The organism is Parachitinimonas caeni, from assembly GCF_030129945.1.
Lineage (GTDB): Bacteria > Pseudomonadota > Gammaproteobacteria > Burkholderiales > Chitinimonadaceae > Parachitinimonas > Parachitinimonas caeni.
Genome location: NZ_JARRAF010000013.1, coordinates 1 through 57,671 on the forward strand (window position 1 = coordinate 1; position 57,671 = coordinate 57,671).

Annotated in this window: 46 protein-coding genes (1 of these 46 running past the window's edge); 19 read left to right on the plus strand and 27 right to left on the minus strand. The window is 56.8% G+C overall.

What is annotated here, in order from left to right; all coding sequences use genetic code 11:
* Positions 1 to 211 precede the first annotated feature (211 nt).
* From PZA18_RS12360 to PZA18_RS12380, 5 genes are all read right to left on the minus strand, one after another.
* Positions 212 to 895, minus strand: coding sequence for a hypothetical protein (locus PZA18_RS12360; protein ID WP_284101153.1), 684 nt, complete (start codon positions 893 to 895; stop codon positions 212 to 214).
* 201 nt (positions 896 to 1,096) lie between these two features.
* A complete protein-coding gene (locus tag PZA18_RS12365) occupies positions 1,097 to 1,585 on the minus strand; it encodes a lipocalin-like domain-containing protein (protein ID WP_284101154.1) in 489 nt (162 codons plus the stop codon).
* A 254-nt stretch (positions 1,586 to 1,839) separates the two neighbouring features.
* Positions 1,840 to 3,051 (minus strand): MFS transporter, encoded by a 1,212-nt coding sequence (locus PZA18_RS12370; RefSeq protein ID WP_284101155.1) that lies wholly within the window; start codon positions 3,049 to 3,051, stop codon positions 1,840 to 1,842.
* Positions 3,052 to 3,090: 39 nt separating this feature from the next.
* Positions 3,091 to 3,714, minus strand: coding sequence for an NAD(P)-dependent oxidoreductase (locus PZA18_RS12375; RefSeq protein ID WP_284101156.1), 624 nt, complete (start codon positions 3,712 to 3,714; stop codon positions 3,091 to 3,093).
* A gap of 55 nt (positions 3,715 to 3,769) precedes the next feature.
* Positions 3,770 to 4,447, minus strand: a complete 678-nt coding sequence (locus PZA18_RS12380; protein WP_284101157.1) for a DsbA family protein — start codon at positions 4,445 to 4,447, stop codon at positions 3,770 to 3,772.
* A 114-nt stretch (positions 4,448 to 4,561) separates the two neighbouring features.
* Here PZA18_RS12380 and PZA18_RS12385 point away from each other — a divergent pair, with 114 nt between their 5' ends.
* Positions 4,562 to 5,524: a LysR family transcriptional regulator gene (locus PZA18_RS12385; protein ID WP_284101158.1), complete on the plus strand. Its 963-nt coding sequence runs from the start codon at positions 4,562 to 4,564 to the stop codon at positions 5,522 to 5,524.
* A 267-nt stretch (positions 5,525 to 5,791) separates the two neighbouring features.
* Here PZA18_RS12385 and htpG read toward each other — a convergent pair whose 3' ends face one another.
* Positions 5,792 to 7,687, minus strand: coding sequence for a molecular chaperone HtpG (gene htpG, locus PZA18_RS12390; protein ID WP_284101262.1), 1,896 nt, complete (start codon positions 7,685 to 7,687; stop codon positions 5,792 to 5,794).
* Between the two features lie 137 nt (positions 7,688 to 7,824).
* Positions 7,825 to 8,436, minus strand: coding sequence for an FMN-dependent NADH-azoreductase (locus tag PZA18_RS12395; RefSeq protein WP_284101159.1), 612 nt, complete (start codon positions 8,434 to 8,436; stop codon positions 7,825 to 7,827).
* Between the two features lie 99 nt (positions 8,437 to 8,535).
* Between PZA18_RS12395 and PZA18_RS12400 the strand changes: the two genes are divergently transcribed.
* The 5 genes from PZA18_RS12400 (at position 8,536) to PZA18_RS12420 (ending at position 17,396) form a co-directional block, all read left to right on the plus strand.
* Positions 8,536 to 9,489: a LysR substrate-binding domain-containing protein gene (locus PZA18_RS12400; RefSeq protein ID WP_284101160.1), complete on the plus strand. Its 954-nt coding sequence runs from the start codon at positions 8,536 to 8,538 to the stop codon at positions 9,487 to 9,489.
* An 89-nt stretch (positions 9,490 to 9,578) separates the two neighbouring features.
* Positions 9,579 to 12,227 (plus strand): cation-translocating P-type ATPase, encoded by a 2,649-nt coding sequence (locus tag PZA18_RS12405; protein WP_284101161.1) that lies wholly within the window; start codon positions 9,579 to 9,581, stop codon positions 12,225 to 12,227.
* A gap of 122 nt (positions 12,228 to 12,349) precedes the next feature.
* Positions 12,350 to 13,117 carry a ParA family protein gene (locus tag PZA18_RS12410; RefSeq protein ID WP_284101162.1) on the plus strand — a complete coding sequence of 256 codons (768 nt, stop codon included), beginning with the start codon at positions 12,350 to 12,352 and terminating at the stop codon, positions 13,115 to 13,117.
* A 68-nt stretch (positions 13,118 to 13,185) separates the two neighbouring features.
* Positions 13,186 to 16,500 carry a PAS domain S-box protein gene (locus PZA18_RS12415; protein WP_284101163.1) on the plus strand — a complete coding sequence of 1,105 codons (3,315 nt, stop codon included), beginning with the start codon at positions 13,186 to 13,188 and terminating at the stop codon, positions 16,498 to 16,500.
* Positions 16,497 to 17,396, plus strand: a complete 900-nt coding sequence (locus PZA18_RS12420; protein WP_284101164.1) for a response regulator — start codon at positions 16,497 to 16,499, stop codon at positions 17,394 to 17,396. The genes PZA18_RS12415 and PZA18_RS12420 overlap by 4 nt, the downstream gene beginning before the upstream one ends.
* Before the next feature lie 146 nt (positions 17,397 to 17,542).
* Here PZA18_RS12420 and PZA18_RS12425 read toward each other — a convergent pair whose 3' ends face one another.
* Positions 17,543 to 17,965 carry an acyl-CoA thioesterase gene (locus PZA18_RS12425; protein ID WP_284101165.1) on the minus strand — a complete coding sequence of 141 codons (423 nt, stop codon included), beginning with the start codon at positions 17,963 to 17,965 and terminating at the stop codon, positions 17,543 to 17,545.
* Between the two features lie 190 nt (positions 17,966 to 18,155).
* Between PZA18_RS12425 and PZA18_RS12430 the strand changes: the two genes are divergently transcribed.
* The gene (locus PZA18_RS12430; protein ID WP_456238573.1) at positions 18,156 to 20,288 is read left to right on the plus strand and encodes an AsmA family protein; all 2,133 of its coding nucleotides are present in this window, start codon (positions 18,156 to 18,158) and stop codon (positions 20,286 to 20,288) included.
* Here the strand turns inward: PZA18_RS12430 and PZA18_RS12435 are convergent, their stop codons facing one another.
* From PZA18_RS12435 to PZA18_RS12465, 7 genes are all read right to left on the minus strand, one after another.
* Positions 20,289 to 20,564: an ACT domain-containing protein gene (locus PZA18_RS12435; RefSeq protein WP_284101167.1), complete on the minus strand. Its 276-nt coding sequence runs from the start codon at positions 20,562 to 20,564 to the stop codon at positions 20,289 to 20,291. It lies immediately after the preceding gene.
* A 292-nt stretch (positions 20,565 to 20,856) separates the two neighbouring features.
* Entirely contained in the window at positions 20,857 to 21,789 is a 933-nt protein-coding gene (locus tag PZA18_RS12440) for an FAD:protein FMN transferase (RefSeq protein ID WP_284101168.1), read from the minus strand.
* Positions 21,789 to 22,937, minus strand: a complete 1,149-nt coding sequence (locus tag PZA18_RS12445; protein WP_284101169.1) for a DUF3570 domain-containing protein — start codon at positions 22,935 to 22,937, stop codon at positions 21,789 to 21,791. The genes PZA18_RS12440 and PZA18_RS12445 overlap by 1 nt, the downstream gene beginning before the upstream one ends.
* A complete protein-coding gene (locus tag PZA18_RS12450; RefSeq protein ID WP_284101170.1) occupies positions 22,928 to 23,140 on the minus strand; it encodes a DUF4266 domain-containing protein in 213 nt (70 codons plus the stop codon). The genes PZA18_RS12445 and PZA18_RS12450 overlap by 10 nt, the downstream gene beginning before the upstream one ends.
* A complete protein-coding gene (locus PZA18_RS12455; protein ID WP_284101171.1) occupies positions 23,137 to 23,622 on the minus strand; it encodes a TlpA family protein disulfide reductase in 486 nt (161 codons plus the stop codon). Before PZA18_RS12455 ends, PZA18_RS12450 begins: the two co-directional genes overlap by 4 nt.
* Before the next feature lie 2 nt (positions 23,623 to 23,624).
* Positions 23,625 to 24,140, minus strand: a complete 516-nt coding sequence (locus tag PZA18_RS12460) for a c-type cytochrome (RefSeq protein ID WP_284101172.1) — start codon at positions 24,138 to 24,140, stop codon at positions 23,625 to 23,627.
* 255 nt (positions 24,141 to 24,395) lie between these two features.
* Positions 24,396 to 26,159, minus strand: a complete 1,764-nt coding sequence (locus PZA18_RS12465) for a 3-(methylthio)propionyl-CoA ligase (RefSeq protein WP_308447379.1) — start codon at positions 26,157 to 26,159, stop codon at positions 24,396 to 24,398.
* A 185-nt stretch (positions 26,160 to 26,344) separates the two neighbouring features.
* On the opposite strand from PZA18_RS12465, the gene PZA18_RS12470 reads away from it, so the two are divergent.
* The 4 genes from PZA18_RS12470 to tal all read left to right on the plus strand — a co-directional run bounded on the left by PZA18_RS12470 (position 26,345) and on the right by tal (position 31,726).
* Entirely contained in the window at positions 26,345 to 27,775 is a 1,431-nt protein-coding gene (locus PZA18_RS12470) for an aminotransferase-like domain-containing protein (RefSeq protein WP_284101173.1), read from the plus strand.
* A gap of 242 nt (positions 27,776 to 28,017) precedes the next feature.
* Positions 28,018 to 28,551, plus strand: a complete 534-nt coding sequence (locus PZA18_RS12475; protein ID WP_284101174.1) for an NTP transferase domain-containing protein — start codon at positions 28,018 to 28,020, stop codon at positions 28,549 to 28,551.
* Between the two features lie 117 nt (positions 28,552 to 28,668).
* A complete protein-coding gene (locus tag PZA18_RS12480) occupies positions 28,669 to 30,285 on the plus strand; it encodes a methyl-accepting chemotaxis protein (protein WP_284101175.1) in 1,617 nt (538 codons plus the stop codon).
* Positions 30,286 to 30,655: 370 nt separating this feature from the next.
* Positions 30,656 to 31,726, plus strand: coding sequence for a transaldolase (gene tal / locus PZA18_RS12485; RefSeq protein WP_284101176.1), 1,071 nt, complete (start codon positions 30,656 to 30,658; stop codon positions 31,724 to 31,726).
* A gap of 67 nt (positions 31,727 to 31,793) precedes the next feature.
* Here the strand turns inward: tal and PZA18_RS12490 are convergent, their stop codons facing one another.
* Positions 31,794 to 33,680, minus strand: coding sequence for a potassium transporter Kup (locus PZA18_RS12490; RefSeq protein ID WP_284101177.1), 1,887 nt, complete (start codon positions 33,678 to 33,680; stop codon positions 31,794 to 31,796).
* 305 nt (positions 33,681 to 33,985) lie between these two features.
* Positions 33,986 to 34,822 (minus strand): PhzF family phenazine biosynthesis protein, encoded by an 837-nt coding sequence (locus tag PZA18_RS12495; RefSeq protein WP_284101178.1) that lies wholly within the window; start codon positions 34,820 to 34,822, stop codon positions 33,986 to 33,988.
* A gap of 234 nt (positions 34,823 to 35,056) precedes the next feature.
* Here PZA18_RS12495 and ppc point away from each other — a divergent pair, with 234 nt between their 5' ends.
* The 3 genes from ppc to PZA18_RS12510 all read left to right on the plus strand — a co-directional run bounded on the left by ppc (position 35,057) and on the right by PZA18_RS12510 (position 42,038).
* Entirely contained in the window at positions 35,057 to 37,816 is a 2,760-nt protein-coding gene (gene ppc / locus PZA18_RS12500) for a phosphoenolpyruvate carboxylase (protein WP_284101179.1), read from the plus strand.
* Between the two features lie 116 nt (positions 37,817 to 37,932).
* On the plus strand, positions 37,933 to 40,665 hold the full coding sequence (locus PZA18_RS12505) for a DUF2339 domain-containing protein (protein WP_284101180.1): 2,733 nt from the start codon (positions 37,933 to 37,935) through the stop codon (positions 40,663 to 40,665).
* On the plus strand, positions 40,662 to 42,038 hold the full coding sequence (locus PZA18_RS12510) for a DUF3999 domain-containing protein (RefSeq protein WP_284101181.1): 1,377 nt from the start codon (positions 40,662 to 40,664) through the stop codon (positions 42,036 to 42,038). Before PZA18_RS12505 ends, PZA18_RS12510 begins: the two co-directional genes overlap by 4 nt.
* 101 nt (positions 42,039 to 42,139) lie before the next feature.
* Here PZA18_RS12510 and PZA18_RS12515 read toward each other — a convergent pair whose 3' ends face one another.
* Complete coding sequence (locus tag PZA18_RS12515) at positions 42,140 to 42,700, minus strand: pilus assembly FimT family protein (protein WP_284101182.1); 561 nt, start codon at positions 42,698 to 42,700, stop codon at positions 42,140 to 42,142.
* 346 nt (positions 42,701 to 43,046) lie between these two features.
* Between PZA18_RS12515 and PZA18_RS12520 the strand changes: the two genes are divergently transcribed.
* The 4 genes from PZA18_RS12520 to PZA18_RS12535 are packed head-to-tail and all read left to right on the plus strand — an operon-like array spanning position 43,047 to position 48,590.
* On the plus strand, positions 43,047 to 43,514 hold the full coding sequence (locus tag PZA18_RS12520) for a type IV pilus modification PilV family protein (protein ID WP_284101183.1): 468 nt from the start codon (positions 43,047 to 43,049) through the stop codon (positions 43,512 to 43,514).
* Between the two features lie 29 nt (positions 43,515 to 43,543).
* Positions 43,544 to 44,662 carry a PilW family protein gene (locus tag PZA18_RS12525; protein ID WP_284101184.1) on the plus strand — a complete coding sequence of 373 codons (1,119 nt, stop codon included), beginning with the start codon at positions 43,544 to 43,546 and terminating at the stop codon, positions 44,660 to 44,662.
* A 14-nt stretch (positions 44,663 to 44,676) separates the two neighbouring features.
* Positions 44,677 to 45,276, plus strand: a complete 600-nt coding sequence (locus PZA18_RS12530) for a hypothetical protein (protein ID WP_284101185.1) — start codon at positions 44,677 to 44,679, stop codon at positions 45,274 to 45,276.
* 17 nt (positions 45,277 to 45,293) lie between these two features.
* Positions 45,294 to 48,590, plus strand: a complete 3,297-nt coding sequence (locus PZA18_RS12535) for a pilus assembly protein (RefSeq protein WP_284101186.1) — start codon at positions 45,294 to 45,296, stop codon at positions 48,588 to 48,590.
* Positions 48,591 to 48,670: 80 nt separating this feature from the next.
* Here PZA18_RS12535 and PZA18_RS12540 read toward each other — a convergent pair whose 3' ends face one another.
* The 8 genes from PZA18_RS12540 to PZA18_RS12575 all read right to left on the minus strand — a co-directional run bounded on the left by PZA18_RS12540 (position 48,671) and on the right by PZA18_RS12575 (position 54,308).
* Positions 48,671 to 49,075: a type III secretion system chaperone gene (locus tag PZA18_RS12540; RefSeq protein WP_284101187.1), complete on the minus strand. Its 405-nt coding sequence runs from the start codon at positions 49,073 to 49,075 to the stop codon at positions 48,671 to 48,673.
* Between the two features lie 188 nt (positions 49,076 to 49,263).
* A complete protein-coding gene (locus PZA18_RS12545) occupies positions 49,264 to 50,070 on the minus strand; it encodes a hypothetical protein (RefSeq protein WP_284101188.1) in 807 nt (268 codons plus the stop codon).
* A 9-nt stretch (positions 50,071 to 50,079) separates the two neighbouring features.
* Complete coding sequence (locus tag PZA18_RS12550; protein ID WP_284101189.1) at positions 50,080 to 50,544, minus strand: type III secretion system chaperone; 465 nt, start codon at positions 50,542 to 50,544, stop codon at positions 50,080 to 50,082.
* Positions 50,545 to 50,893: 349 nt separating this feature from the next.
* Positions 50,894 to 51,607 carry a TIGR01621 family pseudouridine synthase gene (locus PZA18_RS12555; RefSeq protein WP_284101190.1) on the minus strand — a complete coding sequence of 238 codons (714 nt, stop codon included), beginning with the start codon at positions 51,605 to 51,607 and terminating at the stop codon, positions 50,894 to 50,896.
* The gene (locus PZA18_RS12560) at positions 51,608 to 51,829 is read right to left on the minus strand and encodes an RNA-binding S4 domain-containing protein (protein ID WP_284101191.1); all 222 of its coding nucleotides are present in this window, start codon (positions 51,827 to 51,829) and stop codon (positions 51,608 to 51,610) included.
* Between the two features lie 64 nt (positions 51,830 to 51,893).
* Positions 51,894 to 52,496: a YigZ family protein gene (locus PZA18_RS12565; RefSeq protein WP_284101192.1), complete on the minus strand. Its 603-nt coding sequence runs from the start codon at positions 52,494 to 52,496 to the stop codon at positions 51,894 to 51,896.
* An 82-nt stretch (positions 52,497 to 52,578) separates the two neighbouring features.
* The gene (locus PZA18_RS12570; protein WP_284101193.1) at positions 52,579 to 53,319 is read right to left on the minus strand and encodes a hypothetical protein; all 741 of its coding nucleotides are present in this window, start codon (positions 53,317 to 53,319) and stop codon (positions 52,579 to 52,581) included.
* A gap of 56 nt (positions 53,320 to 53,375) precedes the next feature.
* On the minus strand, positions 53,376 to 54,308 hold the full coding sequence (locus tag PZA18_RS12575; RefSeq protein WP_284101194.1) for a sugar ABC transporter substrate-binding protein: 933 nt from the start codon (positions 54,306 to 54,308) through the stop codon (positions 53,376 to 53,378).
* Between the two features lie 230 nt (positions 54,309 to 54,538).
* Here PZA18_RS12575 and PZA18_RS12580 point away from each other — a divergent pair, with 230 nt between their 5' ends.
* Positions 54,539 to 55,417, plus strand: a complete 879-nt coding sequence (locus PZA18_RS12580; protein WP_284101195.1) for a matrixin family metalloprotease — start codon at positions 54,539 to 54,541, stop codon at positions 55,415 to 55,417.
* Positions 55,418 to 55,535: 118 nt separating this feature from the next.
* Here the strand turns inward: PZA18_RS12580 and PZA18_RS12585 are convergent, their stop codons facing one another.
* A protein-coding gene (locus PZA18_RS12585) for a valine--tRNA ligase (RefSeq protein WP_284101196.1) crosses the window boundary here: on the minus strand, positions 55,536 to 57,671 show its 3' portion. Its footprint extends 720 nt past the window's final position; the window shows 2,136 of its 2,856 coding nt (coding positions 721-2,856); its start codon lies off the right edge, out of view; its stop codon occupies positions 55,536 to 55,538.

A 57,671-nucleotide genomic window follows, 5' to 3' on the forward strand; every position in this document is an offset into this window, starting at 1 on the left:
TGGGCGGGGGGTGTGCTTTTTCGCGCCATAAATACGCGAACCCTAACGACGCCATGCCCAAAAAATCGACCCGGCCCGGAGGGTTTCGCCGGATTTGGGCCTGCTGCCGCGTTAAAAATCGCTTGCTTAGTCCACTAAGCGGCGCGCTTTTCTCCTTGCATTAGGCCCAAATCCGACGAAACGCGATCCGGAACTAAAATGCCAACAGAGCCTAGGCTGGGCGTAGCCGCCGCAGGTTCCACGGAGAGGTCGGCAGGTTTTCGTCCAGCTTGCCGCCTTGCTTGCATTCGTCCGAATAGTAGTCCTGCCGTAGATTGGGGTAGATCTCGATGTAGTACGCCAATGCCATGTCTCGCGCCTGCACTGCAGAAGCGCCAAGTGCCTGTGCCATCAGGGCATCCCGTTGCACAGCCTGGCATTCGGTAACCGCCTCATTCATTTCACCTGCCATGTGCATGGTCTCGTGGGTGATGATGTGAACGGCAAACAACCGATCATTGCTGATGCTGCGCCATTGGGTTGGGTCATCAAAAAACTCCCGTAGACCTTTGCAGGTTTCATGCCTCAGCTTGGATGACTTGGCCGGGCCCTCTTCGGTCCATTTGACATACCCCCACGCCATATCGGTGCCCCGGTCGAAAAACGTGTTCAGCTGCGAGCCGCAAACAAATTCCACTTTCTCCCCCACGACTTTCGATGCGGCTTTGCCGGCACGGTCGGCAGCCCGATCGGCCTGCCAGCTAGGCAGATAGCTCAGGCCCGCTACAAGCAGGCAGACGCCAACTTCCAGCTTGGGAAAACGACGGTGAATGGGTAGATGATCGGGTTGGGGAATCAACCACTGCCGAAGGTAGAGCACCAAGACCGCGAGCGCGGCAAAGGTAAGCAGGATCATGATGGTTGCCTGAGGTGGGGCCGTAGCGAAGTTTGAACTTGGCTGTCATCTTGCCAAGTGTGCATTCGCTACGGACGGGCAACAAGCGTTACAAGGTCAAAACCACCGGGGCGGCTTTTCGTGTGATAGGCCAATACCGCTCAAAAGCGTTGCCAGGATGGGCGGTGAGATTCTCCGGCATCTCCTCAGCACAACGCGCGCTCAGTTGCTACGTTCGAAAGTGACAATGCTGCGGGTCATGCCTTTATCGGCCCAGTTCGGCATAACGCGCCAGGGGGTCAGAACCTGCAGGCGATTGTCGGTGATCTTGAAGGTACGTGACTGCTCGGTGCCAACCCATTCCGGGTTCCAGGCGACTTCGACCTTGGTAATCCATTTGTCGCCCTCAATCCGGTATTTGCCGGAATAGGCCACCAGCGTGTCGAGCAGTGCGGCCTTCTCTTCAGCGGTCTTGCCGGCTTTGCGACCATCGCCGGTCAGGATGAAAGAAACCCGCTCCTGCGGTGTAAAAATGGCGTAGCCGCTTGGGTTCTTGCCCATGGGCGGGAATTTCTCGCCAGAAGACTGCACCTCGACTTCGTAAGCGGCGAGTTTCCAGATGCCTTGTATTGCAGTCTTGTCGTCAGCCCAGGCGGATGCGGTGGTGCTCAAGGCTGCCAGTAGGGCGATACGGGTTAGGGATAGATGCATAGCTTTAGTCTCGATTGATATAGGTTGTTTACAGACTGCCAGTGCTTGATATAACCGGCAGCTGACATTTGTACCATCAAATGCCTCGCTTCAGCAGCTGAGGGGTCGTGGACCGTCCCGGGTTTTGGAGAGGGCGTTTCGTTAAATGGGAATGGGGCCCATTCGCAGGCTTGCGCTTATTTAGCTTGCTAAACCGCGCTCACCCTGCCCCAAAACTCGGCCCGGCGCGACCGGAAACAAAACGTCAACAGCACCTAGCTTTCGTGCTGGCGACCGGAGCCACCGCTGACTGACAACGCAACAAACCATACGGCCATCCCGGCCAGTGCCAAGGCACCACCTACCCAACCCGTCGATGCCCAACCGAAACCTGCAGTAAGCGCCAAGCCGCCCAGCCAGGGGCCAAGCGCATTGGCCACGTTGAAAGCCGCATGATTCAGAGATGCAGCCAGGTTTTGCGCATCGCCTGCCACGTCCATCAGTCGCATTTGGAGAAGGGCGCCTAGTCCGCCGCCACAGCCGATAGCGAACACGGCAAGCGCGATTGACCAGACATGGGATACGGTGAGGGGGTAGATAGCCAGCGCCAGTGTGCTCCACATCAGCAACATGCCTGCGGCACGCATGACGCCGTACCGTGCCAGATGGGGTGCGACGAAATTGCCACATGCCATTCCCGCACCGAAGACCGCCAATACCACCGGTATCGCACCGTCTGTTGCGCCCGTCACTGCGTGAAGCGTCGAAGCCAAATAGGTATACACCGCGAATAATCCGCCAAAACCCACCGCTCCGATGCCCAAGCTCAACCACACCTGAGCCCGGCGGAGTGCGCCAAATTCGCGCAAGGCGGAAGCCCCGGCAGGCGGTGCCTGAGTAGGTAGAACCCGCAGCAGTAATCCGACGACCAGCAATGCAAGAAATCCGATGGCGACAAATCCGGCACGCCATCCCAGCCATTGGGAAAGCAGATTGGCGAGCGGTACGCCAACCACTGTGGCCAATGCCAGGCCCATGAGTACGCGACCCACGGCGTTGCCCCGTCTTTGCTCGGCGACCATGCCTGCGGCTGACAACACAGCTGTCCCAAAATACGCACCATGTGGAATCGCCGTCAGGAAGCGCATGATCACGAGTGCCTGCAGGCTTTGGGCGGTCGCGCTCAGGATGTTGCCAGCGGCAAACCACAGCAGTAACAGAACAAGCAGCAACCTACGCTCAAGGCGCGCGCCCATCACGGCCAGTGCCGGCGCGCCGATGACTACGCCCAGCGCGTAGGCACTTACCACGTGACCACCTGCAGGCGCATTGACACCGAGTTCCGCCGTGAACGCGGGTAAGAAGCTCATCGTTGCGAACTCGGTGGTTCCGATTGCGAAACCTCCGAGTGCGAGCGCGGCATGCGCCAACCACGGATTCGCGTTGATGGAAGTGCTCGGCATATTGTTTTTGTCGTGAAAGGCCATATGACTACCTTTTTTCCGGATCGGTTGTGATGCCAACACTCAATAGCCGACAGTGAAGCGCTCGCGATGATGCTGAGGCCGCTCGGCTTCATCCAGCATCGCTACCGCGTAGTCCTCCAATGAGATATGACTCTTGCCATCAGCGTCGATCAGCAGATTGTCCGTGCCGACGCGGTACTTGCCAGTGCGCTCACCCGGCACGAGCAAGGCCGATGGGCTGAGGAACACCCAGTCCAGTTCATTCTCGGTGCGCAGCAGGTCGAGGAAGGCGATGGTCAGCAAGGCGCCCGCTTTCCATTCCGCCGGGAAGTCGGGCTGATCTATCACGCGCTCGCCTGAAGGCAAGTGGAGCGAGCCGGCGCCGCCAACCGACAGGAACCGGGCCACGCCGGCTTGCTTGACGCCGGCGAGCAACGCCCGGACGCCACGGCCATCAGGGTCGGAACCAGGGTTGAACGCGCTGATGACCACGTCTTGGCCAGCCAGGCATTCGGACAGCGCTTGGGTGTCCGTCACGTCCACGCGGAGGCTGGTGAGCTGATCATGCTGCGGCAATGTCTCGAGGTGTTTGGCAATGGCGGTGATTTGGTGGCCGCGGCTAAGTGCTTCAGGCAGTAATTTCGAGCCTACGTAGCCGGTCGCGCCGATCAGTGCGATTTTCATAAATGGTCTTCCTGTGAGGTGGGTTGCGATAGTCGGATGTCTGAAAGGAAACTGCCTATCCGGCAGCGCGGTGGTGTCCCGCCTTGTCCAAAGACGATGTCACGATGCCGAGAAGCGCTGCGGAGAACGCTTCCGGGTTTCCGTAGAAGGGCTCGTGCCGGATGGGCGTGTACTCGCCTGCATGTTCGAGGACAAAGCCTGGAAATCCTTTGATTCCGTACTGGGCCATCAGGTGGCGACTGCTGCGGATATGTTCGTCGGCTTGACTGTTTCGGAGGGCGTCGGCGAAGTCGTCTGCCGCCAGGCCGATCTGGCCGGCCAGATCGGTGAGCACCCCGTCATCGACAACCCGGCGTCCCTGGACGTAGTGCCCGATCTGAATGGCATGCAGCATTTCAAGATCCGCGCCGCTGCGTAGCGCGCCGGCAGCGATAACGGCAGCAATGACGGGGCGCGACCAGAAGATGGTGGCGGGATCGTCCAGCAGTTCATTGAGATAGACAGGCTCAAATGGCAGGCCGGTGAGTTCGGCAATGCGCCGATCATTCATCCGGATGTACCGGCGGGTTTCTGCCGTTAGCGAAGTCGGCGTTCCCCACAGCCCACCTCCATGCAGTTTGATGTCGATGCCATCGGCGGCGGCCGCCTTGACCAGGGAGGATGCGGCATAGCACCAGCCGCATAGTGGGTCGTGGATGTAGTGCAATAACAGCTTGTTCATATCAGTCTTCATGGCGTGTTGCGTGTCCTCGCGCTGTTGGCAGTAACTGGGTGATTTATTATCATGGCTTCTTATTCAGGTTTGTAGACGCGATTTAATTCAATACTTTTTAAGTGGTAGTAATAGATGGATGACTATAAGCCCTATGCGGTTTTCGCCGAGGTGGTTCACGCAAGATCCATGAGCGCCGCTGCGAGGCGCCTTGGAATGACCCCCTCCGCAGTGAGTCAGATCGTGCGCGCCATGGAGCAACGCGCTGGCGTCGCGCTGCTGCATCGCTCCACGCGAAGGATTGCACTCACCGAGGCCGGAGAGCGCTGCTATCCACATTGCTTGCGCTTGCTCGAAGCCGGGCGTGCCGCAACGGCATCCCTGGAACAGGCCCGGGATGCGCCGGTTGGCGAGCTGCGAATCGCTGCGCCGCTTGGCTTCGGTGCCCATGTCGCGCCAGCGCTGGCACCAGTCCTGGCGCAATGGCCTCAGCTACGGATGAGTCTGATTGTTGACGATGCGCTGATCGACCTGGTTGACGCGCGGATCGACATCGCGCTGCGAGTCGGTGAGTTACCTGATTCCACGTGGATTGCACGAAAGCTCGGTCAGATGGGCACGGTGTTATGCGCCGCACCGACATATCTGGCGCATCACGGCAGCCCGGATTCGCCGATTGAGCTAAGGCGACATCACTGGCTTGCCCTGATGCAGGAGGTACGAGAGATGACGGCAGATGCTGCTGTTCCCGACGGCGGGGAACCCGTGCCGAACTTCATGCTGGAGACGGTGGATGGCCACGGCAACAGGGAGCCGATTCCCCTGCAGGCACGTGTGACTACCAGCAACCAAGTCGCACTGAGGCAGATGTGCGAGCAAGGCATAGGCATCGCACGGCTCTTCTATGCCGATGTGCGCCATACCCTTGAACAAGGACATCTGGTCAGGGTGTTGCCCCAACTGAGACTGCCGTCCTACCCACTCGCCATGCTGACCGCGCGGCGCGACGTAGAACCCGCCAAAGTGCGTGTGGCAACGACGGCGTTGAAGGCTTACTTTTCATCGCTGGCGATGGAGCATGAACCCGCTTTCGCTTGATTCCGGTATAGGGGGGGTAAGACTGGTGGACCCTCTGCGATAGGGGGCGCTGAAACTTCTTGAATGACGTGAATCGTTCGACCGGAGGGGCCGGATCGCAACATCGGGTACAGTCGCCTTGATTGAGGCGTTTCGCGCTTTGTCTGGGTGATGGGCGCTAGGCAACCAGATTGGGAGAAGGCTTGGATGCGAATGGAGGCCTCAAAAAACAAACACCCATTCTCAGAATGGGTGTTTGGTTTACTACGTAGCAGAGCCTAACGCCGATCAGTTCGACATCGCCAGCATCAGTCCATTCAAGCGCTTCACGAAGCCGGCCGGATCTTCCAGTGTGCCGCCTTCAGCCAGTAGTGCCTGATCAAACAGGATATGGCTCCAGTCATCGAAGCGATCCTTGCCTTGTTCGGCGCGCAGCTTGCCAACCAGTACGTGGTCAGGGTTGATTTCGAGAATCGGCTTGCTGCCACCGATGGTCTGGCCGGCAGACTTCAGAATCCGCTCCAGATGGCCGCTCATGGCGTGCTCGTCGGCGACCAGACAGGCAGGGCTGTCGGTCAGGCGATGGGTGACACGCACTTCCTTTACCCGGTCGCCGAGCGAAGTCTTGACGGCTTCGATCAGGTCTTTCAGCGTTTCAGCCTTGGCTTCCTGCTCTTTCTTCTCGGCTTCATCTTCGAGCGAGCCGAGGTCGAGACCGCCCTTGGCAACCGACTGCAGGGTCTTCCCATCGAATTCGGTCAGGCTTGATACAAACCATTCGTCCACGCGGTCACTCAGCAGCAGCACTTCGATGCCCTTCTTGCGGAAGATTTCGAGGTGCGGGCTATTCTTGGCACCCGCATGGGTTTCGGCTGTGACGTAATAGATCTTGTCCTGGCCTTCCTTCATGCGGCCGATATAGTCCTTGAGTGAAACGATCTGATCTTCATCATCCGTATGGGTGCTGGCAAAGCGGCAAAGTGCGGCAATCCGCTCCTTGTTGCCATGGTCTTCGCCCACGCCTTCCTTCATGACCTTGCCGAATTCCTGCCAGAAGGCGGTGTAGTCATCGGCGCGGTTCTCGGCGATGTCTTCGAGCACGCCCAGTACCTTCTTGACGCAACCGGCCTTGATGGTGTCAATGTCCTTGCTGTGTTGCAGGATTTCGCGGCTGACGTTGAGGGGCAGATCGTTGCTGTCGATCACCCCGCGCACAAAGCGCAGGTATTGCGGCAGCAGCTTCTCGGCGTCTTCCATGATGAACACGCGGCGCACGAACAGCTTCACACCGTGGCGACGCTCGCGGTCATACAGATCAAACGGGGCGCGCTTGGGGATGTAGAGCAGCTCGGTGTATTCCTGGCGGCCTTCGACTTTGGCGTGTGTCCAGGCCAGAGGCTCTTCCCAGTCGTGGCTCACATGCTTATAGAACTGCTTGTAATCGTCTTCGCTGATGTCGCTCTTGGCTCGGGTCCACAGGGCGTTAGCCTTGTTGACGGTTTCCACTTCATCCGAAACGATGATTTCGCCGTTCTCGCCGTAGCTGTTGCCCTTTTTCATCATCACCGGCAGGGTGATGTGGTCGGAGTATTTGCGGATCACCGACTTCAGGCGCCAGTCATCCAGAAACTCGTTTTCGTCTTCCTTCAGATGCAGCACGATTTCGGTGCCACGGCCTTCCTTGGTAACTTCTTCCAGCGTGAATTCGCCAGCCCCTTCGCTTTCCCAGCGGGTGGCAGCACTTTCGCCGGCACGGCGGGTAGTCAGGGTCACGCGGTCGGCCACGATGAAGGCGGAGTAGAAGCCCACGCCAAATTGGCCGATCAGGTTCGCATCCTTCTGGGCGTCGCCAGAGAGTTTGCCGAAGAATTCCTTGGTGCCAGAGCGGGCGATGGTGCCGATATTGGCCACGACTTCATCGCGACTCATGCCGATGCCGTTGTCGCGGATGGTGATGGTGCGGGCGTCTTTATCGAAGCCGATTTCAATCTTCAGGCTGCCATCACCTTCATACAAGGCGTCGTTATTGAGGGCTTCGAACTTAAGCTTGTCGCAGGCGTCACTGGCGTTGCTGATCAGCTCGCGCAGAAAGATTTCCTTGTTGGAATACAAGGAGTGGATCATCAGTTGTAACAGCTGTTTGACTTCGGTCTGAAAGCCTAGTGTTTGCTTGCTCATTGTCATCACCTTTTAAGTTGCCAAGGGTTGAATTGTGATGAGCGCGAGATGGGGGCTAGGACGGGTGTTTCAAGGGGTGTCTAGCGGTTTACAGCGCAACGCGGGGGCATGGGCAGCCTGGCTGCCCATGCAATGCGCCTGAATCAGATGGTGGTTTCAGCCAGTGTACCGATGGCGTTGCGGGCGGCATCCAGCGAGGTGTCGCGGACTGCCGGGCCCATATTCAAGCCTTCGGCGGCGATGACGCTGACGTCGGCAATACCCAGGAATCCCAGCAGGAAGCGCAGATAGTCGATGTGCGCAGCGCTCCCAGGGGTACCGGCATGCTTGCCGCCGGCGGTGGCAACGATCACGGCGCGCTTGCCATGAACCATGCCTTCCGGACCATTTGCCCCGTAGCGGAAAGTGACGCCTGCAACCGAGATCAGATCAATCCAGGCCTTGAGCTGGCTGGGAATGCTGAAGTTGTACATGGGGGCGCCGATCACGATTACGTCGCTGGCCAGAAATTCTGCCATCACGGCTTGCGCCTTGTCGGCCAGGCGACTTTGCTCGGGCGTGCGCAGTTCGGCCGGGGTGCCTTTGGCTGCCAGCACTGCACCGCTGAGGTGTCCATCGACATCTGCTACCAAGTCGCGGTAGCTGACTTCGAGCTGGGATTCGGCCAGACGGAAGGCTTCAACCACTTCGCGGGTCAGTTGGCGGGAGACCGAGGCGTCGCCGAGGATGCTGGAATCGAGGTGTAACAGTTTCATGATGTTTGCTCCGTAAGGTGGTGTGCATTGACGGAACACATCTTAAATTTGCATCATCAGTGGAACTAGCCGGTTAAATTGAGAAGGATTGTTCTACTGATGGATCAAATCGAGTCGGCTGACTTCAATGACTATGTCTACTTTGCCAGGGTGATCGAGGCGGGTGGTTTCTCGGCAGCAGAACGCCGGCTCGGGATTCCCAAATCGCGCCTGTCGCGCCGGATTGCCGGCCTGGAGGCCCGACTTGGCGTGCGTCTGCTGCAGCGTAGCACCCGAAAGCTGACGCTGACCGACGTTGGACAACGCTTTCTGGCCCATTGTCAGGCCCTGCTGCGCGAAGCCGAAGCGGCGGAACGGGTGGCTGCCAATCTCAAGGCCGAACCGGGAGGCCTGGTGCGACTGAGCATGCCGTCAGCGTTGCTGGATAGTGGCTTGAGTCAGCTGCTGGCCGAGTATCTGGCGGATTTTCCCAAAGTCTCGCTGGAGACTGTGGTGACAGGGCGACGGGTTGATCTGATCGAGGAAGGGATTGATCTGGCCTTGCGAGTCCGTGCGCCGGATGACGAAGACCCGCAGTGGGCGACGGTGCGGCTGTGGCGAGGCCGGGCGCGGCTGGTCGCCAGCCCACCGCTGGTGGCGGCATATGGCGGTATTACTACCCCTGCCGCTTTGACCATGGCACCGGCGCTGGGCGCGATCGCGGCGGATCGGCGTGTGCACTGGCGGTTGCAAGGCCCGGGGGGTGAATTGCGGGAGCTGGTGCTGGCGCCCCGGCTGGCCAGCGAGCATTTTGCGCTGCGCCGGCAGGCTGCGCGGGCCGGGCTGGGTGTCACCATGCTGCCCGAAGCATGGGCGATCGAAGATATCCAGGCGGGCCGGTTGGTGGAAGTTTTACCCGCCTGGCAGTTCCCGGTGACTTATTTGCAAGCTGTTTACGCCAGCCAGCGCGGGCTGCCGCCTGCGGTCAGAATCCTGCTTGACCGGTTGCGGGCTTACTCGGCAGAGGGGGCGGGAGACCTATTGCTGGATCGCCCTGGATTGCAGACAAGGTAGTCCGAGGGCGGTTCTTGCGCTGCCGCAAGCCGTCTGGCGAACCAACCCTATAGGCTGTCTTTATCGATGAACGGATATTGAGGTAAGCCGTGGACTCTCTGGATCAAGCCGTCTGGCATGCGGAAAACGGGGCGGCGGTTGCTGCGCAATGGCAAAGCCCGGCCGGTGGCCTGAGCGAGGCGGAGGTGGCAGTGCGCCTGCAGCGCCACGGTTTGAATCATCTGCCCCAGGCACCGGGCAAACCGGCCTGGAGGCGCTTGCTTGCGCAGTTCCATAACCCACTTATCTATCTGCTGTTCGCAGCGGCGCTGATGACCGGGCTGCTGGGTGATATCAGCGATACGGTCATCATTCTGCTAGCGGCCTTGGCCAATGGCTTGGTCGGGTTTATTCAGGAAGGCCGGGCAGAAACTGCCTTGGCGGCAGTGGCCCGATTGTTGCCGGCGCAAGCGGTGGTCTGGCGCGAGGGCAGCCGGCAGTCGGTGCCGTTTGAGCAGCTGGTACCCGGTGACCGGGTGGTACTGGAAGCCGGTGAGCGAGTCGCGGCCGATCTGCGCTTGCTCGAAGCCAGCGAGCTGACCATCGACGAATCAGCGCTGACCGGTGAATCGCTGGCCGTGAGCAAGACGACCGAACCTGTTGCTCGTGAAGCTCCGCTGGCCGAGCGCCGCAGCATGGCGTATTCCGGCACCACCGTGGCAACCGGGCAAGGCATTGGCGTGGTTGTCGCGACCGGGATTCATACCGAACTCGGACGGATCGGCGCGCTGATTGCCGCCGTCGAAGTCGTGCCAACCCCGCTGATGCAGGCATTGGACAGGCTCGGCGGAAGGCTGTCGCTACTGGTAACCCTGGTGGCGCTGCTTGCCCTACCGATCGGCGTGCTGGCGGGGCTGCCGTGGGCCGAAGCGATATTGGCAGCGGTTGCGATTGCCGTGGCGGCAATTCCTGAGGGCTTGCCTGCCGTCATGTCGATCACCTTGGCGGTCGGCGTTCGGCGCATGGCGCGCCGGCGGGCCATCGTCCGCTCCTTGCCGGCGGTGGAAACGCTCGGGGGCGTTTCAGTGATCTGTACCGACAAAACGGGGACCCTCACCCGCAACGAGATGAGTGTGGTGGAACTGGTCACTGCGGATGGACAGTGGTCGGTAGACGGCGTTGGCTATGCGCCGGTTGGCCATCTGGCGACGGCTGCGAGGGGCCCGCTGTCTGACATCGCCAGGGTGGCCGTTCTCTGCAACGATGCCAGTCTGGCGCAGGTCGAAGGGGAGTGGTGTGTGCTGGGTGACCCTACCGAAGGCGCTTTGCTGGCATTGGCATCGCGCCTTGGGCAGGAGGCGGCACCGCTGAGGCAGACACAGCCCCGGCTGGCAGTTCTGCCGTTCTCGGCAGAGCGGCAGTGGATGGCCAGCTGGCATCAGGTAGGAGACCGGGTGCTGCTGGCGGTGAAGGGCGCACCGGAACGGGTGTTTGAGCGCTGTATCCAGACCGCCACTGCGGTGGGCGTGCAAGCCCTGCATACCGATGACTGGATCAGGCGTCAGCAAGGTCTGGCGCAACAAGGGGAGCGCGTACTGGCGCTGGCAATGGCCTGGGTAGATGCCGCGCCCTCTCAGCCCGCCATGACGGATGTGAAGGATCTGAGCCTGCTGGCACTGACCGGCATTGCCGATCCCTTGCGATCCGAGTCGATCGATGCCGTGGCCCGCTGCCACGGGGCGGGAATCAGCGTGAAAATGCTGACCGGTGATCATGCCCTGACGGCCGGTGCCATTGCCGGCAAACTGGGCTTGCGCGGAGCCAGTGTCCTGACTGGCGATGACATCGATCAACTCGACGATGCCGCGTTGGCCAAGGCCGCGCAGCAGCACAGCGTATTTGCGCGGACCACGGCCGCCCACAAACTGCGCCTGATTGGCGCTTTGCGTGGCGAGGGGGCTACGGTTGCCATGACGGGCGACGGCGTGAATGACGCTCCGGCGCTGAAATCGGCGGACATCGGTGTGGCAATGGCCGGACGAGGCAGTCAGGCTGCGCGAGAGGCCGCACAGATCGCGCTGGCCGACGACCACTTTGCCACCATCGCGAATGCGGTCGAAGAAGGCCGACTGGTCTTCGACAACCTGCGCAAGGCGTTGCTGTTTCTGTTGCCGGCGAATTTTGCCCAGGCCGTGGTGGTGCTGGCAGCTTTGCTGACCGGCTCGACGTTGCCGATCACGGCGGGTCAGGTCTTATGGGTCAATCTGGTTGTGGCGGTACTGCTGGGGCTGCCACTGGCATTTGAGCCAGCCGAGGGCGACCTGATGCGGCGTCCCCCGCGAGACCGGCAACAAGGTCTGGTCGAGGCCCGCCTGATCTGGCGGACCCTGCTGGTGTCGCTGCTGCTGACCCTGGCCTGCTTTGCCATGTTCGAGTGGCAACGCCATGCCGGGGCGAACCTGGCGACCGCCCGCACGGCTACTGTCAATGCCTTGACCTTTGGCCTAATTGGCTATCTGTTTGGTAGTCGCAAGCTGGGTTCGGCCAGCTGGCGCGAACTGCTGGGTGGCAATGTCTGGCTCTGGCGAGGGGTGGCTGCCTGTGCTCTGTTACAGGTTCTATTCAGCTATCTGCCGGTTTTTCACCAGCTGCTGGGAACGGCAGGTATCAGCCTGACGGCTTGGGCAGGTGTACTTATGGTCGGAATACTGGTATTTGCCTCCGTAACGCTGGAAAAGCGTATTTGGCCTGCTGCCTAAGCAATGCGCCGGAACCAGCAGACTGTGCAGCGTTTGTAGAGACGTGTTTTGACCACCACAAAACAAATATCAACAGAAGCTGGCAATGAGCTATCAATTAATTGGACTCTACGGATCTAGCGATGAAGCGTGTGATATTCAATCAAAAAGGCGGGGTGGGAAAATCCACCATCACCGTCAATCTGGCGGCGATCAGTGCGAGCCAAGGCAAGAAAACCCTCGTCATCGACATGGACCCGCAATGTAACGCCAGTCGTTATCTGATGGGGGCGGCGGCGGGCGATCTGGCGCCGACCCTGGCAGACTATTTTGAGCAGACGCTTAACTTCAGTCTGTTTACCAAGCCTGCGACAGCGTTTATTCATGCCACCCGTTTTGACAATCTGTCGCTGATGCCCTCGCATCCTCAGATCGGAGAGCTGCAATCCAAGCTGGAATCCCGCCATAAAATCTACAAATTGCGCGATACCCTGGTCGAACTGTCGAAACAGTTTGAGGCGATTTATATCGACACCCCGCCGGCTTATAACTTTTTTACCCTTTCGGCACTGATCGCCTGCGAAAACTGCCTGATTCCATTCGATTGCGATGATTTTTCGCGCCAGGCGCTTTATACGCTGCTGGCCAACGTGCGGGAGATCCAGGAAGACCACAACGACAAGCTCAAAGTCGAAGGCATTGTCGTCAACCAGTTTCAGGCGCGCGCGGCGCTGCCGGTCAAGCTGGTGAACGAGCTCAAGGCAGAGGGCTTGCCCGTGCTCGATAGCTGCCTGTCTTCATCGGTCAAGATTCGCGAGTCGCATGAGCAGTCCTTGCCGATGATCCACCTCGACGCCCGGCATAAGCTGGCGCGTGAATATCTTGCACTGTACGAAGAACTCAACGGCTAGACCGTCATTTATGAGCGAGAGGCAGCAACAGGCGCTTACTGCCTGTGACGATTCGGTGAAGGGTGCCCATGGCTAGGCACTGGTGGCCACTGGTCCTTTTCGTACTGGGCGCGCTCGGTACGATTGCGGCTGTCGATTTCTGGCTGGAACGGCAGACCGAAGCGACTTTGCGCATCGAATTGACCCGCACGGCATCCCAGACGCTCAGTCGTATCGAGGGCCGGGTGATGCAAGGCATGGGGCGGATCACCCTGCTGGAGGATTTGCAGGATGTCGTCGCAAAGCCCCCGCCCGCCCAGTTTGGTCGCTTTGCTGGCGATGTGATGAGCGATGCTGGGCTGAGCTTTGCCCTGATTGCCGAGAAAGTGGACGGCGAGCAACGCGAGCGGGCTGAGCACGACTGGCGCTCTGTTTACCCGGATTTTGCAATCCGTAACGTCAATGCCAATGGCCGGCTGATCATGGCGCGGCTGAAAACCGAGTATTACCCGGTGATCTATCTGACGGGCGTCACGCCACCGCGCTTGACGGTTGGGCTTGATCTGGGCAACGAACCGCAGATTCGTGGTGCGCTCACCATGGCGCGTAATGGTGGGCGCACGGTTGTCACCGAGCCGATCCGGGCGCGCCACGATAGCCCGGTCACCGTGCTGGCGCTCCGTTTTGGCGCCAATACCACTCATCGCCTGTTTGCGGTGGGCCTGCATCCGCAAACCCTGGTTGAAGCTGCTGCAGGCAGTTACAACCCAACTGGCCTGCGCTACTACTGGTTTGATATCACCGACGATAGCCGGGTTGAAGCGCTCTATCCCACCAGTCTGGACTACGCCACCTTGCCATCGTTGGTGGTGGCCGAGCGCAAGCTCAAGATCGGCAATCGGGTCTGGCGGCTGGATGCGCGCCTGCCGCCCGCCGAGCTGACCGCGCAAGCCTCTGCTCAACGCGGCCTGGTCTGGAGCATCGGCCTGCTGTTTACCGTATTCATTGCCTCCATCATCTGGCGGCTGACTGAACGGCAGCAGGCATACAGCCGGCAAGCCGGGCGGCTCGCCCGCCAGAATGAGCAGCTGACCACAGCCAACGCGACCTTGCAGACCGCCGCTGATGCGGCTAGGGATAGCGAGCTGCGGTTGAAGACCATCCTGGATACCGCCAATGAGGCCGTTGTACTGATTGATGAGCGAGGGCGCATTGAGCTATTCAACGCTGCGGCCGAGCGCCTGTTTGGCTATCACGCGAGAGAGGCATTGGGGCAGGTTGTCGGCATGCTGATGCCGTCTGCGTACCGGGAGCGCCATCGCGAGGCGATGGAGCGCTACAACCGTACCGGCCAGAGCCGGGTCATGGGCACCAGCCGCGAGCTTGTCGGGCAACGCAAGGATGGCGTGGCGTTCCCCATCGAACTTTCCCTCAACGAATTCCGCCTCGGTGACGCTCACTACTTCGTGGGCGTGATTCGTGACATCACCGACCGCAAGCGCGCCGAGCGCATTCTGTTTGATAGCGAGTACAAGCACCGGGCGATTCTGGATGCAGCCTATATCGGCATCTATGTTTATCAGGATGGCAAGCTGCGTTATGTCAACCCGACCTTCGCCGGCTATTTTGGTACGGATGCCACGGCGCTGGTTGGCGCCGTGTCCTGGTCCGAGCTGGTGCCAACCGAGTGGCTGTACGTGCTGGAAGAGGTGCTGAGCAGTGAGGGGGGAGCCGCCGCCCGCCCGCGTGAGCTGCAATGCGCAAGGCAGGATGGCAGCCGCTTTTATGCGCTGCTGACGGCCAAGCCCATCATCTTCGACAACCGCCCAGGTCTGGCGGGCTCGTTGCTGGATATTTCCGAGCGCAAGGCCGTTGAACAAGCCATGCTGCGGGCTGAGATCAAGAACCATGCCATTCTGGAAGCGATTCCCGACCTCATGGTGCAGCTTGATGGCAATGGCGTCTTCGTCGATTACCGCGCCAAGGTAGGCGGGGATGACTTTGGCTTGCCGGCAGACTGCCTGGGCCAGCACTTCAAACGGGTGCTTGATCCTGACTTCGCCTTGCGTCTGGAAGATGCGATGCGGCAGATCCGGGCCTGGTATCGACCTGTGGTGTTTGAATTCGCGCTAGCACTCAGTAGCCGTCAGCACTATTTCGAAGCGCGGATTTCACCCTGCGGTGAGGCGGACTTCCTGCTGATGCTGCGTGACATCTCGGAACGTAAGGCGATTGAAGCCGAGCTGATCCGCCACCGTGACCACTTGCAGGATCTGGTCGATGAGCGCACCGCAGAGCTGCAAGCGACCTTTGATGCCAGCCCGATTGCCACGGCGTTTGTCGTGCAGCGGCGCTTTGTCCGTGTCAACACCGCTTGCTGCAAGCTGTTCGAGCGCTCGATCGACGAACTGGTCGGGGCGTCGGTCCGCATCATTCACCCGGATGACCATTCGTTTGAAGGCGCACCGCAAGTGGTATTCCCACGTCTGATTGAAGGAGGGGTTTATCAGGCAGAGCATCAGTTCGTTACCGGCAGTGGTGAGCTGATCTGGTGCAGCATCTTTGGCAAGGCGATTGATCCACACGATATGAATCGTGGCCTGGTCTGGGTGTATCAGGACATCGGCGAGCAGAAAGCCACAGCCGATGCGCTCAAGCGGGCCAAAGAGCTGGCAGAGGCCGCCAACCAGGCCAAGTCCGAATTTCTGGCCAATATGTCGCACGAGCTGCGCACCCCCATGCATGCCGTGCTGTCATTCTCAGAGTTGGGCGAGGCCAAAGCCGGCAAGGTTGAGAGCGAAAAGCTTGCACATTACTTTCAACGCATCAGCGCCAGCGGTAAGCGTCTGCTGCAGATTCTGAATGATCTGCTGGATCTCTCGAAACTCGAAGCCGGCAAGATGCGTTACGACATGCGACCACAAAACCTGCTGCCGATCGTGCATGAGGCGGTCGATGAGCTGGCCGCCATCTGTCGGCCGCGCGGCGTTCGTATCGTGGTCGATACCCCGCATTTTGAACCAATGGCCGTTTGCGATGCGTTGCGGATCAGCCAGGTGGTGCGCAATCTGGTGTCGAATGCAATCAAGTTCAGTCCTGACAACGGGGAAGTCAGGGTGGGCTTTGACGAAGTGGAATCGGAAGGTACCCACTGGCTGGCCGTGTGGATTGCCGACCAAGGGGTCGGTATTCCTGCTGAAGAGCTTGAGGCGATCTTCGATAAATTTATCCAGAGCAGCAAAACCAAGACCGGTGCAGGTGGCACCGGCTTGGGACTGGCAATCTGCCGGGAAATCGTGCGCGCCCATAACGGCGCAATTCGTGCAGACAATCGGGAAACTGGCGGTGCGCTGTTTGAATTCCGCTTACCGCGTGCAGGAAAGACTGAGGAGACTGGAATATGACCCAGCGTGGGACTCTACTGCTCGTTGATGACGAACCCTTCAATCTGGAAATTCTGGCAGAGCATCTGACCGACGCCGGCTACCAGATTGATACCGCTGAAGATGGTCAGGCAGCCTGGGATCTGCTGTCGGCCAGTACCGGCCGCTACGACACCGTGCTGCTGGATCGCATGATGCCGCGCATGAATGGCATGGAGGTGCTCAAACGCATCAAGCAGCATCCGGACCTGCAATACATGCCTGTCGTCTTGCAGACGGCAGTTGGCTCGCCAGATGCTGTGCGGGAAGGCATGCAGGCCGGGGCGTACTACTACCTGACCAAGCCTTTCGAGCGCGAAATGTTGCTGGCGATTACTGCCGCAGCAGTCGGCGACAATCGAGCCCGACGAGCAGTGCGGGAACAAATGGCCGTGCAGCTTGATGGCTTGCGATACGTGTCGCATGCCGGCTTCAGGATTCACAACCTGGACGACGCACATCGTTTGACGGCCCTGATTGCCCAGCTGTATCCGAACCCGGAACGGGTGGCGATGGGGCTGGCCGAGCTGATGGTCAATGCCGTCGAGCACGGTAATTTGGGGATTGGCTATCGCGAGAAGGCCGAGCTGATGCAAAGCGGTCGCTGGCGGGAAGAGGTGGACAGACTGGCCAGCCTTCCGGAAAACGCGGGCAAGTTTGTTGAAATCGAGCTGGAACGTAACGAGAGCGAAATTATCGTGACCATCTGTGACCAGGGCGAAGGTTTCGATTGGTCGCGTTTTCTTGACTTTGACCCGTCCCGGGCTTTCGATCCGAACGGCCGGGGTGTTTTCATGGCACGCACCATGAGTTTTGATCGGCTGGAATTTCAAGGGCGCGGCAATATTGTGATGGCTGCCGTCAAACTGAATTTTTAGTCGCGGTTACCTACTTTTTCGGTTGCGCCGGCTCGACCCGAAAATGAGTCTGCAGCATCTGAATCCCGCCCCCTCCAGCCTGCCCAAACGTCGAGGCGGATCACTTTCGATCCGCCCCGGGGCATTTTACGTCTGCTTATGGTGGTTCAGGCAGCCGGCCAGCGCGGCAAAGCGTCGAAGATGGTGCGTAGCTCGTTCTCCATCGGAACCGCCGCATCTTTCTTCGGATCGTAAATCACGAATGTCACGTCGGCTTCGGCAATCACGGTCTGGGTCCCTGCCAGAAACACTTTCTGATGAATGACCGCGCTACGGCTGCCAATCTTTTTCATGCCGGTTTCGATCAGGATTTCCTCATTCATGAATGCTGGCCGACGGTAATCGATATTGATGTTGACGATGACAAAAGCCAGCCCGGCCTTGGCAAAGTACTCCAGCTGACCGTGATCTTCAGTGAAGCCCCAACGCGCTTCTTCAAGAAATTCCAGATAGCGGGCATTGTTGACGTGACCATATAAATCGAGATGGTAGCCACGAACCTTGATGCGGGTGTGATGCAAGTCAGACATACGAGTGCCTTTCTCAGTGAAAATGAATGGATTATCAGCCAAAATTCGGGCTTGTGGGGTTAACGGCGCTTTTCGTGGGAAATTACGTTGTCATGTGAAATAATGCGGCCCCGCTTTGCCGAATGTCACGGCAATCCTTGAATTTTCCTTCTTCTTCAAGAAAGGCGACGTAAGCGGTAGTCTGATGCAAATGAGGAAAGCGTACCGATTTTTTGCCCATAAACGATTCAAGACGGCCTTGATGATTGCCGGTATCAGCCTGCTGATGCTGGCTGTGGCGCCACCCTTGATCAACCTGAGCTTTCTTGCGCCTGCCGCCGAGCAGGCGGTTGCCAATGCCACGGGCCGTCGTTTGCAGGTTCGTGGCAGCATCCACGCCGCATTGCTCCCCAGACCTGGCCTGACGCTGGGTGAAATCACTTTGTATGAAGCCGATGGCCGCACCCCTTTTGCCGTGCTGGATTCTGCGCGCCTGGGGCTGGCGTGGTTGCCCTTGCTGTTTGGGCGCAGTGAAGTCACCGACCTGCGGTTGGATGGCCTGAAGGCCAATGTGGTGCGTAGTGAAGAGGGGCGACTGAATATTGATGATCTGTTCCGTCGGCCTGCCGAGCCTTCGCGGCTGAAATGGCAACTGGCACGAATTGATCTGAACCGGGCTTTGCTGGAGTACCGGGATGGTACGGATCTCACCCGGCTGGATGAAGTTGAAATCCATCTTGCCGATCCGGAAAGCGATGAAGGCACGGCCACCATCGCGGCCACCCTCAGACAGCCCGATTGGCAGGGCAAAGTCGATGCCAATGGCGCTCTGCGCTTTAACCGCGAGCTGGGTGTTACCACGCTTGATCGCTTCAATCTGCGTCTGACCGGCGATGCTGCCAACTGGAAAGGGGCAGAGCTCAATGCCTCGGCCAAGCTGAATGTGACGGCGATGCCGTGGCGGGTTTCGGCCAGTCAGTTCAAAGCGCAGGCATCCGTCAAACGCGGTGAGCAAACTTGGCGGATGAAAGTCGATACCCCGGCTTTGCAGGTTGGCGAGAGTGGTATCAGCACCGGCGCGCTGACCAGTTGGTTTTCGGTGAAAGGGGTTAGCCGGCAGCTGGAAGGTGAGCTGACCGTGGCCAAGCTGCAGGGCGAGCGCTATAGCTTGAGTCTCGCCGCAGATGCGGCCGCTCTCAAACTCAAGCTGGATGATCCCGTACAGTCGCTGTGGCTGGATTTCCAGAGCCCCTTGCGGATTGATGATGGCCGCCGTTTTGCATTGTCGGCATTTTCACTGACCGGCGCGTATCGCCATCGCGCCCTTCCCAGAGGCGCTATCAATGTGCAACTGGGCGGCAATGTGGGGCTCGACATTGCCCATGAACGGCTTGATTGGCGTAGCCACGGCAGCATCGACAAAGCGCCGATCACTGCCTCGTTTTCATTATCCGACTTTGTATCGCCCCGCTACGAGTTTGGCGTGGATCTGGCCAAACTGGACCTGACCCCTTATCTGCCTGTTGCAGCGGCAGAGGCCAAAGTGGCCGACCCCTCGCATCCACTCGATTGGAGTTGGCTGGCCCCGCTCAATGCCAAAGGCGAATTGAAAGTGGGCGAAGTCAATATTGGAAAAGTAAGGCTGTTCAATCTGGCGACCCGGATTGATGCACACGATAAGCGGGCGGCGCTTGATCCGTTCAGTGTCGATATCTACGGCGGTCGCATGCGGGGCACGCTGGCGCTGGACACCCGCAATGCGCCGAGCCTCAGTCTGCAGCAGAAACTCACAGGGATGGAGGTGGGCGCACTGCTGACAGATACCTTGACTCTGGACCGATTTGAAGGGCTGGGCGACGCCGATTTGGACCTCAGTTGCCACGGCAACAGCGTGGCTGAGTGGCGACGAAGTCTGGAAGGCAAGGTCAAGGTCAAGCTGACACGCGGCGCCATCGGCGGGATTGATATTGCCGATGCGTTGCGCAGCCTGCGTTTGAATCTGGCCCGACTGACCGGGGCCGATTTCAAGGCAGACAAGGCACGAAAGACACGCTTTTCAGACCTGCAGGCGAATTTCCTACTGAAGGATGGTATCGCAGAAAATCAGGATCTACGTATCCGCACCTCAATTTTGAAACTGGCGGGTGATGGTCGGTTTGATCTTGGCCGCAATGCGGTCGATTACACGGTATATGCCAGCGTATCGGGCAATACTGGCGTGCCGGAGCTGGATGCGCTACGCGGCGTGGAGATCCCGATTCATATCGGTGGGGCACTCGATAGCCCAACCTATAAAGTCGATACCACGCCGCTCAAGGGCAAGGTGACGGCAAAGAAGCAATAATTACCGTGGCCAGATTGCGGCTGCCACGGATGGCGAGCCCCGACCGGGTCGCCAGGCGGCCAACTCGCGCACCTCTGCCAGCTCTGAGAGTTGGGAGACGAGGCGCATGGCTGGTTGAGCACCATCAACCTCCATGGTTACTTCGATCAGGCCATCGGCGTTGTCCCAGGTCGCAGAAAAGCGGCTGACCTGAAAGCCACGTTGGCGCACCATGCCAAGCAGTCGCTCCAGTGCGCCTTCGCCATCTTGCAGTCGTAGATTCAATCGGTTTTGCATGGTTGATTCCTTTGTGTTCCGGGTTGTCGATTAAGGGGTTTTAAAGCCGTTCTGGTTTATCTGGTGCTGAAACGACAAAGCCCCCGGACCTTTCGGTGCGGGGGCTTTGTCGTTTTTGTTCGGTCTGTTTACTTCACCGTTCGTCCACGCAGCACCCCGCACCACGGTTTAATCATCGTGGTGGTTTTCATGGTGGTGGTGCGAACGGCCAAAACAGTCATGGTGTGATCAGGGGTTTTCTGCAGGGGACTCAATATCTGTAAGTGCCCGGTAAGCGGGCTGACCGGATTGACTATAACCGCGTCATGTCCTGTTCGGCAAGCGCTGTTTGGGTGAGCAGCGAACCGCATAGCTCGCCCTGCATGGTACAGCCAAGCCAGGGAAGGCCCGTGGTGTCGAGCAGGCGATTGGCATCGTCGCAAGGGCTCAGCATTGCTAGCGTACTGAGGCTGCCTGCAACCAGACAGCGCGGGGCCACTACGCTGACGGATTGCCAGAACTCCACGGGAAAGCCGGAAAGCGGGTCGAGTACATGGCAGTAACGGCGGCCCTCATGGATGAAATAGCGTTCATAGTCACCACTGCTGGCCAGTGCACCATCATTGAGTAACAGCGTGGCCAGCACGGCATTCGGCTGACGGGGGTGCTGAATACCGATGCGCCAGGCAGAACCATCCGGCTGCGGGCCGAGGATGCGTAGATCGCCTCCCAGATTGACCAGACCATGCTGCGCGCCGGCAGCGAAGCACAGGTCGGCGGCGCGATCGCAGGCGTATTCCTTGCCGATGCCACCGAAGTCCAGCTCCATGCCGTGCTCGGGTAAAAAGATCTGGTCCGGCGTGCGAACCACCTTCTGCCAGCCCACCAGGGTACGTAGCTGTGCGATTCGTTCGGGGCTGGGGGGAATGCCCTGCTGGAAGTCCCAGCCATGGCGTAACACGCCCGACGTTGGGTCAAAACGCCCCTGGCTTTGCAAGTAGCAGGCTGCGGCGTAATCCAGCAAGGTGCTGGTTTCACTGTCGATGGAAACAGCCTGCTTGCCCGCCGCCTGATTGATGGCACTCAGCACGCTATCCGGCCGGTAGCGTGAGTACTTGTGCTCGATTCTTCGGACTTCCGCGATGGCGATTTCGGCCCAGGTTTCGGCCGCACTCACCGTAGGGGCAAAGAACTGCAGCTCGTTACGACCGCCCATGGCCGTGAAACTGAAGCGATACAGCTGCATCAGCGGAAGGTCTTGTTAAGACCGATCATGATAATGCGGGCCGACATCGGTTGGAGTGAGGGGCTGCCCTCGCCGCCGAGTTTCCAGCTGGACCGTTGCTGATAAAACTCTGCCTGGATGTCGATGACCAGATCGGTCGCAATGATTTTTGCCAGCTTCACGCCCAGCGTCAGCGCTCCGAACGCGCCAAGCCGATGATCGGCCGAATAGAGCGTGCCAAATTTGGCCGGCGGAAAACGATCACTGTAGAAACTGGCTGCACTCTGACTGTAGTAGCGCAGGCTGGGGATCACCGACCAACTGCCGATGTCCTGATGCCAGCTTGCTTGCAGCGTGTGCGATCGGACATTCCAGCTATCCCGGTAGTAGCGGTAATCCAGATGCAGGGCGGCATCGAGCGGGGTGAAGTAGTGGTTGTAGCGGGTCAGCCAGGCCAACTGGTGGCGGCTGGCGGGACGTTTGTCGAGCGCCTTGTAGGGGTCGGAAAAGTAACCGTCCCCATCGCTATAGCTGAGATTGGATTGGAGAATGTCATCGGGACTCAATACCTGAGTCAGCCCGGCCAGCACGCTGCGGGTATGGCGGGTTTCATGCAGTTTGGGCTGGTTTTCCGAGCTGATGTGGTCATCGCTATAGCCAAGGCCAACGGTGAGGGTGGTGTTCTGATTGGCACTCAGCCACTGGCCTTCAAGGTTGGCGGCATTCGAGCGGTAGTCGTTCTCGTCGGAATGGGCGATTCCAACCGCAAAATTGCTGCGCTCAAAATAGCGCCGCAGCTTGGCATCGGCGGCGGTGCGCCGGTCGTGAATGCCACGCTTCGAGGCGCCGCTGAGTGTGTTGTGGAACTCCGGCGAGGCGCCAGACATGCTGTCTACGGTGGCTGAGGCTTCCATTGCCATGGCATCACTCAGGGGCGCGCTCAGGTAGAGCAGGGGGGCGCTTACCCGCATGCGGTCGCCTTCCTGGCTGTAATCAAGGTAGTCGAGGTACTTGATGCCGACCAGTGTGCCATCAGGCGGTGTAGCGGCACTGGCGTACTCCGGGGTGATGGCAAGGGCTGCAGCCATCAGCAGGCCGAGTGTGGCTGCTGGGTCGATGCTGTCACGACGTTGTTCTGGGGCAGCGCTTGGGGCAAGGTCTAGTTGCATCCGCATCCTCCCGCTGCCACGCCTTCACCGCCCGATGCGGCTTCCTTGCTGGCGTAAATGTGCTGCTTGAGCCGGGCAGAGAGTGGATCGGGATCGAAAGCCATTTTGGGCTTGGCCAGATGGCCTTTCTGCCAAGGCTCAACACTGCTGCATGCCGCCAGCAGTATTAGTGGAAGCAGGATCAGGTAGCGGGATAGGGTCATTTTTGCTTGAGTAACTCAAGGATTTTCGGAGTGATCTCTGCCGGGCTGTCGTCACGAAAGCCGATATGGCTGTAGCGGATGACGCCTTGCTGGTCGATCAGATAGGAGCTTGGCATGCCTTTCAGGCCAAACGCTTTGGCGGTGCTGCTGCCGGGGTCGTACAGCACCTGAAAACTGGCGGGTTGCCTGATCAGAAACTGATTGGCGTCGGCGCGTTGTTCATCAAGGTTGATGGCGACGACGATCAGGCCGTCCTTGCCATGCTGGCGGCCCAGCTCGTTCATCCACGGGAAGGACTTGCGGCAGGGGCCGCACCAGGACGCCCAGAAGTCGAGATAGACCACTTTGCCGCGCAGGCTGGCCAGATTCATGGTTTTGCCCTGCCCGTCGGGCAGGCTGACGGCCGGCGCCGGCTGACCCGGTTCAATCGCCTGCGTCGTCAGCGACACGACGGCCAGGGCCAGCAGCAACGCCTTTCGCATGGTCAGAATCCTCCGGCTTCAGCTTGGCCCAGATAATCGCTAAGGCCGCCGACATCCAGCACCGAGCCAGCTGCCGGGTTGTAGAAGAACACGCGCTGGTCTTTAGTGCCGACATAGACGTTGGTGCCGCTATAGAAGCGGTAGTAGTAACCAAAGCCATTATCCGAGCGGGTCGCCGGGGTCAACAGCGTTGGAAACTGCTTTTCGGCCCAGTTGAAGACGCGATCCGAGTCGCTGCTATTGAAGTTGCCAATATAAATGGCGATGTTGGCAATTTCGGCGTCGGATAGCGTTGATAGAAAGCGCATCTGGGCCTCGCTGCGGATGGCGGCCTTGATCGCAGAAGGGTTATTGGCGCCCCCTTGCGCAGCCGGGCGGATCCAGTCTGGTGGCGTGCCGTGGCAGATGGCGCAATTGTTGGCGAACGAGGTGCGACCAGCATCAATACTGGCGCCATTTACCGTGGTCAGTAAGGCGACCGAGGCAAAGAGGCTGGCGGTGAGGGTGCGAGATTTCATGACGGGGCCTGTTGGATGAAGGCGGAAACGACCGCAGTTGTCGGGTGTGTTCCGGCGCGCATGGCAGAATAGAGGCTCAGTTGGTTGAATAAAGCCTAGTCGGCCACCGGGCGCTGTTCAATGCCGGATTGGTTGATGTTATCGTCATAAAATCACTTTGCCTATCGAAAAGATCGCCCAGGTCGCCGAATTGATTGCCTGACGGCGCTTGCCCCGGTGTCGTGGCCGGGGCAAGAGGCTTTTGGGTTGGGATATTTACTTCAACAAAGTCTGGCCGAATTGCTCGCGTAGCTTGAGTTTCTGGACTTTGCCCGTTGCGGTATGAGGCAGGGCCTCGACGAAGACCACCTCATCGGGCAGCCACCACTTGGCCACCTTGCCCTCAAACCATGCGAGTGCCTCTTCCCGACTCAGACTGGCACCTGGCTTCAGACTGACGACCAGGAGCGGGCGCTCATCCCATTTGTCGTGCCGGGCGGCAATGACCGCGGCTTCTGCTACTGCAGGATGGGCCACCATGATGTTTTCCAGCGCGATCGAGCTGATCCATTCACCACCGGATTTGATTACATCCTTGGAGCGATCAGTAATCCGCATATAGCCATCCGGGTCGATCGTGGCGACGTCGCCGGTCGAGAACCAGCCATCTACATGCTCCTTACCCGGCTCGCGGCCATAGTAGCTGGCGCAGATCCATGGTCCCTTCACCTGCAGATCGCCAAATGCCTTGCCATCGTGCGGCAAGGCGATGCCCGCATCGTTGACGATGCGCATGTCCACTCCCCACAACGGCCGGCCCTGGCCGGTCTGCTGCGCCAGCCGGGCTTCGCGGCTTTGCTGCAGATGCTTGCCTTTGGGGGTATTGACGGTACCGACCGGGCTCATCTCACTCATTCCCCAGGCATGCAATAAGTCGCAACCAAACTCGCATTCAAAGGCTTCTATCATGCTGGCGGGGGCTGCGGCGCCGCCAACGACCACGCGACGCAAGGTTTGGGGGCGGTGCTGCTGTTCGCGCCAGTACTGCAGCAGCCCCATCCAGACAGTGGGTACGCCTGCGGTCAGATTGACGGCTTCGCTATCGAATAGCTCGGTCAGGCTGGCGCCATCCAGCTTGGGGCCAGGAAACACCAGCTTGGCGCCCACCATCGGTGCGGCGTAGGGAATCCCCCAGGCGTTGACATGGAACATCGGCACCACCGGCAGGATGGTGTCGCGCGAAGACAGATTCAGGGCATCTGGCAGGGCAATCGCCAGACTATGCAGAACCGTCGAGCGATGGCTATAAAGCACGCCTTTCGGATCGCCGGTGGTGCCCGAGGTGTAGCACAGCGAGGACGCGGTACGTTCATCCAGCTGGGGCCAGCAGAAATCCTCCTCCTCGGCGGCGAGCAGCTCTTCGTAGCACAGCAGCCTGGGTAGTTCGATGCTCGGCAGATGGGCGCGGTCGGTCATCGCTATCCATCCCTTCACCCCTGGACAGGCGGGAGCCAACTGGGCGACCAGTGGAGCAAAGCCGATGTCGAATAACACATAGGCATCGGCCGCATGGTTGATGATGTAACGCAACTGCTCAGGAAACAGCCGGGGATTGATGGTGTGGCAGACCAGGCCGCTGCCGGAGCTGGCGAAATACGTTTCAAAGTGGCGATAACCATTCCAGGCCAGCGTGCCGATCCGATCGCCTGCCTGACAGCCCAGCCGTTGGAATGCTTTGGCCAACTGGCGGCAGCGGCGATGGGCATCATGGTAGGTGTAGCGGTGAATATCCCCTTCGCTGCGGCGTGACACGATTTCGACATCGCCATGAAAGCGGTCGGCGTGTTCAAGGAGCGAAGAGATCAGCAAGGGTGAATCCATCATCAAACCAGAAAGCGCTGCGGGTGTTGGTGTCGGCATTTTGTTTGCTTGAGTGTGAGGGTGGGGGCGATCAGTCTGCATCGTCAGACTGGCTTCGGCAGTGATAGGCAAAGAGCCTGCCACTGCAGACCCGAGCAGGGCAATCTTGCAGCGCAGCATGCAGGTTTGGTGGCGTTTGGCCGGTGGATACGGTTTGTAAAACAATCACACAGCCCCGGCTGAAATGACCGTCTAAGGTAAAGGAACCCGCTCCGGTGCGGAGGGCTTGGCCTTGCGGTTAGGTCTGCCTTGCCCCAGCACCCGGTCCGGCGCGACCCGCAGCAAAACATCAAAAGAGCCTCGCGATGCCGTCAAGCCAGTTTACCTATCACCATGTCTATCGCTATCTGAGCGAGCTGATTGCCAGTGGGGAACTGGCAGCGGGGGGGCGTTTGCCCTCCTTGCGGGCATTGGCAGAGCAACTGGCGGTGTCCGTGCCGACGGTTCAGCATGCGTATGATCTGCTCGAAGCCGAAGGCTGCATTTATCGTGTTGCCAAGTCAGGCTTTTTTGTCTCACGCCGACGTGGCATGCCGGGCATGGCCACGCAGGATTTATTCGACACCGTGCAATACCGGGCGCACCAACCCGGCATGACCGTGCTGAGCAGCGATACCCCGCATCGTCTACTGTCTTTCGAGCAACAGCTCCTGCGCTGCGAGCGGGAATTGACCCGTCGCCTGCCGCAGACCGCCACATCAGCCGATCAACCCTACAGCGACGAGCCCCTGCGCTTGGCACTGGCCATGCACTACGGCGAACCGGCATGCCGGGATTGGAATTGCGAGCAGGTCTATATTGCAGCGGGCTTCCTGCCCGCCCTGGCGATGGCGGTTCGGGCGCTGGCAGGACGGCGACACAAGGCGTTGGTCGAGTCGCCGTGTTCGTGGACGATCCTGCGTCAGCTGCGTCTGCTGGGCATCGAGCCGGTCGAGGCCGGGCTTGATAACCGTGGCCGGCTGGATCTGGACAGCGTGGAGCAGGCGCTGCGGGCTGGCGACATCGGCTTTGCGTTGTTTTCCTCTGAAATCAACAACCCAACCGGCCGTGTTACGCCCGAACTCGATAAAGAGGCGCTGGCAGCCTTGCTGGCGCGCAGCGGTACGCCCTTGATCGAGAACGATCAGTACGGCGGCCTGTATTTCGGAGATACCCGCCCTGTGGGTTATCGACGTTACGCGGACCCGGACCTGCTGATTGTCTGCAGCAGTTTCGAGAAAACCTTGGGCCCCGAGTCGAGTTACGGCTATCTACTGTCGCGTAACTGGCGTGAGCCGTTGCGGGGGGAGCACCACGCCAGCATGGTCAGAGTGCCCGCCTTGCGGCAACGGGCCATTGCCCAGGTCTTGCATGGCAAAGAGCTGGATCGCCATGTGCAGGCGCTGCGCAAACTGCTGGCCGAGCGGATGCACGAAATGACCCGGCTGTTGCAGGCGGTTGCTGGGGATAAGGTGCGCTGGTCCGAGCCGCAAGGCGGGGCAGTGTTATGGCTGGAAGCTGAGGAGCGGTCGGATATGCGCCATGTGTTCGAGCGCCTGGTGGCCGAGCAGGTGGTGATCGTGCCCGGAGAACTGTTCGGCAATGCGGCTCGCTATCGCCATTGCTGCCGACTGAGCTATGCCATCGACTGGCAACAGCCGGTGGCGCAAGCTCTGCAGGCGCTGTGCCGGAACCTGCAGGATAGGCGTAACGGCGAAACCGCTACCGGCCGTCTGCAAACCCAGCTCCCTCGTTGAAGGTCGCCAGCACGGCCGCCCTGTTCCGGGGCGTTCTGGTCTCGTCGTGCCACCCTCTGGTGCGGCGGCGCGTCTTGCCAGGACGGGTTGGCCGGCGATGATCAAACTACTCTTGTGCCCCGGAGTGCTGGGCCAATCTTTGCTTATCAGCATCGCAGCGTCTGAAGGTGTGACATCAATTGTCATGCTGGCATGGCAGATTGGGTAGGTTCTCGACAAACCGGATGGGCATGGAGGTGGGTATGGCGGTGTCAGTACCTTGGCGGGCAGAGCTGGATGCGGTGATCTTATGTGATCTGCTCGATGAAGATCTCGAAGCAGAGGTTCCGCTGGCCTTGCAGACCCGGGCGCTGCTGGCGGTGCAGAACTGGCGCATCGGCGAGGTTTACTTCAGCACTGGCCGCCACCAAGCGCGTTTTGATGCGCTGGGTTTGCCAACATTGGCCGACAACTTTCCTGAAAGCCCTGGCGCGCTTGCAGGTATCGAAGCGGCGCTGAGTACCAGCGATGCGGACTGCATGCTGGCTGTGCCCTCTGCCCGTTATCTGCTGCCGAATACGCTGGGTTCCCAGCTGGCAAAGGCCCTGCAGCGCTCGGGGGCGGCGGTTGCCTATGCGGTCGTCGATGGTCACGCCGAGTTTTCAATCTGTTTGATTGCCCGGCACTCGCTGCCATCCATTCGACACTGGCTGCGCTCCGGCTCGGGCGGGCTGGCGCAATGGGCGCAGCAGGAAGGGGCGGTGGGGGTGGCGATTCCAGGGGGCTGGCTCTGTTGAGGCTGGCATAAGGGGAATGCGCCGGTTTCCTACAAGCAGGTAAGGGAAATCTGATAGGCAAGTCTGCAAACTCGGCATACAAATAGACTACCGATCATTGCAGAGGATAGCCTAGCCATGTCTACCCACCTTAAACCCGTCCTGATTGGCTCCATACTCGGCTCCACCGTGCTGACACTGGGTTTACTGGTGGTGGCTGATAGCCAGTTCAGACAGATTGGTGCGGCCAGTCGTCACGAGCATGAAGTCAGTAATGTGGTTGAAAGACAGATGGCTGAAGTGAAGTTCCAGACTGTTCAGATCCAGCAATTTCTTACCGATGTATCGGCAACTGGCGAAAAAGACGCTTTCGACGAAGCCAAGCAGGCCCGTGCAGATGCCCTGGCGGCACTCAAGCAGATTGAAGCGCTGGTTCCTGATCTGGCCGCCCAAACCAGCCAGCTCCAGACCGATATCAATGGTTTGTACGACGTCGGCGTGAAGATGGCTGAAGCGTACATGAAGGATGGGCGAGAGGCCGGCAATCTGTTGATGAAAGAAAAGGGCGGTGGTTTTGACGATCGCAGCGAAGCGGTGACCAGCAAGGTCAATATGCTGATGAAGCAGGTGACCCAGGAGCAATTGCAGGCTGCGCACAAGGTGGAGGCGTCTGCTGACCGGGCCCGATGGCTGGTTGTGGTGCTTACAGCATTGCTGATGCTGCTGAGCATGGCGTCTGGAATGATGGTCTATCGCATCGTGTTCCGGCGGCTTGGCGGCGAGCCTGCCGAGGCTGTCGAAGTGGCCCGCCGGATAGCCGAGGGCAATCTGGGGGTGGCAACATCGGTCGCCCATGTCCATCCAGCCAGCCTGCTGGCAGCACTGGATAATATGCGCAGCCAGCTCAGGCAGATGGTTGATGAAATCAGCTGCGAGTCGGCGTCGGTTGGTAGCACGGCAACCCAACTGGCCGTCGCGGCCGAGCAGCTATCCGTCAGCTCGCGCAATCAGAGCGATTCCTCGTCGGCCATCAGCGCCACGATCGAGCAACTCTCCGTCAGCATTGACACCATTGCCTCGCAAGCCAGCGATTCTCATCGTGCTGCCGAAGAAACCGGCAAGGTTGCAACCCGGGGCGAGGAGGTCATTCGCACTGCTGCAAACGAAATCGGCCAGATTTCCGAGCAGGTCAACAAGGCGGAAAGCCAGTTGCAGGAATTGGGTGTGCAGACCAACCAGATTGCGTCGATCGCGACCGTTATTAAAGAAATTGCCGATCAGACCAATCTGCTGGCCCTGAATGCCGCCATTGAGGCTGCCAGGGCGGGTGAAGCGGGGAGAGGGTTTGCCGTGGTTGCGGATGAAGTACGTAAGCTTTCCGAGCGGACCACCCAGTCAACCTTGCAGATTGCCAATATGATCGAATCGATCAGAGTCACGACCGGTAGCACCGTTGCCGCGATGAATGCCAGTGTGGCGGCGGTGAGTCGTGGTGTGGATCTGACCCATGATGCTGCCCGCTGGATGACGCAGATCCGCGAAAGTGCGCTGCATGCTCAGAACAATGTTGAAACCATCGCTTCCGTCATGGCGCAGCAGCGTGCGGCAACACAGTCGATTGCACAGGAAGTTGAAAGCATTGCCTCGATATCTGCCACCAATACCGAGGCCATCGAGCAGGCGGCTAATTCCGCTGCAGAGCTGGATCGCCGGGCCGGTGCGTTACGCGAGGCCGTCACGCACTTCCGCCTTTAAACTGGCTGCTTCAGAGCGTTGTTTTCACGCGGCTGGCGTGGCTTGATGCGAATCGGTGCGCGCTGCGCACGCGGTCTTCAGGCTGGTCTGTGGCTGGCGGCTTGGTTACTATCGAAGCGGGCACGGCGTGACGATCCTGAATGATGCGGGGTCGCTCCGCCTCGCTGACGTTTTATTCTGGATTGCACGTTGGACTCCCGCCTAGTCACAAAACGTCAGCAGAGCCTAGCGATTGCTGCAACATCGCAGCGGACCCTGATCCGAGAAACACAATCAGAAAACCAGACGTCAGCAGCGCCAGGCTACGTCTTTGCGCCGGCTGGCATGTCTGATTTTCTTGCAAAGCAAATTTACTGATTCGAATGGTCCTATGAACCCTCTATTAGCCGTAAAACCCCTGGGCCAGCGCATCTGGCTCGATAATCTTTCCCGCGAATTACTGGCGGGACCACTGGCCCGACTGATTGAGCAGGATGGTCTGGCGGGTGTGACGTCCAACCCCGCAATTTTCCAGAAGGCGATTGCCTCGGGTCTGGGCTATGCCGATGATCTGGCGCGCCTCAAGGCCGAGGCTTTGACGCCGGAGCAACGCTTCGAGGCACTGGCCGTGCCCGATGTGCAGATGGCCTGTGATCTGTTTGCCCAGAGTTATCAATCCAGTGCAGGGCTTGATGGCTATGTCAGCCTGGAGGTGTCGCCGCATCTGGCCCGCGATACGGAAGGCACACTGGCTGCGGCGCGCCGGTTGTGGCGCGACATCAATCGCCCCAATGCCATGATCAAGATCCCGGCAACGCCAGAGAGTCTGCCTGCCGTGACGGCGGCGATTGCGGATGGCATCAATATCAACGTTACCCTGATTTTTTCGTTGCCGCAGTTACAGGCTGTTTTTGATGCTTATACGGCAGGATTGATGCAAAGACAGACGAAAGGTCTGCCATTGCAGGGTATCCGCGCGGTGGCGAGCCTGTTCCTGTCCCGTGTCGATACCCATGTAGATCGCCTGCTGGCCGATCTGCCCGGTGCTGCTGGCTTGCAGGGCAAGGCAGCCATTGCGTTGGCCAAGACGGCCTACCAAACTTATCTGGGACATTTTGAAGGCTCGGCATTTGCAGGTTTGCAAGCGGCAGGCGCGCATGGCCAGAGGGTATTGTGGGCCAGCACCGGCACCAAGAATCCGGCGTATTCCGATGTGATGTATGTCGATGAACTGATTGGCGCTGAAACCGTGAATACCCTGCCTGACGCAACGCTGGCCGCTTTCCGTGATCATGGACGCGCAGAACCCCGACTGACCCAAAATCTGCCGCAAGCTGAGCAGACATTGGCGGAGTTGGCCGCACTGGGGATTGATCTCGATGCGGTGGGTGACACCCTGCAATACGAGGGATTGAAGCTGTTCGACGATGCTTTTGCCAGCCTGCTGGCGCAATTGAGCTGAGGGCGCATGCCAAAACAAAAGGGCCGATGGATCGGCCCTTTTGTTTTATCGGTCGCTGATTCAGTAATCAGATTTCGACCTGTGTGCCCATCTCGACCACCCGGTTGGGGGGGATCTTGAAGTAGTCGGTCGGTCGGGCCGCGTTGCGCTGCATGGTGGCAAACAAGCGGCGACGCAGCCAGGACATGGCTGGCGTCTTGCCATCGACAATCGTTTCTCGCGACAGGAAGAACGAAGTGGTCATCATATCCAGTGGCATGCTGGTTTCCTGCAGACACTGTTCAATGATTTCAGGCACAGAGGGTTCTTCGTTGAAACCATAAGTCGCCACAACCTGCCAGAACGTGGGCGAGAGCTGCTTGATCTGCAGTCGGTCTTTCTTGCCAACAACCGGAATGTCGGTGGACTGGATGGTCAGGAACATGACGTTCTCGTGTAATACCTTGTTGTGCTTGAGGTTATGCAGCAAGGCATGTGGCACGGTGTCGGCGCTGCCGGTCATGAAGATGGCGGTGCCCTCCACCTTGTGGGGCGGGCTGGCCTCGATGGCGTCTACAAAGCTTTCGAGCGGCATTTCGCCATCGTGCAAGCGATGGAACAGCAGGCGGCGCCCGGTTTTCCAGGTCGTCATCAAGACAAATGCGGCAATACCGATCAGTAGTGGGAACCAGCCGCCATCGAAGAATTTCATGGCATTGGAGGCGAAGAATGCCAGTTCGATGATCAATAAGGCGGTGAGGATCAGCCACATTGCGTAGCGTTTCCAGCCATCGCCGTGTACGAGCACGATATAAGCAAGCGCGGTGGTAATCACCATGGTGCCAGTCACCGCAATCCCGTAGGCCGCTGCCAGGTTATTGGAAGAGCGGAAGCCCAAGACCAGCACAATCACCGAAACCAGCAAGGCCCAATTGATGCCCGGCAGATAGATCTGGCCGATCTCCTTGTCGGAGGTGTGCTGGATATCCATGCGCGGGCAGTAACCGAGTTGAATAGCCTGCGCGGTTATCGAAAAAGCCCCGGAAATAACAGCCTGGGAGGCGATAACGGTTGCGGCAGTGGCCAGAATGACCAGCGGCACCAAGGCCCAGTCGGGCGCCATGTGATAGAACGGGTTGACGCGTGCGCTTGCATCGTGAAGGAGCAAGGCACCCTGGCCAAAATAGTTGATCAACAGCGCCGGCAATACAAAGGCAAACCAGCCCAGTCGTATCGGGCGACGACCAAAGTGGCCCATGTCGGCATAGATGGCCTCACCCCCGGTAATCGCCAGGACCACGGAACCCAAGGCCAGAAATGCGGCGTAGTGGTGGTCCAGAAAGAATCGTATGGCGTAAACCGGATTGATGGCCGCCAGGATCGTGGGATCGTGCAGGATGTTGACCACGCCAAGTATCGCCAGGACCAGAAACCATAAAACCATGATCGGCCCAAACAGCTTGCCGACTGCGGCGGTGCCGTGGGCCTGCATCATGAACAATCCGACCAGGACGGCGATGGCAATCGGCAGGATGAACGGGTGGACTTTGGTGGAGGCGAGCTCCAGCCCTTCGACGGCTGAAAGCACTGATATGGCAGGGGTGATCATGCCATCGCCGTAAAACAAGGCTGCTCCGGCGATTCCCAGAACGATGAAAATTGAAAATTGCCCGCGTCGTCGGCCCTGCTTGCGCAATGCCAGCGCCATCAGCGCCAGAATCCCGCCTTCGCCACGGTTGTCAGCACGCATGATCACCATCACGTATTTGAACGATACGATGAGAATCAGCGCCCAGAACACCAGTGACAGGATGCCCAGCACATTCGCCGGGGTCAGCTGTAATCCGTGCTCGGGGTTGAAACATTCTTTTAAGGTATAGAGCGGGCTTGTTCCGATGTCGCCGTATACGACACCGATAGCACCCAATATCAGCCCTGCGACCGATTTGTGGTCGGCTTGGTTCGACTGGCTCATGGTTAGCCTTGCATGGTAGGTGGAAGAGGATGGATTTGGTTCGGTGGTGTGATTGGAACCATTTTGAGATAAACATCAAGAAGCACTGGTCTGCGCATCTGTGTTGCGGCGCGACATTACACCCGCTGGCAGGCTGAATCAAGATCGTTCGATTGCTGGCCAGAATGCCTGTCAAGCCTGCCTGAACCTGGCGATAGCGGCGCTGCCTGTCATGCCTGGCCTTGTTGCGATGTCTGCGGGTAGTTCCTGACTGCTTTGCTCAGACATCGCAAATGCCTGTTGGTTATCAAGATTTCAGGTACGGCTCAGATTCTGAGCTCGCCCGTACCTACCTGAATGACTCGTCCCCCGACGAAGACCTGGCAGTTCTGGTCGATGTCGAGCTTTAGTACCGACAGGCGGTTGACCGTATGCCCCTGCTCAATCCGCAACGAGTAGGGCAGTGGTGGCGTATGGTTGGCCAGTAACCAGCTTCCCAGGTTCGCGCAGGCAGAGCCAGTGCCGTGATCTTCATGCAAGGTATAGCGGTCTGCCGAGAAGTAACGCAAGGTGGTGGGTTCGGCAAAGTGAAAAACTGTGATCTGTGGCCGCCCTTTGCCGTGTGCGCAATCTGCCAGCAACACTGGATGCGGTGAGGCGGCCAGCACGGCTTGTTTGCTGGTCAGGGGAATCATCAGTTGCTCCAGCCCGGTATCAACAAAGCGGCTGCCTTCTGCAATGTCTTCAGGCTCCAGCCCCAGCATCATGGCGAGATCGTGCGGCGATGCGTCGCTACGCCGGGTATTGGCGCGGGGGGCTGCGAACTTCCATTCATCGCCATCGAGATGCACGGTGATGATGCCACTTCCGGTTTCCAGCGTAATCGAGCTGGTGCGTTTGAGGTTGGCGGCGGCCACCGCAGCGCTGCCGAGTGTCGGGTGGCCAGCAAATGGCAGCTCGAAGCGCGAGGTGAATATGCGAATGCGCACATCCGCTACGCTGGAAGGCAAGAGAAAGGCGGTTTCCGGCAGGTTGAATTGAAACGCCACTGCTTGCAGTGTGGCGTCATCCAGCCCTTCGGCACCCTCTACTACAGCCAGAGCATTACCGCCGAGTGAGCTTTCGGCAAAGACATTGACGAGCTTGAATGAAAGCGTAGGCATAGTTGAACAGGTCTGGGATGCTGTGGCGGGGGCAAAGGGCTGATTGTCCGCTATTTCGGGCAGGGGCCAAAACTGCCGTTATTGTTATCAATTTCTGAAAGTATAACGAAGCCAGCGTCGGGCAATGGCGGCAAATGCGTAGCTGCGTGCGGGTTCACTACGTTTTCTGCTTGGTTTACTCTGTGTTCCCGATGTTTTATCGCCACTTACGCAAACTTCCCCAGACTACAAATCATGGCCCTCTACGATAACGCTGCTGCAAAAGACCTACCCCTGGAGCAGGATCTCGACCTGCTTGCCCGCCTGCTTGCTGCCACGATTCGCGACAGGGAGGGGGATGCAACCCTGCATCGTATCGAGGAAATTCGTGAGCTTGCCGTCAAGTTTGTGTGGGAAGCGGATCATACGGCGGCAGATGCCCTGGCGGCGACGCTGGCAAATCTGAGTCATGCCGATACGGTGGCACTGGCCCGTGCCTTCGGTTATTTCTCGCATCTATCGAATATTGCGGAAGATCTGCACCACAACCGGCGCCGACGTTTTCACCGTATTCAGGGGTCGGCCCCGCAGAAGGGAAGTCTGGCGCGGGCGATGGACGAGCTTGCAAAGCGTAAGGTTGCCGCGGCAGACATCGTAGCCTTGCTGAATAACGCCCTGATCGCGCCGATTCTGACGGCGCACCCGACCGAAGTGCAACGCAAGACCCTGCTTGATTGCCAGCGAGCGATTGCGCGGCTGCTTGGCCAGCGTGACCGCGTGTCGCTGACCCCGGAAGAGCGTGAGGATAACGAAGCGGCTCTCGGCAGGGTGTTGCTGACGTTGTGGCAGACACGCGAGATCCGCTCGTTCAAGCTGACGGTAAAGGATGAGATTGAGAACGGCCTGTCGTATTTCCGCTCTACCTTTCTGCGCCAGGTGCCCCGTCTCTATATCGAGCTGGAGGATCGGCTGAGCCAGCTGCAGGGTAGCCCGGTACGCCTGCCCAAGTTCTTTCATGTGGGGTGCTGGATCGGCGGGGACCGGGATGGCAACCCATTTGTCACGCCAGAAGTGACTAACCATGCCATTTCACGCCAAGCCGCTGTAGTGCTCGATTATTACTACGAGCAGGCCGCCAAGCTGGAGGATGAACTGAGCTTGTCGTCTCGTCTGGTTGAGGTGGATGAGCAGGTGTATACCTTGGCGCAGCTGTCCCCAGAGCAGCCGGTCAGTCGCGCCGAGGAGCCGTACCGGCAAGCCATGGCAGCGATCAAGAGCCGCATCCTGGCCACTGCGCACCGACTTGGCAAGTTTCGGGTCGGACTGCTGTCGGCCGAGGGTAGTGCGCCATATGAGACACCGCAGGCCCTGCTGGACGATTTGCGGCAGGTTGCCGGCTCCTTGCAGGCGCATGGATCTGCGGCATTGGTTGCGGGCCGATTGCGACGCTTGCTGCGGGCGGTCGAGGTGTTTGGGTTTCATCTGGCGCCTCTCGATACCCGCCAGCATTCGGCAGTGCATGAACGGGTGGTGACCGAGTTGCTGAGCAAGGCAGGTCTTGAAGACTATGGTGTACTGGATGAGTCGAGCAGACAGATCGTGCTACTGCGTGAGCTGTCCAATCCGCGGCCGTTGTTGTGTCCCGGTGCCGAGTACGGTGAGGAAGCCGGCAAGGAGCTGGCGATCATGCAGGCACTGGCGGATATTCATCGCGCCTATGGCGCACAGGCGTTGCCAAACTACATCATTTCCAACGCCACATCGGTCAGCGACCTGCTCGAAGTGGCGCTGCTCGCCAAGGAAGTGGGCTTGCTGTCCTTATCGCCCAAGCCTTATCTGGCGCTCAATATCATTCCGTTGTTTGAAACCATCCCCGACCTGCGTGGGTGTGACGCGATCATGCGCGAGCTGTTTGCCCTGGATGCCTGGCGCACCTTGCTGGAGTCTCATAAGCAGGTGCAGGAAGTCATGCTCGGCTACTCGGATAGCAACAAGGACGGCGGGTATCTGACGTCGAACTGGGAATTGTATAAAGCCGAAGTCAAATTGGTTGAGGTATTTGCTGAAGCGGGGGTGACACTCAGGCTGTTTCATGGCCGTGGTGGCTCGGTAGGGCGTGGCGGTGGACCCAGTTATGAGGCGATCCTGGCGCAGCCTGCTGGTTCGGTGGCTGGACAGTTGCGGATTACCGAGCAGGGAGAGGTGATTGGTGCCAAGTATGCAGACCCGGAAATCGGTCGTCGTAACCTGGAAACCCTGATTGCCGCGTCGATTGAGGCCAGTTTTCCTCAGGATGATGTCGCGAACGCCGACACACCAGAACGTCATGCACTGCTGGAGCGCCTGTCTTTGTGTGCTTACCGTGAATACCGCGATCTGGTGTACGCCACCCCTGAGTTCATTACCTATTTCCGTGAAGCGACACCGATTTCCGAGATCGCCAAACTCAACATCGGCAGCCGGCCTGCTGCCCGCCGACCCAGCAACAGCATTGCAGATCTACGGGCTATCCCGTGGGTGTTCTCCTGGGCGCAGTCTCGGTTGATGCTGCCGGGCTGGTATGGGTTTGGAACCGCCATTGCCGAGTATCGGCAGGAGAAAGGCGAGGCCGGTCTGACCGAGCTTGGCAAGTTGTATCGGGATTGGCCGTTCTTCCGCGCCATGATCGCCAACATGGAAATGGTGCTGGCGAAATCTGACATCCAGATTGCCTCGCGCTATGCGACCCTGGTTAAGGACCGCGATATTGCCCAGCGCATTTTTGAACGCATCCGGGCCGAGTGGCGGCGATCAATTGACGCGGTACTGGCCATTACCGGACACCGCGAACTGTTGGTTGACAACCCGCTGTTGGCGCGTAGTCTGAAGCATCGTTTGCCTTATCTCGATCCACTCAACCATCTGCAAGTAGACCTGCTGCGGCGCTTCCGGGAAGGGGAGGAGAGTGAAGATGTGCTGTATGCGATTCACCTCACTATCAATGGTATCGCTGCAGGTTTGCGCAATAGCGGTTGACGATGAGCCGCATGCGGGCAACGGCCGCTTTTGACCGAATTGCCCGCCATGCTGCGCCCGACATCTGCTATCTTGATGAGCCATAGCAACAGGCACGCAAGTGTCTAAGGATTGCAATGGCGTGGCTCGGTTTGGTAGTGGGTGTTTTTCTGGGCAGCCTCTTGCTTGGAACAAGCGGTTGGCTATCCGGCGCATTACTGGGTTGGCTGCTAGGCAGCCAGATTGAGCTGCGTCACAAGCTGCGGCAATTGCAACAGCGAATGGATGCATTAACACCGGTAACGGTTCGTCATCCTGTCGCGTCATCACTCCCGCAGCAGGAGGTGACTGCACCTTCCGCTGTGTCTCCACCGATCATCAGTACGGCCGCTCCCGCCTCACAGGATGACCCGCCAGCCGCGATAACCAGTGAGCCCGCCGCTGTGATCCCGCGCCCCGAGCCACAGCCCGTACCGTCCCCTGCCACGCCACCTCTCCCGCCCAGGCCAGTCAAACCGTCGTCGAGTGATCAGGATGAGGTTGAGTCCGCATGGTCTGCTGGTCTGCTGGAGCGCCTGCTAGGTGGAAATCTGGTAGCCAAGATCGGTATGGTCATTCTGTTTGTGGGCTTGGCGTTTCTGGCCAAGTTTGCCGTTGCCCATGCGGTGATTCCTCTGGAAGTTCGCATGACCGGTATCGCGCTGATTGGGGTAATCCTGTTGGGCGTGGGGTGGTTTACGCGACTCAGACACAGTAATTTTTCGGCGATTATGCAAGGCGGTGGCGTTGGGGTGTTGTATCTCACCACCTTTGCCGCTTACAAGCTCTATCACATGCTGAGCCCCGGCATGGCGTTCAGCATATTGACGGCTGTGGCGGTGCTCTCGGCAATTCTGGCGCTATTGCAGGATTCTCGCTGGTTGGCTTTGGCGGGTACGACTGGCGGTTTTCTCTCACCTGTTCTGGCATCGTCAGGAAGCGGTGACCATGTAGCCCTGTTCTCGTACTACCTGCTACTCAATGTCGGTATTGCCATCATTGCCAGCCGAAAAGCCTGGCGATCACTGAACGTACTGGGATTTGTCTTTACCTTTGCGATTGGCGCGATCTGGGGAGGTTTGCGTTACCAGGCGAGCGACTTTGCTACGACCGAGCCGTTTCTGATTGTGTTCTTCCTGCTTTATGTCGGCATAACGGTGTATTTCGCAACACTACGTGAAGACAGTCGCACCGGGCTGGGAATGGTGGATGGGACACTGGTGTTCGGTGTGCCCATCGTCGGCTTCGGTCTGCAGGCTGCGATGGTGCACGACTATGCGTTTGCAACAGCCGGATCAGCCGTCGCGTTATCGGCGTTCTACCTCGGCATGGCACTGCTGGTGCGCAGACGAACCTCATTGGCGCTGCTTGCTGAGTCGTTCTGGGCTTTGGGCGTTATTTTCGTGACACTGGCGATCCCGCTGGCGCTGGATGCGCAGTGGACGGCTGCGGCCTGGGGCATTGAGGCTGCCGGGATCATCTGGATGGGTGCTCGCCAGCAAAAGGTCATGGCCAGGGCGTTCGGCAGCTTGGTGCTGGTTGCGGCTGGTGTCTGTGCGGGTATGGGCATTTTCTCCCTGAAGAGTGACGCGTCAGTGGTTAATGGTGCGGTATTGGGGTGTCTGCTTGTGGCGGTTGGCGCCTACGTGGCTGGGCGAATAAATCATCACTATCAAACCCAGTTGAGCCATGCCGAGCGCGGTATTGCATTCGGCTGGCTGATTTGGAGTCTACTGTGGTGGTTTTTGGCTGCCGCAACAGAAATTGACCGATTTGTTACCACCTCACTGCAGCACGCGGTCGGAATCGGCTTCCTGGCCTTGACGGCACTTTTGCTGGCAGAGCTTGGTCATCGTCTGGCGTGGCCGACGTCAGCGCTGGCCAGTTTGGGGCTGCTGCCATTGGTGGTCGTGGTAATGGTGTCGGCAGCAGAACGCCACCATTCGCCATTTGAGGCTGGTGGCTGGCTGGCATGGTTAAGTGTGGCGTTTGTGCATATCTATGTGCTCCGGTGCCGGACAACTGATATTGACCGGCCTTATCAGCAGGCGGCGCATATGTTGGGAGTCTGGGTGCTGGCGGCGGTATTGGCATGGCAAGGCTATGCCTGGGTGGGAGATGCGGGGGATGTCCGCAATGCTTGGCGCCATCTTGGCTGGATTGTCGGCATTCTGTTGGTGCTGGGGGGCTTGTCTACACGGAAAATCTATTCTGTTTGGCCGATGCGCACTTTTCGTAAGGCATACGAGTGGCTGGCGTTGTGGCCTTTGGCCGTGCTGGCCTTGCTGTGGGTGGTATTCACCAATGCGGTTTCGACTGGCGATGCCAGCCCCTTACCCTACTTGCCCGTTCTTTCCCCGCTGGATGTTGGGATGGCGGCAGCGTTGGTTCTGACATTACGCTGGGCTAGCCAGCCACGTTCATTCGTCCGACTGATGCGGTCGCAAGGACGCCGGCCAAGTCTGATTCTGTTTGGCGTTGCAGGTTTTGCATGGCTCAATGGCATGCTGCTACGGACGCTATTTCATTATTTTGCGGTGGACTATCGACCCCACGCGTGGTTGTCCTCACATCTAGCGCAAGCCTCACTGGCCATACTATGGACGCTGGTTGCGCTGGCATTGATGGTGGCAGCAAACAAATTGGCACGTCGCTGGTTGTGGATGGCTGGAGCGGCCGTGCTGGCTCCTGTTGCAATCAAGCTGATGCTCGTAGATTTTTTCAATGCAGGTGGTATGGCCCAGATCATTTCACTCATTGGGGTTGGTGCCCTCATGCTGGTAATTGCTTATATAGCGCCGCTTCCTCCTCGCAAGGATTCCCGCTCATGAAGTATCTGCTTGGATTTCTGCTCGGTGGGTGGGCTGTGGCGGCACAATCTCTGGATTCAGCTGATCTGTATGGCTTTCGCTTCCCAGTCATACTCGAACCCGGGCAGTCTTTTTATTCCCTGACATTGCCGGATAGTGTCTACCGACGTTCGGTGATGCCCGATTTATCCGACATCCGCATCGTCAATAAGAAGGGGGAGCCGGTTCCGTTTGCCTGGCTGCCGATCATCGACCGGCGACAGGCCGGGACCGTGGTGGAAGCCCTCAATGTATTCCCCTTGCCATCGCGACCGGTAGAAAGCGCTGTAACTCCGTGGCACGTGGAGTTGTCTGCAGATGGGGGCATCATCAACATCATGCCCAAGACCCCTAGCGATAATCTGCCAACTTCTCCTGCGGGTTACTTGATAGACCGTGGCAAACCGAATCCTTTTCTGGCCAAGTTGAATGCCCTGAGGATAACCCCTGCTGCGAATGCTCCAGATTTCATGCAGATGCTGACCATCGAAGCCAGTGATGATTTGACTGTCTGGCGCCGGGCAGGAGAGGCTCAGGTTGCCCGCTTGCGAGCCGATGGGCATCAGCTCTTCGTTGACAAAGCCATATTGCTTGATGGGCAGGCCCGCTACTATCGGCTGTGGTGGAGTCAGCCCGATGCAGCCCCTCCGATCATTGAAGTACATGGTGAATCCACTGCCATGGTGGACGCGCCGGATGTACTCTGGACTGGCGCCAAACAGCCAACGGCCGCTTCCGCCAGCGAATTGGAATTTGATCTTGGCGCGTATTATCCGACCGAGTGGGTTCAACTAAAGTTTGCCGAGCCAAACATGATTGTGCCCGCCACCCTGTATGTTCGCGACTCACGTAGTAGCCAATGGCACCAATCCGGACGAGGCGTGTTTTATCGATTGGACGGCGTGGCAGGTCGCATCGAGTCCCCTCCGTTGCCGCTGGCGGATCAGCCGCCTGCCCGACGATTGAAAGTGGTCGCAGACAAACAGGCAGGTATCTTGTCTTCAGCGGGCGTCAGTCTGATCGTTGGCTACAAGCCACGCCAGATCATCTTCGCAGCCCGTGGGAGTGCTCCTTTTGCGTTGGTCGTCGGCCGGAATGACGCAGAACCTGCCAACATGCCATTGGTGTCGTTGATTCCTGGTTATGACCCATCGAGACCCGTAGAGGCTATGCCCGTCAGTCTGGGCGAGCCAGTCCAGCAACCTGCTTTTTCACGGTTGGATACCGATGGCAATCGCGGTCAGCGCAAGTTAATCGCTCTATGGGGGGGTTTGGCTTTTGGCGTACTAGCACTGGCAACCATGGCGTGGCGCTTAAAAGGCGGTACCACGAAGGTGGAGGTTAAGAATTCCTAGATAAATCAGATATCGACCATGGGATCATGCAAGAGAAAAAAGAAAATGCCCCGAATGGGGCATTTTTTTGAGAGGTATTCAGCCTGAGGTTTGCGTACGGCTTAGCAGTCGGGAAAACCTACAATAGGTTCGGTGCTCTTTAGCGCACCTTTGTCATTACAAATTTTCGCAGGGGCAAGCGGTAAGGTCTGAATCGCAGTGCCGACGTTGGCACGATCAGCAGACTTCACGCCGATGCGGACGTCCGCTGCTTCACCGGTCAACTTGGCGAATTGAATTTGCAGGGAGGCATTAGTGGTTGTGCGCAGCTCAACACGTTCACCTTTCAAGGATGCAACCCTCTTAATTTCGCAGAAATTAGCCTTTGTAGAGTCTGCTACTGCACAATCGCAGGATCGACCAGTTGCTGCATCGACAGCTTTATTAGTAATACCCATGCAAGAATTTGCACCAGGAGTGATTACCAAGAAAATATCCTTGCTTTCGCGTGCGGCTTCGCTTCGGGCGAAATTGGCCATAGACCGGACCAGTTCAGCACCGCCAACCACGCGATGACGTGCCATGAATTCAGCAAGGCGCGGAACACCAATCGCCAGCGCAATTCCCATAATCATGAGCACAGAAACCAGCTCAATCAACGTAAAGCCTCGATGCGATTTCATCCCTGTAATCCTCCATTGTTTAGGTCGAAGCATGTTCTCCTCATGCTTCGATACTGACTCATTCAAGAAGCCCGAAGTCTACAGAAGTCAGTAAAATTCCGCTAGCATTTTCTCATTTCAACCAATGACTTAACTGTCATTTTCTCGGATTGGGAGGCTGCGGCTACCGCTCGTCAGGTGATAAAAGGTATCGACAGACGGTCAGTTGCGCTAAAACTCTGAGTAATCAATGAATTTTTCACGTTTCACAAGTGTTTAGACTCACTTGTTGAAGAATCATAAGTCTTGCGCCAGATTGCTACTCGCATAAAATATGGCATCTAACTGAAATTTGCTGAGGAAGAAAATGACAAAGGCATTATCCGGCCAAGGAGGCATGTCCCTGATCGAGGTGCTAGTAGCTATGGCGCTGTTCACGATCTGCGGGCTGGGCATGATTTATATGCAGACGCATGCGCTTTTTTCGAGTTCGGATACATCATTTCGAACCAAGGCCTCTCGTTCAGCAAATGCAGCCTTGGCTCAGATTCTTGCGGATGTGCCTAACTTGAGAAAGGACTACGCTTATAGCGGTGCGACAGTTCCTGCGAAGCTGGAGGCATGGGATAAAGAACTAAAGAAGAACTTGCCTGCCGCTGAAGCTTCCATTGCATTTAAACCTGTAAGCGGGACACAGTTTGCGAGCGTCAAGATTTCTATCAAGTGGCATCGGCCGGGTAGCTTCTTGGGAGCGGGTAAGGGCGAGTACGTTGTCGATACAGTTGTCGCTAATTTTGGCGAGACGGATGATGAAAGAGATAGAGTTAATCCTTAATTTGAGAAAAGTCTCTGGGGCATTTAGCAATGAAATTGAATAGAAGATTCAAATCCATCTCGCCGAGCCGGGCTCAAGGTTTTACTTTGATTGAGGTAATGGTGGCTGTTGCAATTGGGGTGTTTATTTCCATTTTGGTTCAGCGATCCATGATCTCGACCCTTGTAGCGCAAAGGCATACCTCTACATCAAACAATGCACAGGATGGTGGTGCACTGGCGGGTTTGATGCTATCAAGGGCAATCGAATCGTCTGGCTTTGGTTTAAATAAAACGCAATTAATTGGGTGTGAAGCATTAGGGAATGGCTATAAATATCGCCTCTCTCCCGTAGAGATTATACCTGGGGATAGCTCGGACACTATTTTGATTAATGCAGCTAGCCCAGGGGTTAGATTTTCGGCCTCCTTGCTAAGTTCAAATACTAATTTGTCAGTAAAGGCAGATGAAGGTTTTAGAAATAATGATTTAATTGTTCTTGATACTGATTTTTCCAAAGCAAAGACCGCAACGGATACCGTAAAGACCTGCCTGCTCGCACGTATTACAGATGTAAATAGTGGTAAATTCGAGTTGCTCGATAATTCAAAAATTATTGCAGGTGATGCAAACACTTTAGGTCAAACGCGTGGCTATCGGCTGGGCCAAGCTGGTGATAGTCAGCCTCCCGCTTTGGAGGCGTATAGAGTTGTAAATAATAAGTTAGAACGTTGCAACAGACTTGCTACACCCGCCTGTGCGAATGATGCCGATTGGAGAATGATTCTTGAGAATGTTGTGCATTTGCGAGCTTATTATGGGATTGATACAGATGGTAATTTAAGTATAGATACCTGGCGGCAAGAAATGCCTGTTGGTTCCGCAAATCCACCAGCAAAGGGTGCCGTTTCTGCTGTATCAAAAATGGAAACTACATATGCTCCGTCTAACCCAACTGCAGACAATTGGGTTCGTACGCTAGCAGTTCGTTTTGCATTGGTAGTGAAAGCAGATAAGAGGCAACCGTACCCGCAGGAAGATTTAGCGCCGGAAAAAATCTCGTTATGGCAAGACGGCCCTGATTACAAAATTCCTGATCGTAATTATCGCTATCAAGTGCATGAGTATTTGGTCCCGCTTAGAAACATCAGCTGGCGCCCGGCAGATTAAAGGAGGTTCTTGGTATGAGAAATAAGTTGACCATAAACCAAAATGGTTTCGTATTGTTTGTGGTGTTGGTGGCAATGGTGGTTATGATGCTTGTTGGGATTATGGCCTTGCGCGCGACAAGTTTCAGCTCGGAAATTTCAGGAAATGCCACGTTGCAGAAAGCAAATGTGAGGGCCGCTGATGCGGGGATTGAAATTGCCAGGCAGTGGCTAAAGTTATCTAGTATTAATAAGAATTTAAATTCTGATATCTTAAGCGGCGGAGGATATTACGCTACGTGGGCTGCTGGTGCATTTAAACCTAGTGAATATAACTGGGATTCAGGAAATGCATATGTGCTGAAAAGTACAGACATAAATGATATGTCCCTCAGGGAGAGTGATTCAGGAGGCGAAAGATTTAGAATCCGGTACGTTATCCACCGCATGTGTAAGAATTCGGCTCCTCCAACCGCAGATCACTGCATGCTACCAAGTGAGTCAACTGGAGGGTGGGGGTCTGGAGCAAGTAAAGGGGACCGTATAGATAGAGCTATTGGGCCATTTTATAGGGTAACTATTAGGGTCGATGGTCCTCGTAATAGCACTAGTTACGTTCAAGCTGTATTGCAGTGATGCTCGGAGAGAGAATTATGAAAAAGCAAGCTTTTCAATTCAGTCAAATTGGATTGGCGATACTTTGCGCATTCCCCATGTACTCTGTACATGCAGATGATAGTGTTTTGGCAAACCAGCCATTGGTTGGTATCTCTACTACCAAGGTAAAGCCAAATGTGCTGATGATTCTGGATAGCTCAGGTAGTATGAATTGGGGAAGTGCGGTGGGCGCACCAGATGCCACGAGGGAGTATCCATCTCACCAAGACGTACGCTATTTCTCGTCAAGCTATAACAAACTTTATTATGACCCCTCGATCACTTATGTTCCGCCTAGAATGGCAGATGGTAAAAGTTACCCTGATGCTAATATCAAGGCAGTAATGAATAATTTTTATTTAGGGGATAGGGCAAGCTTTGATATGTCAGAGCAAATGCAATGCTCTGGCCAAATCTTACCTTATACAGAAGAACGAGCCATACCTTATTTGTGGTGTGGTGGTCGAGGTCCATTTATATATAAGAGAGCTTTTTATTACAAGTTTAAGTTTGAAAATGAATTGAAGGCTAATCCAAAATCAGTTTCTAATGCTCAGCTGATGGATGTAAGTAATTATACTTTAGTTAATTTACAACAGACTGAGTTGCAAAATTTCGCTAATTGGGCGCAATACTATAGAACGCGAATGTTAGCGATGAAGTCCTCTGCTAGCCGCGCATTTGCCGAGTTAGACGATAGCTATCGGGTTGGGTTTATGACTATTCATGCCCATAATGCTGGTTGGAATTCAAACCACTACTTAAAAATTGACGACTTTACTCAGTCTCAGCGTAACACTTGGTTCAGTACATTATTTTCTGTTCCGCCCAATGGTGGAACTCCACTGATTCCCGCTTTATCTAATGCGGGGAGAATATTTTCGGGGAAATTGCAGCATGATCCGATGCAGTATTATTGCCAGCGTAATTTTGCAATTCTAACTACTGATGGATATTGGAATGATGGGTTGAGCCAGTCTTTAGCGGGCGGTCAAGTTGGTGATGCTGATGGTAATGGCGATCTTGGTACATTAGGTGGTGGGTCGGTAAACGGAACGCTGTCGGACGTTGCGGCCTATTATTTTAAAACTGATATTCGTGATGCTGCATATAGTAATGAGAATGCAAATGGCGAATACGTGGCAGGTAAGAAGGGCAGTGTAGCTAGCGATGCCGCGAATAAGCAATTCGTTCGTACTTATACCATGGGTATTGGTGTACAACCTGTTGAGTTGAATGGTCAACCGCTAAAAGTTATAGGTAATGAGCAGACCACGGTTAATGATTTGATTAATGCAGGGAAAAATGGTGGTGGAGATTATTTTTCTGCAGCCAACCCTGAGCAGATGGTAAGTGGCCTTTTGGAAGTTCTTGCTGCAACTAGCAAGGATAAAGGGGGGGGGTCTGCAATTGGTTTGACGAACATTAAAAGCTCGGATAAAGATGACTTGGCTTTCCATGCCACTAATGTTCAAGGTGATTGGTATGGTGAGCTGCGAGCTTATAAGCCGTCAGCAATTGGAGAGCCTAATACGGTGGTGTGGTCAGCTAACACCGAATTGAGCAAGTTGGGTGCTACCGCCAGAAACATAATGGCTATCCACAATAACAAGCTTGTGCCATTTAATAATACTTTTCCTGCAAAAGCGAATATTGTTATTGATTGCACAACCCGAAAGGTGAGCCAATGCGCTACCCTTAAAGACACGAGACTGGCAGCATTGAAGAGTGCTGACAATCTTATTAACTATTTACGGGGTGATCAGTCACTTGGCATGACAAAAGAGACGGGTAGTTTCCGCTTACGGCCGACTGAAAATGGCGAGGTGAAACTACTTGGTGATATTGATAAGTCTTCACCAGTTTATGATGATGTGAATAAAGTCGTTTATGTTGGTGCCAACGATGGGATGATCCATGCATTTGCAGCAAAAAATGCCGATGCGGCGGGTAAGCCAATGACACCTGGTTCCGAGCTGTGGGCAATCGTCCCAAGTGCGGTGCAAAGCAACCTTTATCTGCTAGCGGATTCAGACTATGGTAATCGCCACCGTTATTATGTAAATGGCAATTTGTCGATTCATAAGGTTTCACTGGGTGGAAAAGTAGAAAGTATTTTGATGGGGGGATTGGGAAAAGGTGGGAAGTCCATTTTTGCCATCAATGTAACTGATGCGAAGAATCCTGTTTTGTTATGGGAATTTACTGAAACAGATATGAAGTACACTTTTGGGACTCCGCGCATTACCAAAATCCGCACGGAGACGCCTGATAAATGGGTTGTCTTGATGCCTAGTGGCTATGATGAAACCGACAGCGCTGGTTACCTTTATGTGATCGATTTGGAGACCGGTAAGCAGCTGGCGAAAATTAAAGCCGGCACTAAAGGTGGGTTGTCTGATGTCAATTATGTAGTCAGGGATTACAAGAAGGACAATACAGCGGAAGTAGCATACGCCGGCGATTTGGATGGCAAAGTTTGGCGCTTTGATTTTGCTTCTGCCAAGGTAGACTTGGCGGGAGTCAAGGCTGAAGTGTTAGCTGATCTGAAGACCGCGCAGGGTACGAATCCAATAACAGCTGCGCCTGAAATTTTCGGACTTGATGCTACTAATTTTGCTGTTATTGTTGGCTCCGGTAGATATTTAGGGTTAAACGATATTAAAGATTTAACGCAGCATGGGATCTATTTTATTAAGGATAACCTTGGTCGTTGGGGAGGGACATCCAAACCCGCAGCCGTTACACCTACAGATCTGGTGCAGCGTACTCTGATTGCTAAGCCTGGCGAGGATGATGCTCGAATAGTTGCTGGTGCAGATGGCAAAGATCCAACGCCGTTTGATTGGGGGAAGAGTGCTGGCTGGTATGTAACGCTGCCCGATCGTAGTTCCGGCTCTGAGCGGGTGACATCCAATATTGAAATCGCTGGTGATATGGTTGTTGTTGGTTCTTCAGTTCCAGGCCAGAAGTCTGCGTGTGAGCCTGGAGGTTATGGCTGGATGAATTTCCTCAATATTCGTAAGGCTACAAGTGTGATTCTTACAAGTAGCAAGACATCCACACCAACAGCGAGCAAGAAGACTGATTCGCCTGTGATGGGGGTAAAGCTACACATACCGGAAGATAAAGATAAGGACGTGGATCCAAATAAACCTCCAAAGAAGCCATCTTGTAATGAAGTAACTGCTACTTCTACAACAGCAAAGGGAGGTATCAACAGCAACAAAGGTTGTTTACCCGTAGCCTTCGTTGGCCGTCGAGTCGCATGGCGTGAGGTAGTCGGGGAGTAATTGAGTCTGTTCGAGTAGTGCGTAAAACAAAGAGGCCGGCATTTTGCTGGCCTCTTTGTTTTTTGGGAGTCTGGCTTGGTTTAGTTCAGTGTGCGCCGGGTTTGGTCGTGGGCGCTGACCCAAGTTTGGTGGGCTTTGGAAAAGCGGGTGATTTCGTAGGCCAATTGCTCTCCGCTGATATTGCTCAGGGCGAGGTTGCGGAAGAGGACAACCCGACCGGTCAGCCGGCTTGCCGAGAAGCAGGCATCGCCATGTTGAAAGCCGAGTGAAAAGGCGGTATCCAGCAATTTGTCGAAGCGGCTGGTTTCGCCGAGAAAGCAGACAAATGATGACAGATAAAGGCGATCGCCACTGAGCGGGCGCTCAATCGCCAGAACGCCCCCATCTGGCAGGCGCAGCTTGTAGTTGCGTACGTCGGTTTTGATTTCGCCGGCTCTAATCTTCAGAAAGCGGCAGGCGTCGTTTAGTGTTTTTAGAAAGTCCATGGCGGGCCCTCCTGCAAGTCGTACCGATATTTGTATTGATATGCAGATCGGCTAGGTGTTGCTCATGCCGTCTGTTTCCATAGGCACGAAAGATAAATTCAAATTTTGTAGGAAAAGTGGAAGTGCGCAGTTATCTGATGTGAACTTTCACGCTTTGGCGGCAATTTCACAAGTCTGGCTTTCCGAAGTCAGCTATTGATGGGTTGCAACACCATATGCGTGTTGTTTTTTTCGCTGGCGGCAATTACGCCATGTGGGCCGTGCTGTATGGGGATGCTGGCGCTTGAATTGCTGAATGAGACGCCGAGCAGATTCGATAATTTGTCGCGGTTGGGCTGCTGCTGGCTGCTAGCGTCTGGCGACTCCATCTGGAAAAAGCTGTGGCCTTCGCTGTTGGTGCCAACTAATAAATGGCCCAGTCCTCCTGGCAGATCCATTCCGTATTGCTTTCCAGCGTCTTGATAATGGGCTGACGTCCTTTCGTGCATGGCGTCGCCTCCTGCTCGCCTAAGTTCAGACGCCAGGGCTCCGTGATCGTTCACAACAAAATGTGCCCCGTGCAGCAATGCGCTATGGCTTTGGGCAGCGCTGAGGGTCAGCGATTCGCCGCTACGACTCTTGCTGCATTGGGCGAATGCATCTTCCAGGCAGTTCAGGACTTGGGTTGCGGTGCTTGAGGGCGAATGAATACGAACACTCTCAAAGAGGGCGTGCAGTTGGTCGGCCTTGTCGTTGATGGCGATGGAGAAGTCGGCAGCATTCTGGTTGGGGCTGCCGGTCAGCTGAACATCCTGCAGCATGGAATCGGTGTTTAATTCTGACGGCGAGGGGAGTTGTAATTGCTTGCCGATACTTTGGAGTCGATCTTGCTGTAGCTGATTCGAGGGGCTGCCGTGGCTTGCAATCAGGTCACCTTGGAATGCCTGGGGGGCAAGGGCGGTGGTATCTGACTGAATCGTGGAAAACGACGTCGGTCCAAGGTTGGAGATCGTCATGGCCGTTTCCTAGGCAAAGCTGATTGCAGTGGGGACGGTGCGGGCGTTGCCTGCTGTGTTGGCCAAGCTCATCAGGCGGCCGCTGTCATAAGCATCTTTCCATACTTTATGCACTGCGGTGAAGCGCTTGATTGCGCTGGCCAGGCGAATGCCGTCAAGTCCATCCAGATCAAGATGACGGTACAGGATGATCTTGCCGTTGGTGCGGCTGGCAGTGAATGAGGCCCCATCAGTCAGCAGTCCGAATGCTTGGGCTTCCAGCAGCAGCTCGTACAGGGCCAGCAGATCTTGCCCGCCCGGCATGAAGCAAACCAGTGACGAAAGGCACAGGGCGTCTACGCCATCGAGCTTTTCAACTGTCAAAAGGCTGCCATCGCGTAGCTGCAGCTTGTACTCGATGATGCCATCCGACAAGGCGTTGGCGGTAATACCGAGCTGGGCGCAGGCATCCTTGAGCAGGTGGTGGAAACTCATTCAGGGCTCCTCTCTCAAATTCGAACTTGGCTCAGCTGACATTTGAACTGCAAATATTGTTAGCAATTTGGTAACGGGAACATGGGGAATGGTTCCTCCGGCCGAGCATTTACCCTAAAAATCTGTCCGCAATCTTACTATTGTGCCTGTTTGTTGGGGTTTTCCCTAGGCTCTGTTGACGTTTTGTTTTCGGTCACGCTGTGTCGAATTCTGGAGCAGGTCTTGGCAGAGTGAGCGCAATTTAGCGTGCCAAATAAGTGAGCCCTAACAACACCATGCTCCAAATCCGACGAAGTGTGATCCGAAAACAAAACTTCAACCGTGCTTGGTTTGAGTGTGCAACTATTTTTCAGCGCCTTGGCCAGGGTAACTGGTCTGGCGGGCCAATTTGTGCAAGAACATTCCTTACTTCGTAAGTGCAGAAATATTCACCGGACTCGGGAGGGTGGCTGAAGGTGAAAGACTCTCCTGCCAAGTTGAATTTCAAGGTCCAGGCATGCAGGTAGCAGCGGTCGGCAGCACTGCCGCCATATTGGTTGTCGCCAATAATCGGTGCGCCGAGGCTTTTCAGTGCAACGCGAATCTGATGGGTGCGGCCAGTACGGGGGCGCACCAGCATCAGGCGCCGACCGTCACCGAGGCCATAGCTGAAGAATTGGGTGATAGCAGGATTGGTGCGATCGGGTAATAACTTCCAGCAGCCATTGCGGGCTGCTGCCATGTCACCAATGATCCAGCCCTGTTTTTTCTTGGGCGGACGAGCTACCAGAGCCAAGTAGTATTTTTCAATCTGGTGCTCTGCAAATGCCTGGCTTAGCTGGCTGGCTGTTTCGGCATCACGGGCCAATAGGATCAAGCCAGATGTGGGCTTGTCCAGGCGATGAACGGCATGGAGTGGCTCACCCAATTGCGCTCGCAGCAAGTCGAACAAGCCTTGTTCCTCGCCCTCCCGATGAAAATTTACCCGCTCGGCTTTGCTGATGACAAAGAAGCGAGGATGCGTATGGATCAGTTGGAAAGGCAGGCCAGACGTGGCGGTGAGTTCGGTCTGGGAAGATGTCATTTATGGGGCTGCTACCACGATGATGTCCACGTTTGCAAAGCGGACACGCTGGCCAACACGGATCTTGGCGGTCTTGCGCAGTTCAATCTGGCCATCGACTTCGACCTGCCCGTCGGCAATCAGTTGTTTGGCGATGCCGCCGCTGTGGGCAAGATCACAGACCTTGAGGAGATCGTTGAGTGCAATATGCTCGCCCTTGAGAGGAAAATGGATACTTTTCATTGTGCCAATACAGGATGGAAATCAAGCCGACAGTATAAACCGGCGGGCGATACCACCCTTGAGACTATTGCGCGTCATCAGATAAAAACCGGCTTTGGCCTTGGCATAAGTTCGATATGTCGGCTCGGGCGGCGCTGGCCTGCGCTTCAGGCAGGCTCAGGACGAGGGTGACAGCTTCGGCGCACTCGGCTGCCAGAATGCTGACCTGCTGTTTTTCACACCAGTGGCGTACCCGGTTTTCCATCGCGTAGGGGATGGTCAGATGTAGCTCGGTCTTCTTGATTACCGGCTGCAGATCGGCGTTCTCCAGTGCCAGTGAAACGGCTTGCCCGTAGGCGCGAACCAGGCCACCCGAGCCGAGTTTGACACCGCCAAACCAGCGCACTACGACGGCCAGCACATTGCATAAACTGCGATGTTGCAGCACCGCCAGCATCGGCCGTCCTGCAGTGCCTGACGGCTCTCCATCGTCATTTGCACCGGAGTCAGGTCCTGCCAGAAGTGCCCAGCAATGATGATTGGCGTCGGGGTACTGCTGTCTGAGGCTGCTGAGTTTCTCCATGGCTTCAGCGCGATGGTTAACTGGAATCACCAGCCCCAGAAAGCGGCTTTTTTTAATTTCGATCTCGGCTTGAACGGTGGCGGATAGCGTAAACAATTGGGACATAAAAAGAAGGCTGGTTATGGCGTGTGATCATCAAATCACGCCGCAGAGGTGAAAGCGGAATACCGCGATGCTGTGCTGTGATTCAGCGGGAGAGGCCTGGTACCCAATCCCGGCGAACTTGGCTATACAGCGCGATCAGGCGGTAGCGCTCCCAGACTGGTGCTGTCAGCGGGGCGTACAGCCCATCCTGCAAGGCTCCCCGCAGGCGGTTCAGTACTTCGGGAGGGGTTTCACGATTGCAGGCGAGCCATAATTCCAGCGGCGGTAATGAGTAGATGGCGTTGATTGGTACGGCCTCTTCCTGGCTACGTAACTGAAGGCCGTTGTCGGCAATCAGTACATCAAAGCGTTTGGCCAGCAGCATGGCCATAGCCTGTTTCGGGTCGTGGATCGTGTAGTAGTTTACCTTGGCACTTTCCAGTTGGCGCCGGATTTCAGGAATATCGTAGGTTCCTACTTTGTAGGCTGCGAGGTCAGCCAGAGCCTTCAACTTGATGACTTTGTTGTTGCGGGCGTAAGCCAGCATATATAAAGGCGACACTCTAGCTAGATAGAACAGCACCTCGGCTCGCTCGGCACTGTAGCTGGCAGGGAAAAGGCAACTGGAAGGTTGCTTTTCAACGACTGCTGCGGCGCGCATGACGGGTAGTGTCAGCAGTCGGATTTCCAGACCTGCATTGTGGGTGATGGCTGTCAGGGCATCGGCAAATGGCCCGGTGATATGTGCGCCATTGGCCAGGATGAAAGGGGGATTCGCCTCTACATAAATATCCAGCTTGCTGGCCAATACCACCGGCCCCCAGCCTGCAAGCAGTGCAATCAAGGCCAGCCGCATCCTGCCGGGCAAAGACATTCTGAAAAGGGGTGCGAAGCCCGGAATCATTTGGTCACTAACACTACCGGGGTTTGAACAATCGGTGGCAAGACTCGTTGTGGTGTTTTTTCTTCCAAAGTCTTTAAGGCAAGCTCAATGCCAAATACGGCTTGTCGTCCGCCGTACTGGTCTGCTGTGGCCAACATGCGACCGTCTGCGAGCATGGGTTTGACTGCTGCGATATTGTCATAGCCCACAATTTTCACCTTGCCGGTTTTGCCTGCGGCGCCGACTGCTGTGACGGCCCCCAGTGCCATCGAGTCATTTCCACACAAAAAAGCTTTGAGATTCGGGTAATCCTTGAGGAAGTTTGCGGCAACGTCCTGTGCAAGGGCTTGCTCCCACTTGCCAGACTTTATCCCGACAATCTTGGCACCGACGGCCTCCATGGCTTCGCGAAAGCCAGCCGTACGTGCCTGAGCATTCACGGTACCAGACAAGCCTTCAATAATGGCAACTTCATCGCCGACACTCAGCTGTTTACCCAGGAATTCGCCGACCTGCCTTGCTCCAAGGCGATTACTGGGGCCAACAAATGGGATGTTCAAGCCCTTTTTGGACATTTCGAGATCATCCAGCTTGTTGTCGATGTTCACGACCACAATGCCGCCTTCAATGGCCTTTTTCAGCACGGGTACCAGTTCTTTGGAGTCTGCAGGGGCGATTACGATGGCTTGGGTTTTGGCGCTAATGGCCTGCTCTACCAGTTTGATCTGCTTTTCGACATCGGTTTCGTTATCGATGCCGGTCGCGGTGAGCTCGTATTTGTCTGGATTGCTGCGCTGATGCGTCCTGGCGCCGGCTTCCATCGTGCGGAAGAATTCATTGGCCATGGATTTCATCACCAGCGTGACGCGAACTTTGCTGGCCGCTTCGGCGGGTAGCAAGCATGTCATGGCATACATACAAAACAATAAGACAGCTTGGGTTCGAAACATGGGAGGCTCCCATCCAGTCAAGCGAAGGCAAGGTCGGGTTGTTGTGCGTCCGTATTCAGCACGGCATTCATGGTGACTCCGGGCGTCTTTTCAGTCTAGCAGTTTGGCCGTGGATAACGAGGTAAGGCGTGCGGCGGAATCTTCTCGAATGCCGCCTACACTGAATGAAATGGTTCTATGTGCAGTAGGAGTCTGTGCCCGCGCAGGGGCAGGCTTCTGAGGAGAATGGCATGTTCCGCTTCGTCTGTTCCGTCCTGATGGGGACATGGTCGAGCTTGGTATTGGCTGAATCTGATTTCCAGGCCAACGGGCCAAACCAGTTCAGTTATGTGATCGACAGCAACAAACCCCGGTGGCAAAGCAACACGATTGCCTGGTATTACAACGACACCCAGCAGCCCGCAGGTTTCACGACGGCGGAAGTCGTTGAGCTGATCAAGAATGCCGGACGAAAGTGGGAAGGGGTCTGCAATGTACGATTCAGCTATATGGGGGTTTCCAAGGTCAAACCCGATCTCGATGCAACTTACCTGACCACCGACAGCCTTTCGGTGATTGGCTGGGATACCTTGACGGGAAGTCGAGCCGGACTCGGCGGGTTTTCCGGGTATCGCTATATCTTTGCAAGCAATGGTGCGGCAGTCATGCAGGATGCGGACGTAGTGATCAATCTGCAAGGCGATGTGGCACCGGGCAATGCGCGGGATCTGGAAGCCCTGATCACGCACGAGATGGGGCATATGCTGAGCCTTGACCATTCCGATAAGCAGGCGTCCGTCATGTTTGCCTCGCCCTATAACAACTATGCCTTCATGCAGACATTACGGGCCGACGACGCTGCCGCGTGTGCGGCGATCTACGGCTCGCCTGCATCTGCAACGGCAGATAGGGTGTTTAACTGGGCAGAACAGCGCTATGGCAAGCTCTTTGCGCCAACAGGCACGACCTCAGTGGAAGGATTTGGTTATCACTATCGCTACTACGCAACGACCCGCAGCTACCTCGGTAGCAAGGAGGGGCAGCTGTTTTATTTGTCGACTGACGGAGTCTTGTCGGCGCTGGGAGACTTGCAACGCTATTTGCAGCAGGCGGAAGCGGAAGGATTCTAGGATCTGTTGAGGGCGCCATCCCCGACCTTCAGGGAAGGCCGCCAACCAGAGTGAAAAAAAACGGCGCCAAAGATTGGCGCCGTTTACTTCGGGGCTAGCTTTGATCAAGTCGTCCCGATCAAGCCAGCTTGGCCAATTGCTGCTTGAGCTTCGCTACGGTGTCATTGAAGCCTTCCAGCCGCTTGCGTTCCTGCTCGACAACGGCGGCCGGTGCTTTATCAACAAAGGCTGGGTTCGTCAGTTTGACATTGGCCTTGGCGATTTCCGCTTCAAGACGGGTGATTTCCTTGGTCAGGCGTGCGGTTTCAGCTTCCTTGTTGACTTCAACATGCAGCATCAGACGCAAATCCCCTACGACGGCAATGGGGGCATCCTGTGCCGGCAAGGTGGGTAGCAGCTGCACTTCCGAGAGCTTGGCCAGGGGCTTCAGATAGGCGGCCAACACCGCTTGGGCTTCGCTGGCACCTTCCAGATACAGCGGCACCCGCTCCGCTGGCGACAGGTTCATCTCACCGCGCAGGTTACGTGCTGCACCAACCAGCTCTTTGCAGACGGCCATTTGCTCGCTGGCCTCGGTGTTGATTGTGACGAGATCGGCCTGAGGGAAAGTCGCCTGCATGATGGAGTCCGTTGTTTTGCAACCGGCCAGCGGTGCAACGCTCTGCCAAAGTTCTTCGGTAATAAATGGGATGATTGGGTGTGCCAGGCGTAACGCGGCTTCGAGTACCCGGGCCAGAGTGCGCCGGGTTCCGCGTTGTGCCTGCTCGTCGCCGGCCTGCAGCTGGACTTTCGCCATTTCGACGTACCAGTCACAGTATTCATTCCAGACAAATTCATAAATTGCCTGAGCAGCCAGATCAAAGCGGTAGGTGTCCAACCCCTGTGCCACATCGGCAATAGCCTGTTGCAAGCGGCCAATGATCCACTTGTCGGCAAACGACAGTGTGACGGGTGCGGCGTCGTCAGTACCGCAGTCCTGGCCTTCCAGGTTCATCAGCACGAAACGGGTGGCGTTCCACAGCTTGTTACAGAAATTGCGATAGCCCTCGGCGCGCTTGAAGTCGAAGTTCACATTGCGGCCCAGCGTGGCATAGCTTGCCATGGTGAAGCGCAGTGCGTCGGTGCCATAGGCAGGCATGCCCTCGGGGAATAGCTTTTCGGTCAACTTGGCAATCTGCGGACCTTTTTCCGGACGGCGCAGGCCGGTTGTGCGCTTCTGGATCAGCTCAGGCAGGGCGATACCGTCGATCAAATCGACAGGGTCGAGCACATTGCCTTCCGACTTCGACATTTTCTTGCCTTCGTGATCGCGCACGATGCCGTGAATGTAAACGTCCTTGAACGGCACCCGGCCCATGAAGTGGGTGGTCATCATGATCATCCGGGCGACCCAGAAGAAGATGATTTCATAACCCGTGACCAGCACGCTGGATGGCAGGAAGGCATTGAGCGCGGGATTGGCAGCATCCTTGGTGGCATCGCCCGTCCAGCCGAGTGTGCTGAAGGGCACCAGTGCCGAGCTGAACCAGGTGTCGAGCACATCATCATCGCGTGTCAGGGCGACATTCTTTTCACCAGCATGGAAAGCCTCTGCCTTGGCTTGGGCTTCGGCTTCGGTGCGGGCAACGAACACATTGCCGTGATGGTCGTACCAGGCCGGGATCTGATGGCCCCACCACAGCTGACGGCTGATACACCAGTCCTGAATGTTGTTCATCCACTGGTTGTAAGTATTCACCCAGTTTTCCGGGTAGAACTTGACGGCACCCGAGGCGACGGCTTCGATCGACTTTTCGGCAATGCTTTTACCGGTGGGGTCGCCTTCACCTACGCGGGTCATGGCCATAAACCACTGGTCGGTCAGCATGGGCTCCAGTACCACGCCAGTCCGATCGCCGCGCGGCACCATCAGCTTGTGCGGTTTGACCGATTCGAGGAAGCCCTGGGCTTCGAGGTCGGCCACAATAGCCTTACGGGCCACGTAGCGGTCTTTGCCTGCATAGGCGGCTGGCAGGGTGATGCTGCCATCGACACTGCCGTCGTAGCCGAATACCTGTGCCTCGGCCAGGATGCCAGCCTGCAACGACATGACGTTGACCAGCAGCAGACCATGCCGCTTGCCAACCTGATAGTCGTTCGGGTCGTGGGCGGGCGTGACTTTGACCACGCCAGTGCCGAATGCCTTGTCAACATAGCCGTCGGCAATGACCGGAATTTCGCGATCGCACAAAGGCAGGCGGACCTTCTTGCCAAT

Coding starts and splice junctions, on each gene's coding strand:
- PZA18_RS12360 (WP_284101153.1), bottom strand. CDS start 895: ATGATCCTGCTTACCTTTGCCGCGCTCGCGGTCTTGGTGCTCTACCTT.
- PZA18_RS12365 (WP_284101154.1), bottom strand. CDS start 1,585: ATGCATCTATCCCTAACCCGTATCGCCCTACTGGCAGCCTTGAGCACC.
- PZA18_RS12370 (WP_284101155.1), bottom strand. CDS start 3,051: ATGGCCTTTCACGACAAAAACAATATGCCGAGCACTTCCATCAACGCG.
- PZA18_RS12375 (WP_284101156.1), bottom strand. CDS start 3,714: ATGAAAATCGCACTGATCGGCGCGACCGGCTACGTAGGCTCGAAATTA.
- PZA18_RS12380 (WP_284101157.1), bottom strand. CDS start 4,447: ATGAAGACTGATATGAACAAGCTGTTATTGCACTACATCCACGACCCA.
- PZA18_RS12385 (WP_284101158.1), top strand. CDS start 4,562: ATGGATGACTATAAGCCCTATGCGGTTTTCGCCGAGGTGGTTCACGCA.
- htpG (WP_284101262.1), bottom strand. CDS start 7,687: ATGACAATGAGCAAGCAAACACTAGGCTTTCAGACCGAAGTCAAACAG.
- PZA18_RS12395 (WP_284101159.1), bottom strand. CDS start 8,436: ATGAAACTGTTACACCTCGATTCCAGCATCCTCGGCGACGCCTCGGTC.
- PZA18_RS12400 (WP_284101160.1), top strand. CDS start 8,536: ATGGATCAAATCGAGTCGGCTGACTTCAATGACTATGTCTACTTTGCC.
- PZA18_RS12410 (WP_284101162.1), top strand. CDS start 12,350: ATGAAGCGTGTGATATTCAATCAAAAAGGCGGGGTGGGAAAATCCACC.
- PZA18_RS12415 (WP_284101163.1), top strand. CDS start 13,186: ATGGCTAGGCACTGGTGGCCACTGGTCCTTTTCGTACTGGGCGCGCTC.
- PZA18_RS12420 (WP_284101164.1), top strand. CDS start 16,497: ATGACCCAGCGTGGGACTCTACTGCTCGTTGATGACGAACCCTTCAAT.
- PZA18_RS12425 (WP_284101165.1), bottom strand. CDS start 17,965: ATGTCTGACTTGCATCACACCCGCATCAAGGTTCGTGGCTACCATCTC.
- PZA18_RS12430 (WP_456238573.1), top strand. CDS start 18,156: ATGAGGAAAGCGTACCGATTTTTTGCCCATAAACGATTCAAGACGGCC.
- PZA18_RS12435 (WP_284101167.1), bottom strand. CDS start 20,564: ATGCAAAACCGATTGAATCTACGACTGCAAGATGGCGAAGGCGCACTG.
- PZA18_RS12440 (WP_284101168.1), bottom strand. CDS start 21,789: ATGCAGCTGTATCGCTTCAGTTTCACGGCCATGGGCGGTCGTAACGAG.
- PZA18_RS12445 (WP_284101169.1), bottom strand. CDS start 22,937: ATGCAACTAGACCTTGCCCCAAGCGCTGCCCCAGAACAACGTCGTGAC.
- PZA18_RS12450 (WP_284101170.1), bottom strand. CDS start 23,140: ATGACCCTATCCCGCTACCTGATCCTGCTTCCACTAATACTGCTGGCG.
- PZA18_RS12455 (WP_284101171.1), bottom strand. CDS start 23,622: ATGCGAAAGGCGTTGCTGCTGGCCCTGGCCGTCGTGTCGCTGACGACG.
- PZA18_RS12460 (WP_284101172.1), bottom strand. CDS start 24,140: ATGAAATCTCGCACCCTCACCGCCAGCCTCTTTGCCTCGGTCGCCTTA.
- PZA18_RS12465 (WP_308447379.1), bottom strand. CDS start 26,159: ATGCTGCGCTGCAAGATTGCCCTGCTCGGGTCTGCAGTGGCAGGCTCT.
- PZA18_RS12470 (WP_284101173.1), top strand. CDS start 26,345: ATGCCGTCAAGCCAGTTTACCTATCACCATGTCTATCGCTATCTGAGC.
- PZA18_RS12475 (WP_284101174.1), top strand. CDS start 28,018: ATGGCGGTGTCAGTACCTTGGCGGGCAGAGCTGGATGCGGTGATCTTA.
- PZA18_RS12480 (WP_284101175.1), top strand. CDS start 28,669: ATGTCTACCCACCTTAAACCCGTCCTGATTGGCTCCATACTCGGCTCC.
- tal (WP_284101176.1), top strand. CDS start 30,656: ATGAACCCTCTATTAGCCGTAAAACCCCTGGGCCAGCGCATCTGGCTC.
- PZA18_RS12490 (WP_284101177.1), bottom strand. CDS start 33,680: ATGAGCCAGTCGAACCAAGCCGACCACAAATCGGTCGCAGGGCTGATA.
- PZA18_RS12495 (WP_284101178.1), bottom strand. CDS start 34,822: ATGCCTACGCTTTCATTCAAGCTCGTCAATGTCTTTGCCGAAAGCTCA.
- ppc (WP_284101179.1), top strand. CDS start 35,057: ATGGCCCTCTACGATAACGCTGCTGCAAAAGACCTACCCCTGGAGCAG.
- PZA18_RS12505 (WP_284101180.1), top strand. CDS start 37,933: ATGGCGTGGCTCGGTTTGGTAGTGGGTGTTTTTCTGGGCAGCCTCTTG.
- PZA18_RS12510 (WP_284101181.1), top strand. CDS start 40,662: ATGAAGTATCTGCTTGGATTTCTGCTCGGTGGGTGGGCTGTGGCGGCA.
- PZA18_RS12515 (WP_284101182.1), bottom strand. CDS start 42,700: ATGAAATCGCATCGAGGCTTTACGTTGATTGAGCTGGTTTCTGTGCTC.
- PZA18_RS12520 (WP_284101183.1), top strand. CDS start 43,047: ATGACAAAGGCATTATCCGGCCAAGGAGGCATGTCCCTGATCGAGGTG.
- PZA18_RS12525 (WP_284101184.1), top strand. CDS start 43,544: ATGAAATTGAATAGAAGATTCAAATCCATCTCGCCGAGCCGGGCTCAA.
- PZA18_RS12530 (WP_284101185.1), top strand. CDS start 44,677: ATGAGAAATAAGTTGACCATAAACCAAAATGGTTTCGTATTGTTTGTG.
- PZA18_RS12535 (WP_284101186.1), top strand. CDS start 45,294: ATGAAAAAGCAAGCTTTTCAATTCAGTCAAATTGGATTGGCGATACTT.
- PZA18_RS12540 (WP_284101187.1), bottom strand. CDS start 49,075: ATGGACTTTCTAAAAACACTAAACGACGCCTGCCGCTTTCTGAAGATT.
- PZA18_RS12545 (WP_284101188.1), bottom strand. CDS start 50,070: ATGACGATCTCCAACCTTGGACCGACGTCGTTTTCCACGATTCAGTCA.
- PZA18_RS12550 (WP_284101189.1), bottom strand. CDS start 50,544: ATGAGTTTCCACCACCTGCTCAAGGATGCCTGCGCCCAGCTCGGTATT.
- PZA18_RS12555 (WP_284101190.1), bottom strand. CDS start 51,607: ATGACATCTTCCCAGACCGAACTCACCGCCACGTCTGGCCTGCCTTTC.
- PZA18_RS12560 (WP_284101191.1), bottom strand. CDS start 51,829: ATGAAAAGTATCCATTTTCCTCTCAAGGGCGAGCATATTGCACTCAAC.
- PZA18_RS12565 (WP_284101192.1), bottom strand. CDS start 52,496: ATGTCCCAATTGTTTACGCTATCCGCCACCGTTCAAGCCGAGATCGAA.
- PZA18_RS12575 (WP_284101194.1), bottom strand. CDS start 54,308: ATGTTTCGAACCCAAGCTGTCTTATTGTTTTGTATGTATGCCATGACA.
- PZA18_RS12580 (WP_284101195.1), top strand. CDS start 54,539: ATGTTCCGCTTCGTCTGTTCCGTCCTGATGGGGACATGGTCGAGCTTG.